51 protein-coding genes and 1 pseudogene (2 of these 52 cut by a window edge) are annotated in these 57017 nt (G+C 65.6%); 19 read left to right on the top strand and 33 right to left on the bottom strand.

Annotated features, from left to right (window positions below; genetic code table 11):
• Positions 1–162, bottom strand: partial view of a GmrSD restriction endonuclease domain-containing protein gene (locus tag ACRB8A_RS04690; RefSeq protein ID WP_285241393.1) — the beginning only. The gene continues 945 nt to the left of window position 1, outside the view; only the first 162 of its 1107 coding nucleotides appear in the window; the start codon lies at positions 160–162; its stop codon lies off the left edge, out of view.
• A 191-nt stretch (positions 163–353) separates the two neighbouring features.
• Between ACRB8A_RS04690 and ACRB8A_RS04685 the strand changes: the two genes are divergently transcribed.
• Positions 354–746, top strand: a complete 393-nt coding sequence (locus ACRB8A_RS04685; RefSeq protein ID WP_050683883.1) for a VOC family protein — start codon at positions 354–356, stop codon at positions 744–746.
• Here the strand turns inward: ACRB8A_RS04685 and ACRB8A_RS04680 are convergent.
• From ACRB8A_RS04680 to ACRB8A_RS04665, 4 genes are read right to left on the bottom strand one after another with little or no spacing between them, the layout of a single operon-like run.
• Positions 743–1771 carry a LacI family DNA-binding transcriptional regulator gene (locus tag ACRB8A_RS04680; protein ID WP_432245693.1) on the bottom strand — a complete coding sequence of 343 codons (1029 nt, stop codon included), beginning with the start codon at positions 1769–1771 and terminating at the stop codon, positions 743–745. The genes ACRB8A_RS04685 and ACRB8A_RS04680 overlap by 4 nt on opposite strands.
• Before the next feature lie 31 nt (positions 1772–1802).
• The gene (locus ACRB8A_RS04675) at positions 1803–2534 is read right to left on the bottom strand and encodes a cupin domain-containing protein (RefSeq protein ID WP_285241463.1); all 732 of its coding nucleotides are present in this window, start codon (positions 2532–2534) and stop codon (positions 1803–1805) included.
• Between the two features lie 2 nt (positions 2535–2536).
• On the bottom strand, positions 2537–3541 hold the full coding sequence (locus ACRB8A_RS04670) for a PmoA family protein (protein ID WP_432245692.1): 1005 nt from the start codon (positions 3539–3541) through the stop codon (positions 2537–2539).
• A 26-nt stretch (positions 3542–3567) separates the two neighbouring features.
• On the bottom strand, positions 3568–4686 hold the full coding sequence (locus tag ACRB8A_RS04665) for a Gfo/Idh/MocA family protein (RefSeq protein WP_432245691.1): 1119 nt from the start codon (positions 4684–4686) through the stop codon (positions 3568–3570).
• A gap of 235 nt (positions 4687–4921) precedes the next feature.
• Here ACRB8A_RS04665 and ACRB8A_RS04660 point away from each other — a divergent pair, with 235 nt between their 5' ends.
• Entirely contained in the window at positions 4922–7285 is a 2364-nt protein-coding gene (locus ACRB8A_RS04660) for a glycoside hydrolase family 3 N-terminal domain-containing protein (protein ID WP_432245690.1), read from the top strand.
• Positions 7286–7320: 35 nt separating this feature from the next.
• On the opposite strand, the gene ACRB8A_RS04655 is transcribed toward ACRB8A_RS04660, so the two are convergent.
• The 5 genes from ACRB8A_RS04655 to ACRB8A_RS04635 all read right to left on the bottom strand — a co-directional run bounded on the left by ACRB8A_RS04655 (position 7321) and on the right by ACRB8A_RS04635 (position 13700).
• Positions 7321–8004: a DUF624 domain-containing protein gene (locus ACRB8A_RS04655; protein WP_432245689.1), complete on the bottom strand. Its 684-nt coding sequence runs from the start codon at positions 8002–8004 to the stop codon at positions 7321–7323.
• Positions 8005–8053: 49 nt separating this feature from the next.
• Entirely contained in the window at positions 8054–9673 is a 1620-nt protein-coding gene (locus tag ACRB8A_RS04650) for an extracellular solute-binding protein (protein WP_432245688.1), read from the bottom strand.
• A 21-nt stretch (positions 9674–9694) separates the two neighbouring features.
• A complete protein-coding gene (locus ACRB8A_RS04645; RefSeq protein ID WP_432246012.1) occupies positions 9695–10564 on the bottom strand; it encodes a carbohydrate ABC transporter permease in 870 nt (289 codons plus the stop codon).
• Between the two features lie 74 nt (positions 10565–10638).
• On the bottom strand, positions 10639–11634 hold the full coding sequence (locus ACRB8A_RS04640; protein ID WP_050683890.1) for an ABC transporter permease: 996 nt from the start codon (positions 11632–11634) through the stop codon (positions 10639–10641).
• Between the two features lie 8 nt (positions 11635–11642).
• Positions 11643–13700, bottom strand: a complete 2058-nt coding sequence (locus ACRB8A_RS04635) for a beta-galactosidase (protein WP_432245687.1) — start codon at positions 13698–13700, stop codon at positions 11643–11645.
• Between the two features lie 372 nt (positions 13701–14072).
• Here ACRB8A_RS04635 and ACRB8A_RS04630 point away from each other — a divergent pair, with 372 nt between their 5' ends.
• Together ACRB8A_RS04630 and ACRB8A_RS04625 are read left to right on the top strand one after the other, a co-directional pair.
• Positions 14073–14546: a MarR family winged helix-turn-helix transcriptional regulator gene (locus ACRB8A_RS04630; RefSeq protein ID WP_432245686.1), complete on the top strand. Its 474-nt coding sequence runs from the start codon at positions 14073–14075 to the stop codon at positions 14544–14546.
• A complete protein-coding gene (locus tag ACRB8A_RS04625; protein ID WP_285241398.1) occupies positions 14543–15796 on the top strand; it encodes an MFS transporter in 1254 nt (417 codons plus the stop codon). The genes ACRB8A_RS04630 and ACRB8A_RS04625 overlap by 4 nt, the downstream gene beginning before the upstream one ends.
• A 112-nt stretch (positions 15797–15908) precedes the next feature.
• Here the strand turns inward: ACRB8A_RS04625 and ACRB8A_RS04620 are convergent, their stop codons facing one another.
• Positions 15909–16289, bottom strand: a complete 381-nt coding sequence (locus ACRB8A_RS04620; RefSeq protein ID WP_050683894.1) for a VOC family protein — start codon at positions 16287–16289, stop codon at positions 15909–15911.
• A gap of 352 nt (positions 16290–16641) precedes the next feature.
• Between ACRB8A_RS04620 and ACRB8A_RS04615 the strand changes: the two genes are divergently transcribed.
• Positions 16642–18507, top strand: a complete 1866-nt coding sequence (locus tag ACRB8A_RS04615; protein WP_432245685.1) for a hypothetical protein — start codon at positions 16642–16644, stop codon at positions 18505–18507.
• On the opposite strand, the gene ACRB8A_RS04610 is transcribed toward ACRB8A_RS04615, so the two are convergent.
• Complete coding sequence (locus ACRB8A_RS04610; RefSeq protein ID WP_432245684.1) at positions 18504–19460, bottom strand: hypothetical protein; 957 nt, start codon at positions 19458–19460, stop codon at positions 18504–18506. The genes ACRB8A_RS04615 and ACRB8A_RS04610 overlap by 4 nt on opposite strands.
• A gap of 333 nt (positions 19461–19793) precedes the next feature.
• On the opposite strand from ACRB8A_RS04610, the gene ACRB8A_RS04605 reads away from it, so the two are divergent.
• Positions 19794–20657, top strand: coding sequence for a sugar phosphate isomerase/epimerase family protein (locus ACRB8A_RS04605; protein WP_056596214.1), 864 nt, complete (start codon positions 19794–19796; stop codon positions 20655–20657).
• Positions 20658–20666: 9 nt separating this feature from the next.
• Here the strand turns inward: ACRB8A_RS04605 and ACRB8A_RS04600 are convergent, their stop codons facing one another.
• The 3 genes from ACRB8A_RS04600 to ACRB8A_RS04590 all read right to left on the bottom strand — a co-directional run bounded on the left by ACRB8A_RS04600 (position 20667) and on the right by ACRB8A_RS04590 (position 22461).
• On the bottom strand, positions 20667–21011 hold the full coding sequence (locus tag ACRB8A_RS04600; RefSeq protein WP_050683898.1) for an iron chaperone: 345 nt from the start codon (positions 21009–21011) through the stop codon (positions 20667–20669).
• A 3-nt stretch (positions 21012–21014) separates the two neighbouring features.
• Entirely contained in the window at positions 21015–21485 is a 471-nt protein-coding gene (locus tag ACRB8A_RS04595; RefSeq protein ID WP_432245683.1) for an SRPBCC family protein, read from the bottom strand.
• A 61-nt stretch (positions 21486–21546) separates the two neighbouring features.
• Positions 21547–22461 carry a 2-hydroxyacid dehydrogenase gene (locus ACRB8A_RS04590; RefSeq protein ID WP_432245682.1) on the bottom strand — a complete coding sequence of 305 codons (915 nt, stop codon included), beginning with the start codon at positions 22459–22461 and terminating at the stop codon, positions 21547–21549.
• Positions 22462–22731: 270 nt separating this feature from the next.
• On the opposite strand from ACRB8A_RS04590, the gene ACRB8A_RS04585 reads away from it, so the two are divergent.
• Positions 22732–23988, top strand: a complete 1257-nt coding sequence (locus ACRB8A_RS04585; RefSeq protein ID WP_432245681.1) for an MFS transporter — start codon at positions 22732–22734, stop codon at positions 23986–23988.
• Positions 23989–24018: 30 nt separating this feature from the next.
• On the opposite strand, the gene ACRB8A_RS04580 is transcribed toward ACRB8A_RS04585, so the two are convergent.
• On the bottom strand, positions 24019–24552 hold the full coding sequence (locus ACRB8A_RS04580) for a hypothetical protein (RefSeq protein WP_432245680.1): 534 nt from the start codon (positions 24550–24552) through the stop codon (positions 24019–24021).
• 247 nt (positions 24553–24799) lie between these two features.
• Between ACRB8A_RS04580 and ACRB8A_RS04575 the strand changes: the two genes are divergently transcribed.
• Positions 24800–25546: an ArsR/SmtB family transcription factor gene (locus tag ACRB8A_RS04575; protein WP_050683903.1), complete on the top strand. Its 747-nt coding sequence runs from the start codon at positions 24800–24802 to the stop codon at positions 25544–25546.
• 13 nt (positions 25547–25559) lie between these two features.
• Here ACRB8A_RS04575 and ACRB8A_RS04570 read toward each other — a convergent pair whose 3' ends face one another.
• The 4 genes from ACRB8A_RS04570 to ACRB8A_RS04555 all read right to left on the bottom strand — a co-directional run bounded on the left by ACRB8A_RS04570 (position 25560) and on the right by ACRB8A_RS04555 (position 29000).
• Positions 25560–25766, bottom strand: a complete 207-nt coding sequence (locus ACRB8A_RS04570) for a hypothetical protein (protein WP_285241415.1) — start codon at positions 25764–25766, stop codon at positions 25560–25562.
• 47 nt (positions 25767–25813) lie between these two features.
• Positions 25814–27175 (bottom strand): MFS transporter, encoded by a 1362-nt coding sequence (locus tag ACRB8A_RS04565; RefSeq protein WP_432245679.1) that lies wholly within the window; start codon positions 27173–27175, stop codon positions 25814–25816.
• 86 nt (positions 27176–27261) lie between these two features.
• The gene (locus tag ACRB8A_RS04560) at positions 27262–28518 is read right to left on the bottom strand and encodes a S1C family serine protease (RefSeq protein WP_432245678.1); all 1257 of its coding nucleotides are present in this window, start codon (positions 28516–28518) and stop codon (positions 27262–27264) included.
• Between the two features lie 128 nt (positions 28519–28646).
• Positions 28647–29000, bottom strand: coding sequence for a GNAT family N-acetyltransferase (locus tag ACRB8A_RS04555; RefSeq protein ID WP_050683907.1), 354 nt, complete (start codon positions 28998–29000; stop codon positions 28647–28649).
• Between the two features lie 266 nt (positions 29001–29266).
• Here ACRB8A_RS04555 and ACRB8A_RS04550 point away from each other — a divergent pair, with 266 nt between their 5' ends.
• On the top strand, positions 29267–29596 hold the full coding sequence (locus tag ACRB8A_RS04550) for a DUF6457 domain-containing protein (RefSeq protein WP_050683908.1): 330 nt from the start codon (positions 29267–29269) through the stop codon (positions 29594–29596).
• A 272-nt stretch (positions 29597–29868) separates the two neighbouring features.
• Here the strand turns inward: ACRB8A_RS04550 and ACRB8A_RS04545 are convergent, their stop codons facing one another.
• Positions 29869–32196 carry an FdhF/YdeP family oxidoreductase gene (locus tag ACRB8A_RS04545; RefSeq protein WP_056596192.1) on the bottom strand — a complete coding sequence of 776 codons (2328 nt, stop codon included), beginning with the start codon at positions 32194–32196 and terminating at the stop codon, positions 29869–29871.
• 71 nt (positions 32197–32267) lie between these two features.
• Between ACRB8A_RS04545 and ACRB8A_RS04540 the strand changes: the two are divergent.
• A pseudogene (locus ACRB8A_RS04540) lies at positions 32268–32570 on the top strand (DEAD/DEAH box helicase); the annotation flags it as partial.
• Positions 32571–32601: 31 nt separating this feature from the next.
• On the opposite strand, the gene ACRB8A_RS04535 reads toward ACRB8A_RS04540, so the two are convergent.
• Positions 32602–33225, bottom strand: coding sequence for a DUF1349 domain-containing protein (locus ACRB8A_RS04535; RefSeq protein WP_432245677.1), 624 nt, complete (start codon positions 33223–33225; stop codon positions 32602–32604).
• Positions 33226–33416: 191 nt separating this feature from the next.
• Between ACRB8A_RS04535 and ACRB8A_RS04530 the strand changes: the two genes are divergently transcribed.
• The gene (locus ACRB8A_RS04530; RefSeq protein WP_056596183.1) at positions 33417–34613 is read left to right on the top strand and encodes a TerC family protein; all 1197 of its coding nucleotides are present in this window, start codon (positions 33417–33419) and stop codon (positions 34611–34613) included.
• 105 nt (positions 34614–34718) lie between these two features.
• Here ACRB8A_RS04530 and ACRB8A_RS04525 read toward each other — a convergent pair whose 3' ends face one another.
• Positions 34719–35165 (bottom strand): MepB family protein, encoded by a 447-nt coding sequence (locus ACRB8A_RS04525; protein ID WP_082483959.1) that lies wholly within the window; start codon positions 35163–35165, stop codon positions 34719–34721.
• Positions 35166–35207: 42 nt separating this feature from the next.
• Positions 35208–35897 carry a DsbA family protein gene (locus ACRB8A_RS04520; RefSeq protein ID WP_056596180.1) on the bottom strand — a complete coding sequence of 230 codons (690 nt, stop codon included), beginning with the start codon at positions 35895–35897 and terminating at the stop codon, positions 35208–35210.
• Positions 35898–36161: 264 nt separating this feature from the next.
• On the opposite strand from ACRB8A_RS04520, the gene ACRB8A_RS04515 reads away from it, so the two are divergent.
• A complete protein-coding gene (locus tag ACRB8A_RS04515) occupies positions 36162–39788 on the top strand; it encodes a TM0106 family RecB-like putative nuclease (protein WP_056596177.1) in 3627 nt (1208 codons plus the stop codon).
• Between the two features lie 14 nt (positions 39789–39802).
• Here ACRB8A_RS04515 and ACRB8A_RS04510 read toward each other — a convergent pair whose 3' ends face one another.
• The 3 genes from ACRB8A_RS04510 to ACRB8A_RS04500 all read right to left on the bottom strand — a co-directional run bounded on the left by ACRB8A_RS04510 (position 39803) and on the right by ACRB8A_RS04500 (position 42475).
• A complete protein-coding gene (locus ACRB8A_RS04510) occupies positions 39803–40102 on the bottom strand; it encodes an acylphosphatase (RefSeq protein WP_056596174.1) in 300 nt (99 codons plus the stop codon).
• Positions 40103–40196: 94 nt separating this feature from the next.
• Complete coding sequence (locus tag ACRB8A_RS04505) at positions 40197–41108, bottom strand: hypothetical protein (RefSeq protein WP_056596172.1); 912 nt, start codon at positions 41106–41108, stop codon at positions 40197–40199.
• A gap of 329 nt (positions 41109–41437) precedes the next feature.
• Complete coding sequence (locus ACRB8A_RS04500; RefSeq protein WP_050683979.1) at positions 41438–42475, bottom strand: adenosine deaminase; 1038 nt, start codon at positions 42473–42475, stop codon at positions 41438–41440.
• A 304-nt stretch (positions 42476–42779) separates the two neighbouring features.
• On the opposite strand from ACRB8A_RS04500, the gene ACRB8A_RS04495 reads away from it, so the two are divergent.
• Entirely contained in the window at positions 42780–43499 is a 720-nt protein-coding gene (locus ACRB8A_RS04495; RefSeq protein WP_056596170.1) for a transglycosylase family protein, read from the top strand.
• A gap of 311 nt (positions 43500–43810) precedes the next feature.
• On the opposite strand, the gene ACRB8A_RS04490 is transcribed toward ACRB8A_RS04495, so the two are convergent.
• On the bottom strand, positions 43811–44398 hold the full coding sequence (locus ACRB8A_RS04490) for a hypothetical protein (RefSeq protein ID WP_050683918.1): 588 nt from the start codon (positions 44396–44398) through the stop codon (positions 43811–43813).
• Positions 44399–44552: 154 nt separating this feature from the next.
• On the opposite strand from ACRB8A_RS04490, the gene ACRB8A_RS04485 reads away from it, so the two are divergent.
• The 5 genes from ACRB8A_RS04485 (at position 44553) to ACRB8A_RS04465 (ending at position 50560) form a co-directional block, all read left to right on the top strand.
• Complete coding sequence (locus ACRB8A_RS04485) at positions 44553–45470, top strand: MSMEG_6728 family protein (RefSeq protein ID WP_056596168.1); 918 nt, start codon at positions 44553–44555, stop codon at positions 45468–45470.
• Positions 45471–45473: 3 nt separating this feature from the next.
• On the top strand, positions 45474–46334 hold the full coding sequence (locus tag ACRB8A_RS04480) for an SDR family oxidoreductase (protein WP_056596164.1): 861 nt from the start codon (positions 45474–45476) through the stop codon (positions 46332–46334).
• A 773-nt stretch (positions 46335–47107) separates the two neighbouring features.
• Complete coding sequence (locus tag ACRB8A_RS04475) at positions 47108–48955, top strand: DUF222 domain-containing protein (protein WP_432245676.1); 1848 nt, start codon at positions 47108–47110, stop codon at positions 48953–48955.
• 9 nt (positions 48956–48964) lie between these two features.
• Complete coding sequence (locus ACRB8A_RS04470; RefSeq protein ID WP_056596158.1) at positions 48965–49744, top strand: isocitrate lyase/PEP mutase family protein; 780 nt, start codon at positions 48965–48967, stop codon at positions 49742–49744.
• Positions 49745–49768: 24 nt separating this feature from the next.
• Positions 49769–50560: a YqjF family protein gene (locus ACRB8A_RS04465; protein ID WP_327019585.1), complete on the top strand. Its 792-nt coding sequence runs from the start codon at positions 49769–49771 to the stop codon at positions 50558–50560.
• Here ACRB8A_RS04465 and ACRB8A_RS04460 read toward each other — a convergent pair.
• The gene (locus ACRB8A_RS04460; protein ID WP_056596155.1) at positions 50557–53043 is read right to left on the bottom strand and encodes a Tex family protein; all 2487 of its coding nucleotides are present in this window, start codon (positions 53041–53043) and stop codon (positions 50557–50559) included. The two genes, ACRB8A_RS04465 and ACRB8A_RS04460, sit on opposite strands and share 4 nt — an antisense overlap.
• Positions 53044–53173: 130 nt before the next feature.
• On the opposite strand from ACRB8A_RS04460, the gene ACRB8A_RS04455 reads away from it, so the two are divergent.
• On the top strand, positions 53174–53491 hold the full coding sequence (locus tag ACRB8A_RS04455) for a hypothetical protein (RefSeq protein WP_432245675.1): 318 nt from the start codon (positions 53174–53176) through the stop codon (positions 53489–53491).
• A 226-nt stretch (positions 53492–53717) separates the two neighbouring features.
• On the opposite strand, the gene ACRB8A_RS04450 is transcribed toward ACRB8A_RS04455, so the two are convergent.
• The 4 genes from ACRB8A_RS04450 to ACRB8A_RS04435 all read right to left on the bottom strand — a co-directional run.
• Positions 53718–54788 (bottom strand): alkene reductase, encoded by a 1071-nt coding sequence (locus ACRB8A_RS04450; RefSeq protein ID WP_432245674.1) that lies wholly within the window; start codon positions 54786–54788, stop codon positions 53718–53720.
• Positions 54789–54892: 104 nt separating this feature from the next.
• Entirely contained in the window at positions 54893–55504 is a 612-nt protein-coding gene (locus ACRB8A_RS04445) for a hypothetical protein (RefSeq protein ID WP_432245673.1), read from the bottom strand.
• Positions 55505–55839: 335 nt separating this feature from the next.
• Positions 55840–56532, bottom strand: a complete 693-nt coding sequence (locus tag ACRB8A_RS04440; RefSeq protein ID WP_432245672.1) for a DUF6318 family protein — start codon at positions 56530–56532, stop codon at positions 55840–55842.
• 234 nt (positions 56533–56766) lie between these two features.
• Positions 56767–57017, bottom strand: the 3' portion of a protein-coding gene (locus tag ACRB8A_RS04435; RefSeq protein ID WP_432245671.1) for a purine-cytosine permease family protein. The gene runs 1477 nt beyond the window's last position; only the last 251 of its 1728 coding nucleotides appear in the window; its start codon lies beyond the right edge, outside the window; its stop codon occupies positions 56767–56769.

Below are 57017 nucleotides of genomic sequence, written 5' to 3'. Positions count from 1 at the left end.
GCCGTCGGAACGGGGTGTGGCCGTTAAGCCCCCGACGATCATCAGTGCCAGGAAAACGGCGGTTGCGCCACCGACGATGAAGGTGGACCTGCGCGGCTTCTTCGGCGGCGCCGGCGTCAGGACGGACGGAGCAGGACCCGCGAGGGCCTGGTGGTTCGACATGCTTTCCCCATTTAATGAAGGCCCGCTGCGCGCGCAGCCCGTTGTGTACCGGCAGATGTGCCGTCAGGCAGCTTAGGCGCCAGCCACGGAAAAGAGCGTTCCGCTGCCCTCGCGCGTCCGCCGGAAGTCAGAGTTTTTTGGGGTCCAGCCTGCTATTCCGCGCCGATGCGCCGGACTGTAGAGTGGCGCCCATGCAGATGCGACTCGAAGTTGTCCAGGTGCCCGTCTCGGACGTCGACAGGGCCAAAGCCTTTTACACGGAAAAGCTGGGGTTCGCGCTGGACCACGACGTTGAGCACATTCCCGGCATGCGGGTGGTCCAGCTGACACCCCCGGGTTCCGCCACGTCCATCGTGATCGGAACGGGCATGACGTCGATGGCACCCGGGAGCCTGGAAGGCCTGCAACTGGTGTCCCCGGATTTGCCGGCGCTGCGCACGGACCTGCTGGGCCGGGGTGCCGAAATCAGCGACGTGCAGGACATGGGCGGTGTCCTGTTTGCCTACTTCAGCGATCCGGACGGCAACCGCTGGGTCCTCCAGGGCCAGACTCCCCCTTCGGTCCGGGACGCGCACCAGATCTAGGCGGCCGTGGCACCCGGCGGCGCCGTTGAGCCGCGCACCACCAGCTCGGTGCCCAGCTCGATCCGCTGCGGCAGTTCCTCGTCCCCGTCCAGGTGTCGGAGCAATGCCCGCATGGCGGTTTCGGCCATCTGCACCACAGGCTGGCGGACGGTGGTCAGGCCTGGCTCGATCCACTCCGCCGCAGGGATATCGTCAAATCCGATGATGGACAGGTCGTCCGGGATGCGCAGGCCCGCAGCACGGGCTGCCCGGTAGGCTCCCAGGGCCTGGTCATCGTTTCCGGTGAAGATCGCCGTGGGCCGGTCCGGCAGCTCCAGAAGCTTCCGGGTGGCGGACTCGCCGGCACCGATGGAGAAGTCCCCCGGCAGCATCAGCGCGGGGTCCGCTGCAATGCCTGCCCGGCGGAGTGCGGAGACGTACCCGTCCTCACGGGCGCTGCTGCACTGCAGGTCCTCGCGGCCGCCGATCATTGCGATTCGTCGGTGTCCCAGCTGCAGCAGGTGCTCCGTGGCGGAAAACGCACCGTCCCAGTTGGCTGCTCCTACGGTCATAAGGTCCGGACCCGGCTGGCCCACAGGGTCGATCAGTACCACGGGGATCCCGAGTGATTTGATCCGCTGGATCTGCTTGGCATCAAGCTGGTAAACGGCCATCAGCAGCCCGTCCGATTTGCGTTCCGCCAGGTTGGCCAGCCACGGACGGATCCGGGAACCGTCCATGCTCAGGCTGCTCACCACAGTGCCGTAGCCGGCGTCCTGCGCCACCCGCTCCACGCCCTCAATGATCTCCAGCGCCCACTCGGAGCCCAGCCCGGGGAACACCAGGTCCACCAGGCCGGCCTTTTGCCGGCGCTTGGCGGGGCGGCGGGCGTAGTCGCGCCGGGCGATGATTTCCTCCACCCGGGCCCGGGTTTCTGCCGCCACATGGGCGTGCCCGTTCAGCACTTTCGACACCGTGGGGACGGACACCCCCGCTTCCCGGGCAATCTCGCTGATGGTTGCGCGCCCGGTTTCCTGCTTGCTCACGCCGCCGCCTGTTCCCCGGGCCGGCCCGGTACTAGTTATCGGAAAGTTCCCATGTTTGGATTCGCCCGCACATGCCGTAGATCCTATGGTTTTCCCGTTTTCCCATGGTAGTTCGGGCGGCTCCCAAATAGAAACTTTCGGCCGCGTCCAGAGACGCCAGCTGTCCGCGGGTGGTTTCCGCCTGGCGCGCCGCCCCCTGCTCCAGCAACCGGGCCCAGGCGGAGGTTTTGCCGGCCACCAAAGCAGCCGCCGCGGCGTGGAAGTCCGCCAGGGCTTCAGGTCCGGACGCCAGCACGGCGTCCTTCAGCTCCAAATAACCCGCCAACGCCAGGTCACGACGCCGGCGGGCGGCCTCCTCGCCCGCCCCCAGTCCCGCGTCGGCATCCTTAATCTCCAGCGCCGCCGCTCGTCGGTACGCCTCAGGATCAGCCAGATGGGCGCCCGGGAAGGTCATCACGGCGTCCCCGTGTTCCGGCAGCCCGGCGTTTTGCATCACCACCAGGACGGTGAGATCGCCGGAGTCATTGATGGCCCGGTGGACCGTTCCCGGGGTGAACCACAGCACCACTCCTGGCCGCAGGGGCGTGGAGGTGAATCCGCGTGAATCCAGGGTTTCCAACCGGCCGGCCCCGCTCAGTACCACGTATGCCTCGGTGGAAGCCGTGTGCATGTGCGGGGACCCGCCTGCTGCACCGTCGGCGCCGGGCCAGTCATAAATGCTGACTTCGGAAACCCCCGTGGCGCCGGGGAAACTGGAGGCGATGCTCACGCCCACCCCGCCAGGGCTGCCTGCGCGGCTCCCGCCAAAGCTTCGGCGCGGTCCGCGTCCACGCCGCCGTCGGCAATCACCACGGCGTACCTGTACGTGAGTGACCCGCCATCCGCCAGGGGCACTTCCACGCTGAAGAACGGGGCTGAGCCCAGGCAGGCGAACATCGAGGAACGCGCAAACCATTGGTTGGGCGCGCCCGGATTTGCCGGATCTTCCACAAACGCGATGGTGGACTGCCGGCAACTGTCATCATGCTTGCCGGTGAAGGCTATCCAGGGGGTCCGGGTGCCCATAAACTCATCCGCGCCGGTTCCGTCCGCGTTCCGGAATTCGCCGCCGGTGAAGGACCGCGGGCCCCGCCAGAACAAGCCGCCGTAGCCGGCGTTGTTCCGGCCTTCGGTGGTGGGGCTGCCGAAGGTGATGGTGGCACCGGAGGTGTTGCGCATGGTGGTCTCGAAGAGGATGGCGTACGCGCCGGTTCCCGGGGCCTTATCTTCAGCCGCTGTGTCCCCATCGTGGGCGCCGGCGGAGCTGGCGGCGCCGGAGTCAGCGAGGACTTCGATACGGAACCGCCGGTCCTCGGCAATAACCGGGGCTCCGTCCTGGGCGGACCAGGCCAGTGATTCGGTTGCCGTGATGCCGCCCGCGGATTCCTCGATCGCCCCGAAGTCCTGGTGGGTCATGGCGCCGTTGTTGTCCAGGTTGGCGTACTCCGTGGCGCGGGTGTAGGTGGCGCCGCCCCAGAAGTTGTCCTTGCCCACGTTGGGCAGTGCCCAGGACAGGCCCTTGTGCCAGACGTGGTCCCACGGCCGCGAGATGGTCACCTCGTCCCCGCCCAGGGTGGTGAGCGGGTGGAAAAACGGCCGGGGGCTTTCGTACTGGTCATCGGTGGGCCGGTAGGTATAGGTGGCGATGGGGCGGCCATCGACGGTAAACGCGAGCGCGGCGCCGTCATCGGTGTGGCTCACCTGGCCGGTGGTGGTTGCAAGGGTGCTCATGGTTTTCTCCTGAAAAAGTGGTTGGGTCAGATGCTGGCAGCGCGAAGGGCGGTCCCGTCCAGCACGCGGCTGCCCAGTCCCTCCCCGTCCATGCCGGTATAGAACGGGTGGCCCGGCACAATCTGACCGCGGCTCACCGCGGCGCCGGTGAACGCCGAAGCGTAGATCGCGGCAGCAAGCTCAAGGGTTTGCCGTGCTGAGGCGGCGCCCGCCGGAAGCGGCCGGCCGGCGTCGAGCGCGTCATACATGGCCAGGAACTGCGCCACATGGCCGCTGCCCCGCTCCAAAGGCTGCGCACTCCATGCCCCGGCCACTGCATCCTCGTGGCCGGGCGCGGCAGTCACGGTCCAGTTGTCCGTGCTGTAGCCGTATAGGTGGCTGAGCTCCACTGTGGCGAACTCGCAGTCGATCCTGATGTCCGAGGTTTCCCGGGGCGAGAGCAGCGAATTGATGATGGTGGCCACGGCGCCGTTTTCGAAGCGGACGATTGCTGCGGACAGGTCTTCCGTAGAGGTGGCCCGGTCCTGCCGGGACGCAATGGCAGTGACCTCGGCCCACGGGCCCATCAGATGCAGGAGCAGATCGAACTGGTGGATCCCGTGGCCCATGGTGGGGCCGCCGCCTTCAGCATTCCAGGTTCCGCGCCACGGAAGGTCCCAGTAGCTGTCCGGGCGGTACCAGAGGGTATCGCAGCGGGCCACCAGCGGACGGCCGAAATCGCTGCCGCCGATCAGCTGCTGCGCCGCGGCTGACGCATCGCCGAACCGGTGCTGGAACACGCAGGAGAACTGCGCTCCACCGCGGGCCTGTGCCTTATCGAGCCGGTCAAAATCTGCAAGGCTCAGGGCAGGCGGCTTCTCCGACAGGACGTGCACGCCCGCTTCAAGGCATTCGATGGCCTGGTCAATGTGCAGCATCGGCGGGGTACACAGGTGCACCACATCCGGTTTTGCCTCCTGCAGCAGTTCAGTCAGCGTTAGGTAGCGGCCGGGAATTCCGTGCTGCCCGGCAAACGCGTCCAGCCGTTCCCGGTCCACGTCGCAGGCGGCTACCAGCTCCGCCCGCCCTCCGGTCCGGGAGAGGTTGTCGGCGTGCACCGCCGCGATGCCGCCGGTTCCGACGATGGCCACTCTGTACGTCCGCATGTTTTCTCCGTCATTGCAGTGGATGTTCGTTGCGCAGGTGGACTGTCACGGACTCTCGGGATGAAAGTTTCCATCTCTGCGCATAAGTTTCTGCCGAGCCGTCAAGGCACGTTTTCGGCCTCTCCTCAACCGTAGGGACGCGCTCACAGCCACGTCAAGGACTTTGCCCCTAGAAACTTACTGGAATTTTCTGATACTTTCTTAGAAATTGATAGCCAACACTGAGGAGAAGCCCGTGACCAGCGGTGCCGCCGAAAAACAAGCCTTCCCCTTGGCGCAGGATCCTGCGGACCCAGGCGCCACCGTCGAACGCCTGATGCTCCAGATGACGCTCCCGGAAAAGCTGGCCCAACTGGCAGGCGTCTGGGTGAACGCCTCCACCGACGGCGATTCCGTGGCACCGCTGCAGAACGAAATGGCAGGCGACGAACGGACCTGGGAGGAAATGATCTCCCAAGGCCTGGGCCAGATCACCCGCATGTACGGGACAGTCCCGGTGGAGCCACTCGAAGGCGCCCGGCGGCTGGCAGCAGCCCAGGAACAGATCATGGCCGCCTCCCGCTTCGGTATTCCGGCCCAGGTCCATGAGGAATGCCTGGCCGGGCTGGCGGCGTGGAAAGCCACGGCGTTCCCGGTCCCGCTGGCATGGGGCGCCACCTTCAACCCCGGCCTGGTCCGGCGCATGGCCGGGCTGATCGGCGGGCAGATGCGCGCCCTCGGCGTCCACCAGGGACTGGCCCCCGTACTGGACGTGGTCCGCGACCTGCGGTGGGGTCGCGTGGAGGAAACCATCGGCGAGGACCCCTACCTGGTGGGCACGGTGGCGTCCGCCTACGTCGGCGGACTTGAGGAGACCGGCATCGTAGCCACGCTCAAGCACTTTGTGGGCTACTCCGCCTCGCGCGCCGGGCGCAACCACGCCCCTGTTTCCATGGGCCCGCGTGAACTGGCAGATGTGATGCTGCCGCCCTTTGAAATGGCGATCCGGCATGGCGGGGCGCGCTCGGTGATGCACGCCTACACGGACACAGACGGCGTTCCGGCCGCCGCGAACCGGGCGTTGCTCACCGCGCTGCTGCGGGACGAATGGGGATTCAGCGGCACCGTGGTGGCAGACTACTTCGGCATCGCCTTCCTGAACGCCACCCACGGCGTGGCCGCCGATTCGGGCGAGGCCGCTGCCTTGGCGCTTGCCGCAGGCGTGGATGTGGAACTGCCCACCATGAACTGTTACGGCGCACCCCTGCTCGAGGCTGTCCGATCCGGTGCAGTGCCCGAGGCCCTGGTGGACACCGCACTGCGCCGGGTGCTGACCCAGAAACAGGAAGCCGGGCTCCTCTCCGCCGCTTTTGACCCTGCCCCGCCTGCCCTGGCTGCCGGGACCATCGACCTTGACCCCGCGGAACACCGGGCGCTGGCGAGGGAGATCGCAGCCCAGTCCTTGGTGCTGCTGACCAACAGGACGCACGACGGCGGCCCCACCCTTCCGCTGCCGGCTGCGGCTTTGGCGTCGGTGGGCGTGGTGGGCCCGCTGTCCCAGGACCCGTTCGCCATGTTGGGCTGCTATTCCTTTGATGCGCATGTGGGCGCTTCGCACCCTGACATCCCTATGGGAATTACTGTTCCTACCGTCGCCGAGGCAGCCGCCGGCCGGTGCGGGGCGGTACAGAGCGCGGCGTCCGGGACCTGCGAGGTGATCCCGGAGGACCGGATCGAGGAGGCCTGCCGCCTGGCCGCTGCCGTGGACACCTGCGTCATTGTGGTGGGAGATAACGCGGGCCTCTTTGGCCGCGGCACTTCCGGCGAAGGCAACGACGTGGGCGACCTGCAACTGCCCGGGGACCAACGGCTGCTGCTGGACCGGGTGCTGACCGCTGCTGAGGCTGCCGGGACCCGGACGGTGGTGGTGGTCCTCAGCGGCCGGCCTTACGCGCTGGGGGAGTTTGCCGACCGGGCGGGCGCCCTGGTGCAGGGCTTCTTCCCGGGTGAGGAGGGGGCGGAAGCCTTGTGGGATGTGCTGACGGGCGCACGGACCCCCACCGGCAAACTCCCCGTTTCGGTCCCCCGGACGGCCGGCGGCCAACCCGGCACCTACCTGCACAGCAGCCTCGCCGGCGCGTCCGGCGTCAGCGCCCTGGACCCCTCGCCGCTGTTCGGCTTTGGCCACGGCCTTTCCTACACCACGTTCGGCTTTTCCGGCCACACGGCGAGCGCACCCACCATGTCCACCACGGGGACCGTCACCGTGGGCTGCACCGTCACCAACACCGGGTCCCTGGCCGGCGCCGAGGTGGTCCAGCTGTACCTGGCGGACCCGGTGGGCGAGGTGGTCCGGCCGGTCCGGGAGCTGATCGGGTACGCGCGGGTGGAGCTCGCCGCAGGTGCGTCAGCGGAACTGGAGTTCACCGTCCACGCCGACCGGACCTCTTTCACGGGCCTGGACCTGCAGCGGGTGGTCACGCCGGGACTAGTGAAGCTGCATGTGGCTACGTCGAGCACCGCTGATGTTGCCACGCATGAGGTCATTTTGCACGGCCCCCGCACGGTGGTGGGCTTCGGCCGGGAAATGCTGACACCGGTGACGGTCACGCCGCTGTAGGCAGGCAGCCGGGCCTCTCCTGGTCCGGGTGGGCCTCACTGGTGCGCGGTGAACTTCCCCTCAATGAAGGCCAGGAGCGGCCGGGAGTTGAGGCAGACCAGGAACACCACGGCCCCGGCGATGACCGGCAGCAGGTACGCCGTGGAAATGAGCAGCAGGAATCCGGCCACAAACAGGATGCCCGCGTTGCCCAGTGACACCCGTTTCCGGGCCCCGATGCTGTACAAGGACAGCCGGTAAAGATCCCGCACCCGGAATGTGAACCGGGACAGCAGCAACAGGGCAGTGGCCGCCGCCGTCAGGACCAGCAGCCCAAGCCCCACCAGGCCGATCCGGGCACCGCCGGCCACCGGGGCCGCGGCGTCCCCGGCCGGCAGCACCAGGAGGTTGAACCCGACGACGGCGAGCACCGCCAGGTACGGCAGCCAGACCAGGAGCGCCTGGCCGGCGTTCCGGCGGTAGCCGCGGACGAAGTCCCGGAACACGCCGGTGTCCTGCCCGGCCAGCAGGCGGTTAAACGCGTACATGGCCGCCACCACTGCGGGCCCCACGGGGATGCAGGCCAGGATCAGCAGCAGGGGCTGGAATCCCAGCAGAGGCACCAGCAGGAGCGGAGCGTTGGCTGCCACTAGGAGGATGGAGCCCATCATCACACCGGCAACGGTTCCGGCCACCCTGAACAGGGGGCCGGAACCGTACTCCGTCTTCTTCGCAACCACGCGCTGCCTTTCGGTTACCGCCGGAAGCCGCGCGCCGCCGTCGTCCGTCCTACTTCTTGTCCGCGTACGCCTTGTACGCCTTGTTGGCCAACTCTACGTATTTGGACATGCCCTTGGCGTCCAGCTCCTTGAGGTAGGCATCGAACTCGCCCAGGCTGCGCTGGCCCGTGATGAACTTCAGCGTGTTTTGCTTGACGTGGTCCTTGAGCGGTGTGAGCACCAGGGTGGCTTGTTCACGGTCCACGTCGCTGAACGGGACCGGCGGCGCCACGGCCTTGGGCTTTTTGGCCTGCATCGCCTTTTGGAAGGCCAGCTCCTCCTCGTTAAAGGTGGACTGCAGCAGGTCGGTGGTGCCGCCGTAGGCAAAGTTGCCGCCGGAGAAACCATAGTCAACGCGGAGGTCCTTGGTGCCGGCCGGGTTCAGGCCCTGGAAGTTGATGTCTGCCGCGGGCTTGCGCTTGCCGCCCTCCTTGGTGAATGTGGTTCCTTCCACGCCCCACTTGGCGAACTCCTGGCCGGCGTCGCTGTAGAAAAGCCAGTCCAGGTACTGCATCAGGGCCACAAAGCTGTCTTTGTCCTTGACGGACGAGTTCAGCATGATGCCGTTTTCCAGCCGGGAGCCGCCGATGATGTCGCCCGCCGGCCCGCCGGGTACGGTGATCTTGCGGACGGAGAAGTTGCCCTTGCCCAGGGACTGCTCCATGGACGTGCGGTAGGTGATGATGTTTTGGGAGTTGGCGCTGATAACAAACGACTTGCCCGAGGTGAACTTCTGGATGGCGGAATCGTCGGTCTGGGTGAAGCTTTCCGGGTCCATCAGGCCCTCGGACACCAGGGAGTTGAAGTACGTCACCAGCTCCTTGAACTGGGAGTTGCCGGCGCCGAAGCTGAACTCCTTGGCGGACTCGTCGAAGCTCAGCCCGTCCACCAGGCCCCAGCCGGCCACGGTGCCGAACGCGCTGCCGGCGATGTTCAGGACGCTGTTGCCGTTGAACCGGTCCGAGAACGGCACCACGTCCGGGTACGCCTTTTTCAGCTTCCGCAGCACCTCACGGAACTCGTCCCAGGTTTTGGGTTCGGCAATGCTTTCCTTTTCCAGGATGTCCGTGCGGAATGCCAGCGTGTAGTCCGGCCACAGTTCCTCATGCAGGCCGGGCAAGACGTAGTATTTCCCGTCCTCCTGTGTCAGGCCGGCGATCTCCGCCTCCAGCTTCCACTTCTTCACCTTGTCCTGGAAGTGCGGCATCAGGTCGACGTAGTCGCTCACCGGCAGGACGGCGCCGGACGAGACGTAGGCGCTCTCCTGGCCGGGGTAGGTTTTGGCGATGATTTCCGGGGCGCTGCCGGAGCTGATCAGGAGGCTACGCTTTTGCTCGTAGTCGCTGCTGGGGACGATGGTGGTCTCCAGGGTGACGTTGTTGTCCGACGCCATTTTGGTGAACAGCAGCCAGTTCTTCTTATACGGGTAGGTGGGCTGGTCGCTGAAAAGGAAGGTGAAGCTCAGCGGCACCGTCGCCTTGAACGTATCCCCCACCCCAAAGCTGTCCATCGCGCCGTTGCGGGCCTTGGTGGTGTCAACCTTGCTGCCGGAATCGGAGTCACAGCCGGCGGCCACCAGGCCAAAAGCTGCCAGTGCGGACAGGCCGAGGAAATCTCGTCTGCGGATCATGGGCTTTCCTTTCGTAAGGGGTTATTCCTTGACGGAACCGAGCATGACGCCCGAGAAGAAGTACTTCTGCACAAACGGGTAGACGCAAAGGATGGGGATGACGGTCAGGACGATGGTGACGGATTGGATGTTGGCCGCAATCTGGCCCACGTTTTCCGCCGTCCCGCCCGCGGATCCTGCGGTGGTGACCCCGGCGATCATGTTGCGCAGGTAGATGGTCACCGGGAACAGGTCCGGGTTGTCCAGGTAGAGGAAGGCCTGGAACCAGGAGTTCCAGTTGGCCACTGCGTAAAACAGGACCATGGTGGCCACAATCGCCTTGCTCAGTGGCAGTACCACCCTTAACAGCACGCCGTACTGGGTGAGGCCGTCAATCGCGGCGGCTTCCTCTAGTTCACGCGGCATGTTCTCGAAAAACGACTTCATGATCAGGAGGTTGAAGACGCTGATGGCGTTGGGCAGCACCACGGCCCACAGGGTGTCCCGCATGCCCAGCGAGCTGATCAGCACGTAGTTGGGGATCAGCCCGCCGTTGAAGAACATGGTGAACACTGCGATGCCGATAAAAACGCTGCGGCCTTTGAGGTCCTTCTTGGCGATGGCGTACGCGAAGCTGGTGGTGAGCACCATGGAGATGGTGGTGGCCACGACCGTGTACAGCACCGTGTTGCCGTAGTTGTTCCAGAACGTGGAGTCGGCCAGGATCAGCCGGTACGTCTCCACGTTGAAGCCCATGGGGAACAGGTTGACCTGCCCGGCGTTGATAAAGCCTTCGCTGGAAAAGCTCTGGGCCACGATGTTCAGGAACGGGTACACGGTCAGGAACAGCACGGCCAGCAGGAAGACCAGATTCACGCCCCGGAAGACCCACATGCTGCGGGAAACCTTCATGTCCTTGACCAGGACTCCCGTGTCCCTACCGGCCCGGTTCCGCTTCAGGAGGGTGTCCTTCATGGTTGTCCCTTTCACCACAGGCTCGTTCCTGCGAGCCGCTTGGAGATCGCGTTCGCGGAGAGGATCAGCGTCAGGCCGATGACGGATTCAAACATTCCGATCGCTGCGGCGTAGCTGAAGTTGCTCGATTCCAGGCCCACCCGGTACAGGTAGGTGGAGATGACATCGGAGGTTTCGTAGTTGAGCGGGTTGTAGATCAACAGGATCTTCTCGAAGCCCACAGCCATGAACGTGCCGATGTTCAGGATCAGCAGGGTGATGATGGTGGGGCGGATGGCCGGGAGCGTGACGTGCCAGGTTTGCTGCCACCGGTTGGCGCCGTCGATCCGGGCCGCCTCGTATAGGGATTCGTCCACCCGGGTCAGCGCCGCAAGGTAGAGGATGGCGCCCCAGCCCATGGTTTGCCACACCTCGGAGCTGATGTACATGGGCCGGAACCAGCCCGCGTCCTGGGTGAAGTTCACGGTGGTGCCAAAGAGGGAATTGGCCACCTGGTTCACCGTGCCGGTCATGGAGAAGTTCTGCAGGATCATGCCCGCGATGATCACCACGGACATAAAGTGCGGCAGGTACGCCACGGTCTGGACCAGCTTCTTGAACTTCTGCGAGCGCAGTTCATTGAGCATCAGCGCGAAGATGATGGGCATGGGGAAGCAAAAGAGCAGGGTCAGGACGCCGAGGATGATGGTGTTCTGGAAGGCCTGCCAGAAGCTGGGATCGTTGATGAACAAGGTGACGTACTTCAGGCCCACCCATTTTTCGCCGAAGATGCTGCCGCCGGGCTGGAACTGGCGGAATGCGATCACGTTCCCGGCCATGGGGAGGTAGCGGAACACCGCAAAGTAGATCAGCGGCAGCAGAACCAGGGTGTAGAGCCGCCAGTCACGGGTGATGGCGACTTTCCAGCTGCCGGGTTTGTTGCGGCGGCCGCCGTTCCTGTTTTTGCCGCCTTTGCCGGGCGGGTCTGCGGTGACCGCTTCGGGGGGAATTTCCAATCGCATGGCCATGGTGCCTCCTAGCGGGCCGTCTGTGGGGTGGGTTCGTCGATGACCAGGACGCCGTTCGCGGCCAGTTCCACCCTGCCGCTGACAGGGTTCCCGGTAATGAGGTCGGTGCCGCCGGCCTGCAGGTCAACCAGAGCCGGGGCATCGTTGTGGTTGAGGACCAGGAGGTAGCTGCGTGCAGTACCAGTACGACGCCGGACCTGGACTCCCGGAGGTGCCTGAAGTTCCGGGCGGATTCCGGCAGCCTGGCGTTCGGTTGCGAGCAGGTCCGCCAGGTAGGAGTCGTCTACCCTGGCTGACAGATACAGGGCAGTTCCTTTGCCGAACGAGTTGCGGGTGACCGCGGGAAAACCTTCCAGCCGGCCGGAGCCGTAACTGGCCAGGACGTCAGCGGACTCGGCGTGCAGGTGCTCGGTCCAGTAACCGGCGGAGGCTGTGCCGCCGTCGGCCGTGCGCAGTTTTACTTCCTCCCCCTCGCCAGCCAGCGGATGCAGTTCCTCGCTCCAGGCGCCCAGGACCGTGCGGAGGGCTCCCGGGTAGCCGCCCAAGCGGATGGTGTTGTCCTGGTCCACCATGCCGGACAGGTAGCTGGCCACCAGGCGTCCGCCGCCGGCCACGTAGTCCTCGATCCGCTGCGCGGCACCATCCGTCAGTAAATACGTGGCGGGCAGGACCACCAGGCTGTACGGGGTGAGGTCACTTTTGGTGTCCACAAAGTCCACGGTGATGTTGGCGTCGAAGAACGGCCGGTACAGGCGGAGTACTTCCTGCGCATAGTTAAGGTCGGAACGCGGCGAATTCCCCAGCTCCAGGGCCCACCAACAGTCCCAGTCGAAGACCACTGCCACCTTCGCAGCGGACCGCGTTCCGGCGATGCCGCCAAGGCTCTTCAACTCCTGGCCCAGTCCGCAGACTTCGCGGAACACCCGGGTGTTGGGACCGGCGTGGTTGACCATGCCGGAGTGGTACCGCTCGGTGCCGCCCTTGGCCTGCCGCCACTGGAAAAACAGGATGGAGTCGGCGCCCTGGGCGATGGCCTGGTAGGAGCCGAGCCGCATTTTGCCCGGCAGCTTGGACACGTTCACGGACCACTGGCTGACAGCGGCGGTGGCCTGTTCCATGACCAGCCACGGCTGGCCTTTGCGCAGCGAGCGCATCAGGTCGAAGTTCAGGGCCGCCGCCACGTGGGCGTCTTCCTCCCGCGGGTCCGGGTAGATATCCAGGGCCACGGAGTCCTCCTCGGCTGCCCAGGCCCAGTAGTCGTTGTTTTTGTAGAAGCGCATGAAGTTGGTGACGATGGGCAGGTCCGGGGTGTGCGTGCGCAGGATGTCCCGCTCCGCCTTGTAGTGGGCCAGCATGCTGTCCGACGTGAACCGGTGGTAGTCCAGCCTGCGTGACGGGTTGGACCAGGTGCGGGGCTGGGCCGGCGCGTTGACCTGGGCCCAGTCCGAGTAGACCTGGCCCCACACATCCGTGCTCCAGGCCTGGTTGAGCCGGTCCACGCTGCCGTACTTCTCCTGCAGCCAGATCCGGAATGCCCGGTCCGCGTGCGGGCCGTAGGACACGGGACCGTATTCGTTGTTGACGTGCCACATGCACAGCGCGGGGTGCGTGGCGTACCGCTCCCCCATGGTTTGCGCCATGGCCAGTGATTTGGCCCGGTACACAGGATGCGAAACGTCGAAGTGCTGCCGGGAGCCGAACCCGAAGGTGGACCCGTCCGCCAGGACCGGGAGGATGTCAGGGTGCTGGGTAATCAGCCAGGCGGGCGGCACGGCGTCCGGGGTGGCCAGGTCCACGCCGATGCCGTTGGCGTGCAGGAGGTCCATCACCTCATCCAGCCAGCCGAAGTCGTAGATACCGTCCGCCGTTTCAAGCCTGCTCCACGAGAACACTGCGAGGGTGACCAGGTTGACGCCGGCTTCCTTCATCAGGCGGACGTCCTCATCCCAGAGCTCGCGGGGCCACTGCTCGGGGTTGTAGTCCCCGCCGTAGGCGATGCCGCCGAGCCGCTGATGCAGGGCCTTGAGTCTTTGTTCCGGGGTGCTGCTGCGTGGCTCGCTGGTCATCATTGTCCTTTGGTTGGCATGTGGCCGCCGGCATCCCGGCCATGCGACCTGCATCACAAGAAAGAAACTATCGTAAAGTTTACGCAATAACAACAGTCTGCGGAGAAAGCAACCGCTTTCGAGATGACCCCAGGTTGCCGCGGCGCCACCGGTCGGGACCCTTCGGCGTTGCATCAGGACCTGCGCAGACCATCCCGCCATCAACCGCCCGGCACTTCCGGTTTCACGGAATGGGTGGAAACTATCGGAACCGTTCGCTTGAGACGAGGAACACCCGCGCGCACCTTGCCGTGCAGACCCTGCGGGAGGATACTTGTTAGCGAAGCTAATTAGCATTGCTAACGATTATCGCCAGGAGGCGCACCCGCGGATATGGCCGGCACTGACACCACGATTTCCCCGACTCAAGACACCCCTCCTGCGGACAGCCCGCAGGACAGCCTGGCCATCGAGCTCCGGACCGCCGTGATGCGGACATCCCGCCGGCTCCGCATCGAGGCCACCGGCGATGCCATCACCCCCGGCCAGTACACCGTGCTGGCCCACCTGAACGGCAACGGCCCCTTCACCCTGCGCGGCCTGGCGGACCTCGAACATGTCCAGGCGCCGTCCATGACCCGGATCGTCAATGCCCTCGCCGACCAGGAGTTTGTCTCCCGGCAGGTCCACCCGGACGACGGCCGGCAGGTGAACATCACCATCACCGGCGCCGGCCGGGCCGTCCTCGCCGAGGCGAGGGAGCAGCGGACTGCGTGGCTGGCACAGCGGGTCGCAGGCCTGAGTGACGAGGACCGGGGCGTCCTTAGCCGGGCCGCCCAGCTGATGCAGGAAATGAGCGGCAAATGAGCGCCATGTTCCGGGCCCTGGAAAACCCCAACTACCGGATCTGGGCGGGCGGGGCGCTGGTGTCAAACATCGGCACCTGGATGCAGCGCGTGGCCCAGGACTGGCTGGTCCTGACAGTCCTGACCAACCATTCCGGCGCCGCAGTGGGCATCACCACCGGCCTGCAGTTCCTGCCCATGCTGCTCCTGGGACCTTACGGCGGGGTGCTGGCCGACAGGTACCGCAAACGCGTCATCCTGCTCTGGACCCAGCTGGCCATGGGCCTGACCGGCCTGGCCATCGGCCTGTTGGTGGTCACCGGCACCGCCCAGCTCTGGCACGCGTATGTAGCCGCCCTGTGCCTGGGCATCGCCAGCGCCATCGATGCACCCGCACGCCAGGCTTTTGTCTCGGAGCTGGTGGGCCAGGACAACATCGCCAACGCCGTGGCCCTGAACTCCGCTTCCTTCAACACCGCAAGGCTCACCGGCCCCGCCATCGCCGGTGTGCTGATCGCCTGGGTGGGCACCGGCCCGGTGTTCCTGATCAACGCCGCAAGCTTCGCCGCGGTCATCTTCTCGCTGTTCCGGATCCGCACCTCGGAACTGGCGCAGCCTGCGACCGTCAGCCGCAGCAAACACCAAGTGGCCGAGGGCATCGCCTACGTCCGGCGCCGCCCGGACCTGGTGCTGATCATGGTGCTGGTGGGGATCCTGGGCGCCTTCGGCATGAACTTTCCCATCACCAACGCGCTGATGGCCACCACGGAATTCCGGATGGGACCCGGCGAGTTCGGCCTGCTGGGCTCCATCATGGCCGTGGGTACGCTGGCCGGTGCGCTGCTGGCGGCACGCCGGTCCGGGCCCCGGCTCCGCCTGCTCCTGGGCGGCGCCCTGGGCCTGGGCTTCTTCACCATCCTGGGCAGCGTATCGCCGACATTCTGGCTGTACGCCGTCATCCTGATCCCGGTGGGCCTGGCGTCCATCACGTTCCTGAACAGCTGCAACACCAGCATCCAGCTTTCCGTGGAACCGCAGTTCCGCGGCCGGGTCCTGGCGCTCTACCTGGCCATCCTGCAGGGCGGCACCGCCCTGGGCGCCCCGCTGATGGGTTGGATCGGATCCGAGTTCGGCGCCCGCTGGTCGGTGGCCGCCGGCGGCATCATCGTGCTGCTGACCGCGCTCGTTGCAGTAATTGTGGTCAGCCGGCGCAACCACCTCACGCTGCGCACCACGCTCCGCTCCGCCATCAAGCGGGCACCCGCGGTTTAGTTAGCGCACGACGGCGGCACCCGGCCACCGCTTCCCCGCCACCTTCCCAACGTGGCTGGCCCAGCGCGCCGGATCCCGCCGTCGTACTGCTGCTGCTTCCTGTCCCGGCGCTTCAGAGGCGCTGGGAAAGGTTGAGGATGTTCCCTTCGCTGTCCAGGAACCAGGCGGATTTGCCCCATTCATTGGCAACCACGCCGTTCTCCGTCTTCAGCCCGGGGAAGTCGTACTCCTCGAAGGTGACACCACGTCCGCGGAGTTCCTCCATGTCGCGTTCCAGGTTGTCCGTCTCCCACCCCATCTGGGTGTTCTTCGCCGAACCGGCGTTTTCAGTCTGGTAGATCAGGAAGCCGGTGCCACCGCCGGCCGTGTACATCAGGCTGTCCTCCTCCATTGACCCGGACGGCTCCATTCCCAACTTGTCCCGGTAGAAATCCTTGGCCCTGTTGATGTCCTTGGCCGCGAGGACCGCCATGATATTTGAATCCTTCAGCATGATGATTTCCTTTGTGCTTTTTCGCTCCGGCGGTTCTGCGCGCCCCCTGTTGCGGCCCCCTGCCGGGCCGCGTCGCCGCCCGTTCCGCCGACTGCCGGGGCGGCCACTTGGGACCCGGGCGCCCGGTACGGCCGTCATTGGCCGGCATCGTGGCGCGGGAATCCCCGTAGCTTATGAGGCCATTATGGAACTGAACGGGCTGCGGCGATATAGGGAATTTATGCGGCACTTGCCATCTGGCTGCGCCGGGCGCGGCGCCCTGCGGCAACCCGCACCCCGATGTGCGGGGAATCCCCTAAATGCGGCGCTTTTTCCCGGTTCCGCCGGATCATTTTCCGCGCACTATTTACCTATGTGGTCCCTCAATCGCGTGATTCCGGCACTCCGGTCCTGGTGGCGCCTTCCCGGGCAGGCACCTGTTTCCAGCACCGGGGAGCTACCCCCGGACCAGGTGGTGGTGTTTGTCCACGGCATGGGCAAGGCGCTGAAGGGCGGGACGCTGCAGGAATGGGCACAGCCGCTGGCGCAGAGCTTCCGCGACTACGCACTGGACGATGTGGGCTGCCTGACGTGTGCGCCGCTGATCATCACCGACGCCTCCGCCGTGATCGATACTCCCTCCATCCGCGCCCGCGTCCTGCGCCGCCACAACCCAGGCCCCGGGGCGGAGCACCACCCCGAATACGCCACCATCCTGATCACCGAGGCCTCCTGGGGCGCGGACTTCGTTCCCGCCACCGCCACGGACACGTATTCGTGGGCCTGGACCATGATGCCGAAGGTTTACGGCCGGTCCATGGAGCTCCTGTGGTGGAACCTTTATGCGGGGCGTCCGTCCCGCAGCAATCCCTTCTGGTTGCTCAAGCGCATCAAACAGGTCATCCTGTCTGCCAGCACCGCCGTTCTGGGTTTTGTGGTCCTGATTCCGGGTTTGGCCCTGCTGGGAGTGGTGATCTTCCTGGCAAACGTGCCCGGCCTGGGCCGCTTCGTGGGAGCTTTCGTCGGCCTGTTCGCCGAGTTTCTTGGTGATCCCCAGGTGTGGCTCCGCCGGCCGCTGCAAGCTGCGGCAATGCGCCAGCGCATTATCCGGACCCTTTCCCCCTGGAATGCCCTGGGCATCCCGATCACGTTGGTGGCGCACAGCCAGGGTGCAGCAGTGAGTGCCCAGGTCCTCTTCCAGAAAGGGCTGAGTGGCTGCAGCGCCCAAGTGACCAACTTCGTCACCGTAGGCAGTGGAGTGGGGCTACTGGGGTACGCCAAATGGGGCGGCAACGGAACAGATCCCGTTGCGGACTGGATGCACAACACCAGGTTCCGCTGGATCAACATGTGGGGAAAGTTCGATTTTGTCCCCGCAGGTCCCATCAGCACGGATCACAACGGCACGCGGCCGGTGTTCGAGAACCTGTTTGACCGGAACAATCCCAAAAACCCCGCCCCAGGGCCCGGTCCCGAGGAACACGCCATCTACAACCGGGCAGCCCTGATTTACGATCACATCGTCTATTCGCGGAACCGGGTCGAGGTCATCGACCCACTGGCGCGGCTCGTCCTGCCGCCAGTGGCGGGCGGCGGAGCGCCGGCGCCCGCCCCCGTAGGCATCCCGATCGGCGACCCTACGGACCGGAGGCTCCGTCCCCACCGGGTCATGGTCAAAAGCCTGGCGGCTACCCGGGCCTTGGCATCTATTGCCGGGGTGGGGCTTGCCCCGCCCATCATGTCGTGGCTGAGCACGTTGAAGCCGCTGCAGGCGGCACTGCAGTGCAGCCCGGCGGACGGTACGGAGGTGCAGTGGTGGGTAGCCTGGTTCTGCTCCTACGGGGGCTTCAGCTGGCAGGCGCCCGGCACCTGGCCGTCCAACGCTGTGGCAGCAGCGCTCATCGCTGCCTTTTACATCGCGGTACTCAACGGCCCCCTGTGGAACTGGCTGCACGGGCTGGTAGAGCGGCGCAGGAAAAGAACCCTTTCTCAGCTGAGGCCGAACCGGAAACCTGGTGACCTGCCCCGCCGGGGCCCGCTGACCGACGCCGGGAACCCTTGGCCGTGGGTGTGGCTTTATGCGGCTGGTGTGTGGACAGCTACGCTGCTGCCGCTGTATTTCGTGGCGGGCCCCACCATGGCCGCCGTGGGCGTGGGAACAGCCCTGGTACTGGTCTATGAAAGCAACCGGGGCACCGGCGTCGAACCGCTGGCCTCCCGGCCCCCGCGCCAGCCCTAGGGTTTGCAGAAGACCCGCCGTACGGCGCAGAGCGTCAGCTTGAAGGCCTTGGCACCCTGCTTGACCAGCCCGGCGTCGGCCTCCAGGATTTGCGCCTGCCCACGCGCATTCTGGATCGCCGCCAGCGGCGGAAGGTCCGCCGCGGACTGCCGGGCCGCCTGCCAGGAGGTGGCGCACTTGCCGGCACCGAAGGAGAGGCCAAGCCCGGTTTTAAGCGTCTTTCCGGTATCCCAGGTTGCAACATCGGAGGTCCCCGCAGCAGCCGCCTTGTAAACGGCCTCCGTGCAATCCCACACCGCCTTCCGGCCCGGGGAGCCGCGGGCGAACAGGTACTTGGTCCCGGCTTTCGCGGCCTTTGCGGTTCCCTGTTCAAGCCAGGCACCGCCGGTCCAGGCCAGTGACAAAAACGGATCCAGCAACCAGGACAGGCTCTCCGCCGCCCCGATGGGGACCGAAACTGTCTCGCCGGGGACCATAAATGCCGACAGATGCAGCTTCTTTTCGAACGCCACCTGGTGGAACAACACCATCGTGTCCGTTGGCGCCACCGGTGTGACCGTGGTTTTGTCAGGACTGTAGAAGGCCCACACCATTTTGGAGTTGTTGGTGATCCGCAGCGTTGCCCCACCCGCGCAGGCAACGATCTGGTCCAGGTAGGTGCGTTCCGCGTCGGATTCCGGCACGGGAAACTGCCGACGGGGCCACAGCAACTGGCACCCTGGATCGGGGCTGCCCGGTGCCAGCGCCGCCTGGCCGGCGGAGTTCGGAGCAGGTCCCACTGTCTTTGCTTTGGTGGCCGTCGCCTGCGTCTGCGCATCCAGGAAAGCCGCCTCATTGGCGTCGGCCGTCCCTTCCGCCACGGGTTGGCCAACGTTTTCCGGCCCGGCGCCGGCGGGTTCCGCAGCGCTGCAGCCGGCCACGGCAACGACAACAACCAGAACCAGCGAAGGCACAAGGACCAAACGGGGCCGTGGTGGTTTTATCCGCTGGTCCTTGCCCTGTTTTTGATGGGACCGTTCCTGGGAAACGCCGCCGAACCACATCCGGATCGCCTTCTTACGCTGTGCCGCCCGCCATGCCGTGGGCACACAGTACTCCGGAGCCTTGTGGTGCGCAATGACAGGCGCTGAATCGCCGGAAAACCCAGGTTTCAGGAATCCGGCCAGCTTCTTGCCCCTCATGGCGTGCCGCGAATCGCCATTGACAGCAAAACTTTGTCATGACAAAGTTCCACAAGTATTAGAGCGCTCCAATTCTTGCCCCGGCAACCGCAACTGAAGGAACCAATGAAGATTTCGATGAACTCAACTGCCGCGTTCCATGGCACCACTTTGCGGGATATTGCGGTGGCCAAAGCGGCGGGCTATGACGCGGTGGAGTTGCAGACCCCGAAGCTGTTCCGTTTCCTCGATGCCGGCTATACCGCCCAGGACCTGTTACCCGCCCTGGCTGGATTCCCGGTTTCCGGTGTAGGGGCAATCCAGGAGGCGCCGGACCAGGACTTCATCCGGGACGCCACCCGGCTGGCCCAGGTGGCGCAAGTGGTGGGTGCGCCCTTCGTCCAGATGTGCACAGGCCCCGTGGACGTCCGCGTGGTGCACGATTTCAAGGCCGGGATCCTGGCCCCCGGAGATGCCCGCTTCCGCGGCACACTGGGCATGGATGAAAAGGACGCCCTCGCCGATACCGCCCGGCGGGTGGCCCTGGCTGCCGACATTGCGGCCGACCACGGCGTTGGCCTCTACCTTGAGCCGCTGGCCTGGGCTCCTGTCAACCGGCTGGCCCAGGCCCTGCAGATTCTCGAAACCATTGACCGGCCCAACGCAAAGCTGTGCGTGGATTTCTGGCATTTCTGGGTCACCGGCGACACCGTGGAGCAAGTCGCTGCCCTTCCGGCAGAGATCATTGCCGCTGTCCACGTTTGTGATGGCCTGCCGGTTGCAGCCGGCGACGTCCCGGACCAGTCCTCTTCACGCAACGTATGGACCGGAGCCGGGAACATTCCGCTGCAGGAATGGGTGGACGCCACCAAGGCGACCGGCTTCGACGGCTGGTACTGCCCCGAGATCTTCTGCGACAAGGTGGCGGAGCAGGACGACGTCCTGGTCGCATCGTCGCTGCGCAACACCGTGGCCATGCTGCTGGCATAGCGCCGCGGCTCAGCCCCTGATTTCCGCCATCCGGAGCCGGACAATCTCAGCCACCACGCTGTCCGGAACGGGATGTTCGGGTGAGAAACGGATGGTCCCCCTGGACAGCGAAAACCCTTCCAGCGTTCCGGCAACGGCAGCCACTACGGAACCCGAGAACGGGTAAATAGACAGATGCCTGGCTGCTGCCACCACGGCGATGAGGGGCTTACCGTCCAGTTTCAGTGCCGGCATGCCGTAGCTGACCCCTTCGCTTGCCTCCGGGGCCAGGTCATAGGCGATCCGGATTACCCGCTCAAGGCAACCGCGGCCCGGCTCCGGCATTGCTGCCAACGCCTCGGCCACGGTCCCCATAAGTCAGCCCTTTTTCCTGGCCGCCACGGTGCCGGCCAGCGATGCAAGGCCGCGCTCGAAGTCCGAGCCCACCATCTTGTCCATGTTCACGAAGAACGCGAAGATTTTGGCAGCTCCCTTGTTCTCGCCGGTCATCCGCCACTGGACCTCGGTGCCGCCGGGAACGGAGGTGAACGTGAAGGTGGTGGGGTTCAGGGCCTTGAACGGCTTGGTGAACTGCAGCCGGACCTTGACGGTACTGTCCGGCACGGACTCCACGATCTCCATGGTGCCGCTGCCGGCCTTGCGGTTGCCGCTCCACTCATAACCGGCACCCACACCGGTGTCGGGTCCGAAATACCGCCGGTCCATGCCGGGGTCCACGCTCTCCCAGGGCGACCAGGCGGTCCACTCTCGGAAGCTGTTGACCAGCGGAAATATCTCATTGGCGCTGGCAGGAATGACCGCACTGCGGCGGACTTCATAGGTAGACATAAGGCAAGCATAGGAGCCGGTCCCGCTCTTGGGTAGGTGCGTGCAGGACGCTTCCCGACCGTCAGCCGAGGACGATATTCACCGGCTCTTTTCCGTCCTTCAGCAGGTCGATCTGCTGCCGGATCAGCCGGACCATCCGAGGAAACATGGCCGTGCTGGCGCCACCCACGTGTGGTGTGATCAGCACGCCGGGGGTGGTCCACAGCGGGTGGTCCGCAGGCAGCGGTTCGGGATCCGTGACGTCAAGGGCCGCCCGGAGCCTCCCCGAGCGAGTTTCGGCCAGCAGCGCCGCTGTGTCCGCCACCGGTCCGCGGGCCACATTCACCAGCAGGGCACCGTCCGGCATGGCCGCCAGGAATCTTGCATCCACGAGGTGCCGGGTCGTATCGCTGAGCGGAACGCTGACCACCACAATCTCGTGCAGCGGCAGTTGCCGGTACAGGGAGTCGATGCCGTGGATTTTCCCGGCAGTTTCGTCCCGCTCACGGCTGGCCAGGCGGGTAACCTCCGCTTCAAACGGCAGGAGCCGGTCCTCGATGGCCTTGCCCACTCCCCCGTAGCCCACCAGCAGCACGCGGCGGTCCGCGAGGCTGGGCCGCATGGAGCTGTCCCACGTGCCCGACGCCTGGTTCCGGGCGAAATCGGGAATCCCCCGCTGGCTGGCGATCATCATTCCCAAGGCGAGTTCCGCCGTCGACGTCTCGTGGACGCTGGCTGCGTTGGCGAAACGGCAACCGTCGGGCAGGACGGAGGCGACGCCGTCGTACCCGATGGACTGGCTCTGCACCACCCGCACCTCGACGCCGTTGAGTGCGGCGAGCGCGGCAGGCTTGCCCATGTACGGCGGCACCAGAAGGTCCAGGCGTCCCTCAGGCGCAGTCCCCGAGAGGTCCCACTGGATAAATTCGACGCCGTCAACCGGCTCGAGTGCCGCAAGGAGGCGTTCATCGGGCAGGCTCACCCGCAGCGCCGTCACGCAGCCACCGTCCCATGCCCGATTGCTGCCATATCCATTGCGCGCATGGCGCCTCCCTGGTCCTGTTGCCCCGGCCCGGGCGACCGGAGCTTCCTCCCCTCCAACGTACCGGCAGGGCGGCCACATACGCCGCTTGGGTCCGTATGACGGCGCGTAACGCCGCCCGGCGTCATACGCCCATCGGCGCCGGGAATCCTGTAAATTTAAGGGAGGAATTGACCGGCCAGCGAGCCGTCTTCCACCTCTCCCCCTGAATGGATCCCCCCTCCCATGTCGTCCGCGATTTCCGCGCCGGAAAATACCCGTTTCCCGTACGCCCCGTTGCTGGTGCTGGCCACCATCGCCTTCACCGCCATCACCACCGAACTCCTGCCGTCCGGCCTGTTGCCCCAGATCAGTGCGGGCCTGGACGTGTCCGAGCCGGTGGCCGGCTATCTTGCCGCCGCCTACGCCGCGGTGATTGTGGTGACGGTGGTGCCGGCGGCCCGGCTGCTGGCCCGGATTCCCCGGCATACGCTGCTGGTGGCGCTGGTGCTGACGTTCGCGCTGAGCAACGCGATGGTGGCCCTGGCTCCGGACTTCACCGCAGCCATGGTGGCGCGGCTGATCGGCGGACTGGCGCACGGGCTGCTGTGGACCACCATGGCGCCGTTTGTCACCCGCGTAGTGCCGGCGGACAAAGTGGGCAAGGCCCTGGCCATCGTGTTCAGCGGCAACAGCCTGGGCCTGGCCATCGGCGCGCCCGTGGGCACGGCGCTGGGCACGCTGGTGGGCTGGCGGTCGGCGTTCCTGGTTCTGGCCGGATTCGGCCTGCTCCTGACGGTGCTGGCGTTTTTCCTGCTGCCGCGGGTCCAGCGCATCCCGGATGCCGTCCGCCCCTCCCTCCGCAAGGCCATCGCCCAGCCCGGAGTGAAAGCCATTGCCATCGCCTGGCCGCTGCTGGTCCTGGCGCACTTCGCGCTGTTCACCTACATTGCCCCGTTCATCCGCGCGGCCGGTTTCCCCGACTACGCCATCAGCCTGTCCCTGACCGTCCTGGGGCTCGCGGGCCTGCTGGGCATCTGGATCGCTGGCCTCACCGTTGATTCACGGCCGCGCCGTTCGTTGCTGATCACGACGGCGGCCATCGCCGTCTCGATGGCTTTCCTGCCGCTGGCGGTGGGCAACTTTGTGGTGGCCCTGATCCTCATGACCGTCTGGGGTGCCGGTATCGGTGCGATCGGGATCTACAACCAGTCCGCCATCCTGCGCGCCGGCGGCGAATACCAGGAGGCCGCCAACGGGCTCACCGTCCTGACCATCCAGCTGGGCATCACCATCGGTGCCCTGTACGGGTCGGCAGCGCTGGTGGCGGGCGGGCCGCTGCTGGTCCCGGTCGCCGCCGCCCTGCCGGTTGTGGTGGCGCTGGCCATCGCGTTTGGCGGGAAACGGTACGCGTACCCAGCCGGGCCGCGGGAGCGGTTGTGGCTGGATCCGCGGCCGGTCCAGGGCAGCGCCCGCGACCAGACGCAGGCACCTACCCCCTAGCCTCGGGCCCAGCCCGCTATCGTCTGCTACCTATCCCAGTACCGCGCAGACGTCGGTTATCCTCCCCTGGATCTCCAGGGAGGTGAAGGTACTCCTGTTGGCCAGCAAGTCGAAGGCGCTGCGGCCCTTGATGACGTAGCTGATGGGTCCTGCCGGCTTGTCATCAGGGAAAAGGATGATGAGGGCCGAGCCGCGGATGACGGAGCTGAAGGTCCCATCGGTGTTGGGGATGGTCACCTGGCTGGAGCCGCTGGAACGAACAAAATATGTTTTGTTGGTGGCGAGGTTGGTGAAGGTCAGGTCGTAGCCCCGGCCCGTGGTCAGCTCCCGTACTACGTCACCGTTCCGATCGAGCAGCTCCCTGACCCGTCCGGTGGCGCCGGAGGCGTCCACCCGCAGGTCGAAACCGGCGCAGGCGACACCGGCAGGAAAGTCGTAGGAGAAACTTTCTGCCATGGGAGTGCCCGGCTGCGGCGGAACCGCACCGGCCGCCGTCGGGATGGCTGCGAGTGCGGCGGCGAGCAGGGTGGTATGGGCAAAACGGCGTGCTGTGGTGGTTTTCATAACGGGCTCCGATTTTTACCGGCGGCCTTGCTGGCCGCAGTCAGATAACTGGCCGCGCCGCCGGACCGTCCAGCTGCAGAGCTGCGGGCGCTCAACGCCGGGATCCGTGTCCGGTCCTGGACACCCACCGGCAAAACAGTTCAACGTGTACGCGAGTGAGACTACTCAGAAGCTCCGCAGAGTCAACAATCACTTACTACACCCAACCCCTTGATAGGTGACCATATGGTCACCTATCCTGGGGAGTATGGATGATGTGTTCAAGGCACTCGCCGACCCCACCCGCAGGGATCTGCTCGATGCGCTGTTCCGCGAGGACGGGCAACCACTGGGGGCCCTCGAGTCGCACTTCACCATGACCCGTTTCGGGATCGCCAAGCACCTCCGCATCCTTGAGGGTGCGGGCCTGGTGGTGACCCGCCGTCGGGGGCGGGAAAAGCTGCATTTCCTCAACCCCGTTCCCATCCGGCTGGTCCACGACCGCTGGGTCAGCAAATTCGCTGCACCATGGGCCGCTGCCCTCAGCGACCTCAAATCCAGATTGGAAAGTCCCATGGAAAAAATCTTCGAAATCTACATCAAAACCACGCCGGAACGGCTGTGGGAAGCGATCACGGACAGCAATATCCGCAGCCAGTACCAGTTCGGCAACACCCTCGAAGCGGACTGGACGCCCGGCGGAAAATTTGTGATGTCGAACGGCGGCGCACGCCTTGGCGAGGGAGTGAACCTGGAGGTCGACCCGCCCCGCAGGCTGGTCCAGACCATGCAGGCCCTGTGGGGCGAGGACGTCAAGGCCGAGGGCTCCTCCACCATCACGTGGGAAATCGAGCCCGTCGGCGATTCCTGCCGCCTCATCGTCACCCACAGCGACCTCCGCGACGGCGCCAACGACCAGCTTTACGGCGGCTGGCCCATGATCCTCTCCGGCCTGAAAACGTGGCTGGAAACCGGGGAGAAACTCACCACGCCTGGGTCCCTGCTGTATACGTAACGGCCGACGGCGGTCAGCCGCGGCGGGTGCCGTCCCAGCCGCGGCGGCGCATCCTCCTGCCGGCCAGCATGTTCCAGCCTCCCAGCACCACACCAAGGAACACGGCCACCACACCGGCGAAGAACCAACCGTCACGGCCAAAGATCATCAGCGCCACACCGAGCAGGCCCAGCCCCTTGGCGGCAATGTCCAGATACAGCGTTGCCCTCGGGAAGTCCATGCTTCCACGGTAACCCCCCGGTGCCCGCCAAGGGGCTTGACCTTCGGTCAGTCAGTGCGTTGACGCCACAGCAGGGTCACGCCGAACGTGACCGCGCACAACACCAGCATGGCCAGCACCATCCGCGCCCAGCTGGCCTGGTCCACGCCGCCGCCGGCAAACACCCCGATCAGCACCGTGGCGGTAATGGCGCCCACGTACCGGCACGTCTGGAAGATCCCCGCGGCCACGCCCCGTTCCTGCGGCCGGGTGGATACAAACATGCCCTGGTTGGAGGCGATGCTGACGGTCCCGTACGGGATACCCATCAAAGCCGCCAGCACCACCACCACCGGGATGGCCAGGGTGCCGGTCAGCAGCCACATCAGCCCGGCCACCGCGGAGAGGAGGACGACGCCGGCAATCAGCACCCGGCGCACGCCGAATTTCCCGATGGCCTTCACGGCCCAAGGTGTGGCCACCACGGACATGGTCGCCAGGGGCAGCATCAGCAGGCCCACGACGCCGGGCGCGTACCCGCCCGCTTCCTGCAGCAGCTGGGGCAGGCCAAAAAACACAAAGTAGTACACGCTGCTGAACACCGCGAAGCCCAGGTACACAAGCAGCAGGGGCTTGTTCCGGCCCAGCAGCCGGAGGTCCAGGAACGGCGGGCTGAAGCGGAGTTCGCGCCACGCAAAGAGGCCGGCGAGGGCTGTTCCGGCGGCCAGCATCCACCAGCGGTACCCGGGAGCAACGTTCAGGGCGGCCATCATCACCAGGAGCAGCGCACCGATGAAGGCCAGGATCCCGGGAAGGTCGGAGTCCCGCAGCAGCGAGGCCACGCTGCCGCGCTCGCGGACCTCATCCGCCGGCGCTGCCTGCCGCACCATCAGCAGGGCAGCCACAGCCAGCGGCACATTGATGAGGAACAACGCCTCCCAACCCACAAAACCCACCAGCAACCCGCCCACCACGGGCCCCACGGCCGCGGCGGACGTATTGGCCATCTGCAGCCTGCCCAATGGTTTGGCCGATTCGACCCTGGCCTGTTGGGCGATGGCGCCCACCATCACCACGGCGCTGGGATACGCGGTGGCGGTGCCCAGTGCCATCACTGCCCGGGCCACGCACAGCAGCGCGAAGTTCGGGGCCAGCGGCGCCAGCACGCAGGTGACGGCCACCAACGCCATGCCGAGCGTAAACATCCGCCGCGGCCCGAACCGGTCCGCGAGCCTGCCCATCACGGGCTGCCCGGCAGCCGATGCCAGGTAGAACGAGGTGACCACCCAGGTCACCGCGGCCACATCCAAACCGAAGTCGGCGCGCAGCACCACCAGGGCCACAGCGATCATGGACGAGTTCAGCGGGTTCAGCGAGGCGCCCAGGCTGAGGCCGGCGAGGGCCAGGGAGGGCCGCGGTTTGTTGCTCACGGTAACAGTCTGGCAGGCAGGTCAGCAGGCGACGCGCAAAGTACCTTGCCGCTTTGCGCGTCGGGGGCTGACGATGCGCGTCCCGCTCAGACGCACGCCTGCGGATTGCCGTGCGGCAACGCCGTTCCGGCGATAAGCCACGCGGCCCCGTCCCAGACCACGGTGTAGGCGATGCGCCAGTCGGAGCATGTCTGGCCCGCCACCCCGTGCGCTGCGTCCTGCCGGGTCCTCAGGCTGACGTTGGCCACCAGGGAATCGCCGGTTCCGGTCACGTTCACCACCTCCAGCTTGGTCCAATATGAGGAACCGAGCCCTTTGCTCCACTCCGCCTCACCGCCGAAGCTGGCCCCCAGTTCCGGCGTGAACTGCTTGAAGGCAGCAGAATATGCGCCACGGTTGATTCCCTGGCCGTGCAGCAGCAGGGCCTGGCCGATGTTGGTCGCCTGATCGTGGTTGGAACTGATGGTCATGGGAAAAAAGCCGGAGTTCGGCGCCGGCGCGTTCCCGCACGTGACCGGCGCCCGCACCACCCCGCGAAGCTGCCATTCCGCGACTGCTTCCGCCGCCCTGGGGGCAGCGACCGCGTACGACATGCCCTCGGCGCCAACGGTCCCCGCGCTGATGATGCCCGTAACGAAGCCCTGCTCATCCAACAGGGGTCCGCCACTGTTTCCCGGGTTGATGGCTGCATCCGTCTGGATCATGTTTCCAATCCGTCCGCTGCCAAAGTTCACCTCACGGTCCAGGCCGCTCACAATCCCCCGGGTCAGGGTGAGTGGCTCCCCCAACGGGAAACCCAGGGCGGCGACATCGGTCCCGATGGGCGGCTGGGCCTCCTGGAACTGAAGTTGATGGCCCGCGACGGGCCTGTTGATCCTGACCAATGCCAGGTCCGCCAGTTCGTTGAACCCCAGGACAACTCCTTCGACGGAAGGCTCACCACCGAAGGCAATGCTGATGGCGGACGCATCATCCACCACGTGGGCAGCGGTGACCACCAGGTCCGGCGCAATCAGGAATCCTGTGCCCGTTGCACTGAATTCGCAGCCCGTCACACTGAACTGCCCGACACCGGACCGCACTTCCGCCACGACAGCCGGCCAGCCCTTCGGCGTAATGGCGGTGGGGGTGGGCGTAGGAGTTGGCGTGACCGACAGCGTTGGGGTGGGGCTGACGGACGGCGTGGGGGTTGGTGTCAGTGTTGGCCCCTGCTGCCCGCCGGCTTCAGGAACCTGCGTGGGAGCCTGCGGGGACGGGCTGCTGCATCCAGCCAACAGCAGGCCGGCCACAGCCACACCGGCGGCCGACTGCCACAGTCTGGTTGGGGAGTTCTCATTCGCCATTGAAGTTGTCCTGACGTTCAGCCGGCGGCCGCAGGAAGCGGTTGCCTTCAAATTAGCCGGGACAGTTCTGGAACCCCAAGCATTTGGGGTACCCGATTGTTTACGGAGTGACTACTTGTCCGCCCGGGTCATCCGGGCGTGGGGGCTGCGAGCGCCGCGTCCAGGAACGCCAGATGCGCCGGCCTGACCGGAACGGCGCTCCCGGCAAACTCCGGATGTTTCACCAGGAACTTCTTGATGAACGGGCATACCGGCACGATGCCCAGGCCGGCCTCCACCGTGGCGGTGAGCGCTACGGTGGCGAGCTGGCCGGCGAGGCCCTGTCCGCCGTATTCCTCGTTGATTACCGTATGGTAGAAAATCCGCTGACCCTGCCCGTCGCCGTCGTAATCCCTGTAGACGGCCTTTCCGATCACATTTCCGGCATCCAGGATTTCGAAGCGGTCGCGATCAGGGCGGTGACGGACGGAGATGGCACTCACGGGGGCTCCTTCAGGGACAGGGTACGGGCGTGCTTTGAAAAGCGTAACCCGCCCCGGCCGGGAGTTATTTCCGTGACCCGGCGCTCCGCGGCGGCACGTGATGACGTCCGCCGCAATGAAAGGATAATGAGGTCGTAGTGGCCGCCTTCCGCCAGGGAGGTGAGTATCTTGACCGTGTGCACCTGGCCCCCGCCAACCGGTGACTTCCGTCCCGAATCCTTGTAGTGTCGGCAAACGGAGAACATCCTGCGACAGGGAGCGGAGAAATGGCAGTCAGCGACGACGAAGCCCAGGTTTTGGACCAGTGGAGCCACCGGTTGGCGCAGGCCCTGCAAATCCTTGACCTGAAGGTGGACCAGGCACTCCTGCTGGATCTGGCCCGCGAATCGGCCGGCTCGGTGATCCATGCGGCCGCCCCCGTCACCACGTTCCTGGTGGGCTATGCAGCCGGGCTGGACGCCGGTTCCGGCAGTGCCGGATCCCGCGAGGCCTCCGCTGCCGCAGTGGAAAAGGCCGCCCGCACTGCGTTCCAGCTCTGCAGCCAAGGGCACGACGGCGGCCCGGCCGCGGGCGGTTGGGCCGATACCGCGCAGTAGAGCGCTGCGCCCCTTGTAGGCCTGCGCGCATCTTCCGGGCTTCCGCATGCGCCGGACCTCCCGGCCGGTCCGGCGCGCCGCGAAGGCGCCCCCGACTTCCGTGCTGCCCCCGGAGCCGGCCTGGGTGGATCAACCCCCGTCTGGGTGAATCCTGCCGCGGTAATTGTCATCTGGGCCGTGACGTTGTGGGACCAGTTCAACGCCATCCGGAACTACCGCACGAATGGCTCCCTGGACAGCGTGTAGCGGCAGGATCCGATGCCTGGAACCCGCTAGCCGCCCGCCGTCGGCTCCTCTTCCAGCGCCGGTACCGGCTGCAGGCGCACCACGACGGCCTTGGACGCCGGCGTCTGGCTCCCCTCCGCCACAAAATCCAGCGGCACCAGGACGTTGGCTTCCGGGTAGTAGGCGGCGGCGCAGCCCTTTGCCGACGGGTATGACACCAGCCGGTAGTTGCGCAGCACACGTTCCACGTTGTCGGCATACACACCGTGGACGTCCACGTGCTGGCCGTCCGCGAGGCCCAGCTCGGCGAGGTCGTCGGGATTTACGAACACCACTTCGCGGCCTTTCCGGATCCCGCGGTACCGGTCGTTATGGCCGTAGATGGTGGTGTTGAACTGGTCGTGGGAACGCATGCTCTGCAGGATCAAGGTGCCCGCAGGACGCTCCACGTGTTCGAGTTCATTGACCGTGAGGATCGCCTTGCCGGTGGGCGTACTGAAGGTCCGGGAATCGCGGGGGCCGTTGGGCAAAACGAACCCGCCCTTCTGCCGGATCTTAGTGTTGTAGTCACTGCACCCTGCCACCACGTGGGAAATGTGGTCCCGGATCAGGTCGTAGTCCGCTTCAAATCCTGCCCAGTCCGCCGAGGTCCTGTCCCCCACCACCGCGGCGGCAAGCCGGCAGACAATGGCCACCTCGGACAGCAGCCCCGGCGCCACCGGTTCCACCACGCCGTGGGAGGCATGGACGGCGCACACGGTGTCCTCCACGGAGACGAACTGCGGCCCGGATTTTTGCAGGTCGATTTCCGTCCTGCCCAGCGTGGGAAGGATCAGCGCTTCGGCTCCGGTGACCGTGTGCGACCGGTTGAGCTTGGTGGAGATCTGCACCGAGAGGGCAGTCTTTTCCATGGCGGCCTCAGCCGCGGCCGTGTCTGAAATGGCGCCCACGAAGTTGCCGCCCATGCCCACAAAAACGTCCACGCCGCCGTCGCGCATTTGTCGGACGGTTTCCACGGCGTCAAAGCCGTGCTTGCGGGGCGGGTCGAAGCTGAACTCCTCGCCCAGGGCATCCAGGAAGGCCGGCGGCATCTGTTCCCAGATGCCCATGGTCCTGTCCCCCTGGACGTTGCTGTGCCCGCGGATGGGTGAGGCCCCCGCGCCGGGCTTGCCCATGTTGCCGCGGAGCAGCAGCAGGTTGATGATTTCCTTAATGGTTGCCACGCCTTTTTTCTGCTGCGTGATGCCCATGGCCCAGGTGATGATCACTTTATCCGCGGCAAGGTACCGTGCGGCCAGTTCGTCGATGTCCGCAGCCTGCAGCCCGGTGGCGGCCAGGACGGCTGCTTCGTCCAGCCCGGCAAGGTGGGCCCGGAGTTCGGCCAGGCCCTCGCAGTGCTCCGCCAGGAATTTATGGTCCAGGACGGTTCCGGGATGGGCGTCTTCCGCATCGAGCACCCGTTTGGACACCGCCTGCAGCAGGGCCATGTCCCCGCCGATCCGGATCTGCAGGAACTGGTCCGCCAGCTCCGTGCCGCGGCCAATGATGCCCTTGACCTTCTGCGGGTTTTTGTACCGCATCAGTCCGGCCTCCGGCAGCGGGTTAACTGCCACGATCCGGCAACCTGCCTCCTTGGCTTCCTCCAGTGCGGTGAGCATCCGCGGATGGTTGGTGCCCGGGTTCTGGCCCATCACGATGATCAGGTCCGCTTTTTCGAAGTCGCCATAGGAGACGGTGGCCTTGCCGATCCCAATGGTCTGGCCCATGGCCCAGCCCGAGGATTCGTGGCACATGTTGGAGCAGTCGGGCAGGTTGTTGGTGCCGTATGCGCGGATGAACAGCTGGTAAAGGAACGCGGCCTCGTTTGAGGTGCGGCCGCTGGTGTAGAAGGCTGCCCGGTCCGGGCTGGGCAGGCTTGCCAACCTGTCCGCCACGATGGTGAAGGCCTGCTCCCAGCTGACGGGTGTGTAATGGTCCGCCCCGGCCTTCTTGTACACGGGTTCGGTAAGCCGGCCCTGCATGCCCAGCCAGTATTCGGAGCGTTGCCGCAGTTCACTGACGGGGTTCTCCGCCCAGAAGCCGCTGTGGACCAGGACGGGTGTGGCTTCCCACGTCACGGCCTTGGCGCCGTTTTCGCAGAACTCGAACGTTTTGCGGTGGCCCGGGTCCGGCCAGGCGCAGCTCATGCAGTCGAACCCGTCTTTCTGGTTCAACGCCAGCAGGGTTTTCCGTGCCCGGTCCACGCCCATGTGTGTCAGGGCGGGCTGCATCGAGTGGTAGACTCCCGGCACGCCCGCTGCCCAGGCCTTGGGGTGGCCGGTGACCTCGATGCCGGACTCGTCGGCTTCATTGACCTTCGGGTTTTCGCGCTTCACGCTGCATGCTCCTTGGCTTGGTCCGGCCGCCGCCCTTCCGGACACCGCGGTTCCCTCCACAGTTGTTCAGGGTGTCCGGGAAGTCAAGGAAGCATGGGCCTGCGGGCCTGGGGCCGGGTAAGCTGGCCGCCGCCGATTTTTCCCTGCCCCGACTGCACGCCGGGCAGCTGGCCGGCATGGCCGCACAGACCGACGGCAGGGATGTCCTCGCCGTGATGCCCACCGGCTACGGAAAGTCGGCCATCTACCAGGTGGCGGCCCGGTACCTGCACAACACCACGGGACGTCCCGCCGTCGTCATTTCCCCGCTCATCGCCCTGCAGGAGGATCAGCTTGACGGGCTGTCGGCGGACCTTGGTGCGGACTGCGCCGTAGGGCGGGCCGGCTCCTGTGTCGTCCCTGGCGTTAGGAGCCGTCCCGGACGGCCCCGAGGGTGGAACGGCTGAAGCGGATGTCCCGGAACGTGGCCCAGGTTCCCTGCCCCGCCGGTGACTGCGCCACGAAGCCCACCCGGACTGGTTCTGACGCGGGCCGGCCCAGCCGGAAGTAGCGCACCATGTTCCAGTTCTGGGCGTCGGTGGATGCGTGCAGGGCGAAGGCCGCCCCGAACCGGCTGATCCGCAGGTACGTCCCAGTGGAGTCGATGGGCCAGCTGTCGCAGTCATCCGATGCGCCGTCACGGGTTACCACTGACACCACACGGGTCATGCCGGAAGGGTCACGCTCGGCGCAGGCCTTGAACCAGGTGTCGTCGTCGAACCAGCCCAGCAGGACCCCGGAATCGAAATCGGTGGCGAAGCCTGCAGCCACGTGGGCCTGCAGTTGGAAGTCGCCCTCGACGGGAGCCGTCCAGCGCTCGGCGTCCGGCCGCGGGTCCGACGCCCCTTTCGGATCAAGGAAAAGATCAGCGCCGGGGGCTGCGGTCAGCCGGACTTCACCGCCGACGACGACGGGCGCCACGGGTGCAGCGGCGCCGGCAGTTTCGAGGGGGAAGGGCAGTCCGGGCACTGCAAGGGATCGGATGGGCAACGGGGCGACCTTCTTTCGTGGACGTGCCGGGAACCCGGGCGGTCCGGCTTGTGGCGTTGCTCGGGATAATACCGTCCAGACCCGCTTCGGCCGTCAGGCCGGATGCTGAACGGTACCCTTGGACCAGCAAAGACGGCCCGCTGGATCCCCCCGGCCGGGCCGAGCGTGTACGGCGACGAAAGGCCCACAGCATGGAAGTAGCCCCATTTGTCTGGATTTTAACCATTGTGGGAATCGTCGGTTTGCTGGCCTTCGATTTCTTCTTCCACGTGCGCAAGGCCCACACCCCCACGCTCAAGGAATCGGCCCTGTGGTCCGGCATCTACGTGGGCATCGCGGTGCTGTTCGGCCTCGGCGTCCTCTGGTTCGGCGGGCCCACCATGGGCACGGAATATTTCGCCGGCTACGTCACGGAGAAGGCCCTGTCCGTGGACAACCTCTTTGTGTTCCTCATCATCATGGCCAGCTTCAAGGTGCCCCGCGCGGACCAGCAGAAGGTACTGCTGTTCGGCATCGTCTTCTCCCTGATCGCGCGGACCGGGTTCATTTTCCTGGGCGCCGCCCTCATCAACAGCTTCGCCTGGGTGTTTTACCTCTTCGGCCTGATCCTGCTGATCACTGCCGGCAACCTGCTCAAACCCAGCAACCACGACGACGATTCCGACTCCTTTATTGTGCGGATGGCCAAGAAGTTCCTGCCGGCGTCGGAACACTACGACGGCGACAAGCTGTTCACCATGGAGAACGGTAAAAAAGTCCTCACGCCCATGCTGCTGGTGATGATCGCGATCGGTGCCACGGACATCCTGTTTGCCCTCGACTCCATCCCCGCAATCTTCGGCCTCACCCAGAATGTGTTCATTGTCTTTACGGCCACCGCGTTCTCCCTGATGGGCCTCCGGCAGCTGTTTTTCCTCATCGATGGCTTGCTGGACCGCCTCATTTTCCTCTCCTACGGCCTGGCCACCATCCTCGGATTCATCGGCGTCAAGCTCATCCTGCACGCCCTCCACGAGAACAACGTGCCGTTCATCAACGACGGCGAGCCGGTGAACGTGGTGGAGATCAGCACCGGCCTGTCCCTGTCCGTGATCCTGGGCGTCCTGGTCATCACCATCCTGGCGTCCATCTTCAGCCCCAAGGGCAAGGCCAAAAACGCTGTTTCCGGTGCCAAGCGCCACGCCACCGAATACCTGGACCTCAACTACGAGACCAACATGGGCGAGCGCGACAAGATCTTCGCCAAGATGTGCCGCGAGGAACAGCAGATCCGCAGCCTTCCGGAGAAGTACAAGCGCCTCATCCGGAACGAGACCGAGTTCATTGCCCTGATCAAGAAGGCCCACGCCGAGCATGACGAAGCCCAGGTGCGGGCCGGTATCAAGTAATTCCCCCACGTGTACGACGCCGGCCGGTTCCCTTTCGCGGGGACCGGCCGGTTTTGTTGGGCCTGCTGGAGTTGCTGGTGCTGCCGCTTGTTGGGGCTGCTGGGGTCAGTCCAGTTCGAAGAAGGCCGGGGCCTGGGACCGCTGGGTCCGGGCGGCCTGCGGGTTGAGGTCTGTGCTCCACGCCGGGTAGACGCGGAAGCCGCGTTTGCCCGGGTGCCCTGCGGATGAGGTGATGCCGAGACGCTCCAGCTGGTCAGCGGTGAAACGGAACCCGCCTCGCCGCCCGCCGTCGTCGACAAGCACCAACAGCCCGTCCTGCGCGTCCGCCGGGAACGGTGCTGTGCTGCCGTCCGCTGCCCTGCGCCAGAAGGCCAGGAAGGCACCCGGTTTCCGTGGTGTGATGCGCGCGGTCCGGACCCGCCATCGCTGGTCCCCCAGCTGGGCCACCGCTCCCTCGTAATCCTCGTTGGTAGCGTCGCCACCAACGGACCAGGGGATACCGGCGGGCGCCAGGACATCCCGGGCATACCGTTCGAAGGCAGGTTCCGTCACCGGACCGAGCCTACCCGCGCCATCGCCGGCCGGGCTGCCTGCTCAACGGACGGCGTCGTCCAGCAGTTGCCGGAACTGCGCCTCGGTATCCAGCCGGAGCTTCTTGCCGTCGAGGAAAAACGTGGGCGTTCCGGTGACGCCCAGCGCTTTGCCGTCGGCAATGTCCTGTTCCACCCGCTGCCGCGTTGCGTCGGAGGCAACCGCGGCGTCATAGACGGCGAGGTCCATGCCCAGCTCCTGCGCGTACGTCCGGAACTGCTGAGCCTTTGACTCGCTGCTTTCACCCCATTGGGGCTGCGTCTCGAACAGCCGGTCCGCCATCTCCTGGTACTTGCCCTGCTGGGCGGCGGCCTCCACCGCGAGGGCCGAGGTGACCGAGTTCCGGTGCCCGGCCAGCGGGTAGTAGCGGTGGACGAAAGTGATCCGGTCCCCGTATTCAGCCTTCAGGCTCTCGATCAGGGGAATGGCGCCCCGGCACGCTTCGCATTCGAAGTCCAGGAACTCCACCAGCTGCGCCTTCTCCTCCATGGGAGCGGTGAGCCGGTGGCTGTCAGCGCGCACCACCTGCGCGGCAGCAGCCGGCTGGACGTCGCGGGCCTGGCTTTGGCCGGCCATAACGAAATACCACGTCACGCCGGCAACCACCACGGCCGCCAGCACCACCCAGATCGCGGCCCGGACCCGTCGGGCCAGGCCGGAGGCGTTGGTGTGGTCAGCGCTGGTTTCCGTCATGGGACCACCCTTCCAGAGCCGACCCGGTTCCAGCGATTCGGGGAGTGTCACCCTATCCCCCGCCGTGCCCAACTGACTCGCAGTTGTTGTCGTTTTGGGGGCTCAAAACGACAACAACTGCGAGTCAGTTGGGTGGGGGCACCTGGCCGAGCGCCGCAACGTGGCCCGGCTGGCTTAACCCGCCGTTTTGTCGGCCCCCGTTGCTAGGTTTATTGCAGGGCCGGAGGAACAGTCCCCCGGCCCTGCAACTCCTGGGGAGGCCCCATGTTTCTGCTTGAGCCTGATAACGCCGGATCGGCGCCGGACCTGGTGTATTCCGCCACGGACCTGGTGGCTGCCAGCGAATGTGAGTACCGCACGCTGCGCGTTCTCGACGAGAAACTGGGCCGCGCCGAAAAAGCTGTGTTCCCCGCCGACGAGATGCAGGCCAGGGCAGGCGCGCTGGGCGACCGCCACGAGCAGACAGTGTTGGATAGCCTGACCGCAAGGTACGGGACCTGGGACCCCAACCGTGCAACCGGCGTCTACTCCCTGGAGCGGGGCCCGAACCTTCGCGGCGAACTCCAGGCCCGGCATGCCGAGACCGAACTTGCCCTCAGGTCCGGGGCGGACGTGGTGTTCCAGGCAACCTTTTTCGACGGCGAGTTCCTGGGCTACGCGGATTTCCTGGTCAACGAGGCCGCAGGAACGGGAAAAACCGGACGGTACGAAGTCTGGGACACCAAGCTGGCCCGGCATGCCAAGGTGGGGGCCCTCCTGCAGCTGGCTGCCTACGGGGACCAGCTGCTGGGCATGGGACTTGACCCTTCCCCCGTTGTCACCCTGGTGCTGGGCACCCGGGTGGGTTCGGACTGGCTTCGCAGCAGCCACTCGCTGCCGGACCTCCTGCCCGTTTTCCGTGAACGACGGCGGCGCTTCCGCGAACTGACTGCCCGGCACCGGTCTGGTGCCGACCCCGTCCGCTGGCGGCAGCCCGGCGTCGTCCATTGCGGGCGGTGCGACTACTGCGCGGAGCAGGTCCAGGCGCACCGGGACCTGCTGATGGTGGCGGGCATGAGCGTGGTCAGGCGCAGGAAGCTGAATGCGGAAGGCATCGCCACCGTCGACCAGCTCGCTGCGATGCCCGTGGCCGCTGCATCCGGTTCCGTGGCACGGCTGCGTGCACAGGCCAGGATGCAGCTGGGACTGGACGCCCCGGCGGGTTCCAGGACGTACACCAAGGACGGCGACGCGCACACGGTGTCCTATTCCGTGCTGCCGGAGCACACCATCGGGACCCTTCCACCTCCCAGCCCCGGGGACATTTTCTTCGACTTCGAGGGCGACCCCCTCTGGCAGGACCCCGCCACCGGCGCCTGGGGCATCGAGTATCTCTTTGGCGTGATCGAAGCTCCCCCTGCAGGCGCTGATCCGGTGTTCCGCCCGTTCTGGGCGCACTCGCGGTCCGGGGAACGGAAGGCCTTCCTTGAGTTCCTGGCATACGTGGAAGAGCGCCGGTCCCGCTACCCGGACATGCACGTCTACCACTACGCGGCGTACGAAAAAACTGCACTCCGGCACTTGTCCCTGGCCCACCAGGCCGGCGAAGACACCGTGGACGGCTGGCTTCGCGATGGGCTCCTGGTGGATCTCTACGCAACCGTCCGGCATTCGCTGCGGATTTCCGAGCCGTCCTACTCCATCAAAAAGCTCGAGCCGCTGTACATGGGCGACAATCTCCGCTCCGGGGACGTGAAGGACGCCGGCGCATCGGTGGTGGCCTACGCCGCCTACTGCGCCGAACGGGATGCCGGCCACCCGGACGAAGCCGCCACGGTGTTGGCGTCCATCTCGGACTACAACCAGTACGACTGCCTCTCCACCCTTCGGCTGCGCGACTGGCTCCTGGCTGTGGGGGCGACTGCCGACGGCGGCACGCTTTCCGGGGCAGCCACCGGGCACGCTGCGGCCTCGCGCGCGGTATCCGAACGGCCGGCAGCCACGGATGGGCCGGAAGAGAGCGCGGAGGAAGCCAGGCTGCGCGCCTACCTCGCGGACCTGCCGGACAACCGGCCGTGGACGGACGACGAACGGGCCATCGCCATGGTGGCCGCCGCCACCGGCTACCACCGGCGGGAACGCAAGCAGTTCTGGTGGCAGCACTTCGACCGGGTGGAAGCACCGGTGGATGCGTGGTCCGACCAACGGAACGTGTTTGTAGTGGCCTCTGCCGAAATATTGTCGGGCTGGGCGCTGGCCAAACCCCGGGAACGGATGCGCACCCGGGTCCTGAAGCTGCGGGGCACCATGACCGAAGGTTCGGATTTCCGGGCAGGCTCGGCCTGGTGCCGGCTGTACAACGATCCTGCCCCGGACGGCATGGCCGCACCCGACTCGGCCCCGCTGGCCAAGGCCTTCACCTTCGGGACCAGGATCCTCGAACTGGAACCGGCGCCGGACAATCCGGCCCACACGGTGATCACCATCGCCGAGCGCGAAACGGCCAAGGTGCCTGCCTATCCGCACTTTCCGGTGGCACTCACCGAGGACCAGCCCTTGGCCACCGTCAGCATCGAGGCCGCCATCGCCACCATCGCCCGGAGCGTGGGGGCAGCGGTACCGGCGATCCCCGCCCAACCTGGGCTGGACATCCTGCGCAAGCTGCCGCCACGGTTCGTCAGCCTCCCGGGGCCAGTGGAGGTCCGCAACGGCCCCGACGGTGCCGCCGACTACGCCACAGCCATGGTGGAGTCGCTGCTGGATCTGGACCGCTCCTACCTCGCCGTCCAGGGCCCGCCGGGTACCGGCAAAACCTTCGTGGGGGCTCATGTCATCGGCCGACTGGTGGCGGCCGGCTGGAAGATCGGCGTTGTGGGACAATCCCACAACGTGGTGGAAAACCTGCTGTGCCGGGCCATCGACACCGGCGGCGTGGACGCTGCCGTGGTGGCCAAGAAGCTCGCAGCCCCGCACCCTGTCCCCTGGACCCTGACGGGCGACGGCGACGTCTCCCAACTTCTTGCCGCTCCCGGCGGCTGCCTGGTGGGCGGCACCGCGTGGACCATGACCGGCAAGGAAGTGCCGGCGGGTTCCCTGGACCTGCTGGTTATCGACGAAGCCGGGCAGTTCTCACTTGCCAACACATTGGCCGTGTCCATTGCAGCCACCCGGCTGCTCCTCCTGGGTGACCCGCAGCAGTTGCCGCAGGTGACCCAAGGAGCCCACCCCGAGCCGGTGGACGAGTCAGCCCTGGGCTGGCTCGCCGCCGGGCATGCAACGCTGCCGGCCAACCTGGGCTACTTCCTTGCCGACAGCTGGCGGATGCACCCGGAGCTGTGCCGGGCAGTCTCACGCCTGAGCTATGACGGGAAACTGCACTCGGCCCCTGCTGCACTGGGCCGGGACCTTGCGGGGCTGCCGCCGGGAGTGGAAACAGTTTTTGTGGACCACAGCGGCAACACCACCAGTTCGACGGAGGAAGCAGCCGAAATTGTCCGCCAGGCGCATCGGCACCTCGGGCTCAAGTGGACCCCTGCCGCGGACGCCGGCCCCAGGCCGCTGGTGCAGGAGGACCTGCTGGTGGTGGCTGCCTACAACGCCCAGGTCCATCTGGTCCGGAAGCATCTTGAGGATGCAGGGCTGCCGGCTGTCCGGGTGGGTACCGTGGACAAGTTCCAGGGCCAGGAGGCGCCTGTGGTGCTGGTGAGCATGGCGTGTTCGGCCGTGGCGGAGGCGCCGCGCGGTGCCGAGTTCCTGCTGAACCGGAACCGCATCAATGTGGCAGTCTCGCGCGGCCAGTGGCGGGCAGTTGTGGTCCGGTCACCGGAACTCACCAGCTACATGCCGCACCGGCCGGCTGCCCTGGAGGAGCTGGGCGCGTTCATCGGCCTCAGCCCGCGGGAGGGCGCCTAGCTGTACCGGCCCGCTCAGTAAGCCCGGAACCGGCTGAATGTTCCCGAAGCCGCCGTGATGGCATCGTCCACCCGCTCCACCTTCCCGGGGGCGCGACCGGATGTGAGCCAGGCCAAAAGCTTCCGCACCTGGGCCTCCGGCCCTTCGGCCACCACGGCAACGGAACCGTCGTCGAGATTCCGCGCTTCGCCGGTGAGCCCCAACTCCTCGGCCTGGCCCATGGTCCGGTAGCGGAAGCCCACACCCTGGACCACGCCAAACACCCGGGCGTCCAGCCGGATGTTCCCCGGGCCGGGGCCTGCGTTGCCGGCCATGGCGGTCCTTCTTTCAGGTCGCTGCCCGCGCCTCAGCCAGGCAGCGCTGGTGCCGCGTTGCGGCGGAACCGCTGCTGCCTGGGCGGCGAAAGGGTCAGTTGATGGTGATGTCGCGGGTGCTGTGGTTGTACCGGAAGCTGACAGTTCCGCCGTTGTGGTGCAGCTCGTGGTTGGGGCCATCGAAAGCACCATACGCGCCGTAGTTCTCTTCCCAGGACCGGTTCAGGGCGATCTTGAAGGTGTAGAACCCGGCCGGCAGTTCGACACTCTTTTTCCAGAGCTGGTCCAGGAAGTCGAATTCCATCTGCGCTTCGTCATACTGCGGGGCCCAGTTTTCGGGGGCGCCCAGGATGGTGTTGAAGTCGCCGGCAACGGCCACGGCTTCAGGCTGGGGGTGGGTTTCGACGTCCGGGCCTTCAAAGGGCTCGACGGCGGCAGGCGCCACCGCTTCGGCCTTCGCCTTGGCAGGTGACTTGCGCGTGCGGACAGCCTTGACCACGGGCTCGACAGCGTCCTCGATGACCTTTGCAGCCTTCTCAACGACCTCAGCCGCTTTTTTGGCCGGGGTGCGCTTGGTGGGTTTTTTAGCGGGCTCGGCAACTGCTTCTACTGCGGTGGTCCGGCGGACGAATCCTGCCGGCGCGGCGGGAACCGGCGTTCCGGCCGGAACGGGAGCGCCGGCGTCGAGCGCCGAGGCGAAAGTCAGGGCGTCCGGGTACGCAACGGTGGCGCGCATGCCGTCATCGGTGATGGTCCAGCCGGAGCGGCCCTTGACCAGCCAGCCGGCCTTGACCAGCTTGGCCGTGGCAGACGTGAGCGTCTTGTGCCCGCGGGGAATGCCGCCGCTGAGAAGCTCACCTTCGTGATCGTTGAACGGTACGCGTGCCGTCGCTTCAGCGAGGACCTGGCCCGCGTTCAGCACATCACCGGACCACACACCTTCGGTGAGGACGTCCAACACGGTCTTGAGTCGAAGGAAGGTGTTTTCTGCAGTGGACGTGGCCATGGTTCCCCTTGTATAAAAGCGATCGGTCTCTGGCATTTTGCCAACAGCCCGTTACATCTCGCGACTTAAATTGGTTAATTCTGCGTGTCGTGACCGACTGTTAAGCCCAAATAGCGTCAAGTGAGGCGGAGGTCTCGGTATGGGGCCGGCTGCAGGACCCCGGAGTGCCGGAACGGATGCCGCCCCGCAGTCCCAGGACACACCTGTGGCACCAAGTTTAGCGGGATGCAGGCACGCTCAAGGCCAGCCCCGAAGCGCCGTGTCCCACCTGTCACACGGCGCTACTTCCATCCCATTCGGCGGCTGCGGTGACGCCGGAAAACCCTGGACTACGGGTGCGGGACTTCTCCCCCATTGAGCTCTTCCAGAAGTTCCGCTTTCCGCTCCTCAGAAGCGAACGAGGAATGGATGGAGTTCGCTGCCAGCCGGGCCTTGTCGAATTCGGATAGTGCGAAGACGGCTTCAAGCTGGGCAAAGTTGTCGTCCACGTAGCCACCGAAGTACGCGGGATCGTCCGAGTTCACCGAGACGTTCAGGCCTGCGGCCAGCATGGCCGGCAACGGATGGTCAGCCAGCGTATCCACGGCGCGGAGCCGGACGTTGGACAGCGGGCACACCGTCAACGGGATGCGGCCATCCACCAGGCGCTCCACCAGGTCCGGATCATCCATGCAGCGGATGCCATGGTCAATGCGCTCCACTCCCAGCACGTCCAGCGCCTCGATGATATACGACGCCGGGCCCTCCTCGCCTGCGTGGGCCGTCAGCCGAAGGCCCGCTTCGCGCGCCTTCGCGTAGAGCCGCTCGAACTTGGCTGGCGGGTTTCCCACTTCGGCGGAGTCCAGGCCGATGGCGGCAATCGGCGCACCCATCGCCAGCAGGTTGTCCAGGACCTCCAGGGCGGATTCCTCGGACAGGTCACGCAGGAAGGCGGCAATCAGCAGGGTGGAGACACCGAAGTCCTGCTCCGAGGTGGCGAGGACAGACGCGACACCGTTGACACAGGTTTCGAGCGCGACGCCGCGCGAGAGGTGCGCCTGCGGATCCATCATGATCTCGGCATGCCGCACACCGGCGGCCGCAGCACGCTCCAGGTAAGCGCGGGTCATGTCCGCAAAGTCCTGTTCGGTCCGCAGCACGGCCATGTTCGCGTAGTACAGGTCAAGGAAGGACTGCAGGTCCGTGAATTCGTAGCGTTCGCGGAGCTCGTCCAGGCCCGAATAGGGCAACTCGAGGCCATTGCGTTCAGCCAGGGCAAAGATCAGTTCAGGTTGGAGGGTGCCCTCAATGTGCAGGTGCAGTTCCGCGACGGGGAGGAGGCGGGCCGGGACCAGGACGTCGGATTCGGTTTCTTCGGTTCCGGGCATGGCGGTACCAGCCGCAAAGTTTTCCATCCGGTCAGGATATTGCACCCGCGCCGTTCGCGCCCGTCCGGGAGGAGGACCACCAGCAAACACTCAGGATCGGTCTCGATTTGATAACGCCCAGGTGATGTCTTAGCGTGAAATGCATGCCCGCACGGCGGGCGAATGAGTGCCCGGTGCTGCCTACACCAGAACTGCCCAGCGGCAGCAACCGATAATTGACCTCTATTCGTCAAGAGGCGGGCAGTGGCGCGACAACCTCCGGGGACGGAGCCAGCGCTGGTGGGCCTTCAGGAGCATTACCACCATGAACAACACAGCATTCCGTACTGCCGCGCGCCGTGGACTCACTGTCGCCGCCATCTCCGCAGCGGGCCTGGCCCTTTCCACCACAGCCGCAAACGCCAGCGAACCTGCCTCCACGTGGGACTCCCTGGCGCAGTGTGAGAGCGGCGGCAACTGGGCCACCAATACCGGCAATGGCTACACCGGCGGGCTGCAGTTCAGCGCCGGCACCTGGGCCGCGTACGGCGGCACGGGCAGTGCTGCCGACGCCAGCCGCGAGCAGCAAATTGCCGTCGCCGAGAAGGTCCAGGCTGCACAGGGTTGGGGCGCATGGCCGTCCTGCTCATCCCAACTAGGCCTGAGCGGCGGAGCGCCGGCCGCACCGGTACAGGCAGCCCCTGCACAGGCCGCTGCCGTTCAGGCTGCCCCTGTACAGGCAGCTCCCGTTCAGGCGGCTCCGGCACAGGCAGCACCTGTTCAGGCTGCCCCCGTTCAGCCGCAGAGCATCCCGGCCCAGGCGGCTCCCGCACAGGCTCCTGTTGCCGAGGCGCCGGCGCGCCACGCCACGCCGGTTGCCTTGAGCGGCGAGACCTACACCCTTGAAGCCGGCGACACCCTGAGCATCGTGGCCGGCAAGCTCGGCATCGAAGGGGGCTGGCAGCACCTCGCAGACGCCAACCTCGACACGGTGTCCGACCCGAACCTGGTGTTCGCAGGCCAGGTCCTGCAACTCCCTGCCTGACAGCAACGCCTCTGGTGAAGCCCGTTCAGACCCCGGTGGCGCAGCCAGTCCTCTCTGAGGTGCCGACCTCTTTGAAGCTGCTGACTTGGCGGCCCTGACGTGGCGCCCCGGCCCTGGCACAACATCCAGCCTGTAAAGGCTCCCCAAACAGGTCGGCGATAGACAAATTCCGTTGACCGCAAACGACGCCGGCACAACCCCGCAAGGGGCGTGCCGGCGTCGTTCTTTAATGCTGTCTACCCATACTCACGGCGTCCTACCCGGGTGGACGTCCCGGGCCGACGCGGGGGATGCCAGTTGCGGCAGCGGGCTCAGGCGGCAGGCAACTCCCTGACAATGCGCACTTTCCAGGCAGCGTCGTCGCTCGTGTCCAGCAGTGCCACGGTGCCGTGCGCCAGGTTCAGCGCCACCCGCTTGGCGGCCAGCAGCTCCAGGTAGAGGTGCTCATTCATCCTGCTGGGCGTGTCGATCATGTACTTCACAGCGTCGCGGACCTTGCGGTAGTTGGCGCTGCGTTCCCGGTGCAGGTGCATGGCCAGCGCCGCCTCCTGCTCCAGCCGCGGCTCATGCTTGTTGATGAGGCTGACCGCTGCGTGGACTGCGACCACCAGGGTGAGGGACACGCCGTAGATCCACCAGCCGCTGGACAGCAGGAACAGGGGCAGGTTGGCGATGGCCACCACGGCGATGATGACGCGCAGCGCGGCGATCCGGCGCACCGTCCGTGCAACGGCCGCCATGCCCGCCAGGAACCCATTCTGCTCCGTACGGGCGGCCGAAGGATCGATGATGAACTCGTCCAGGACCAGGATGCCATTGGCCTCCGGGGGAAGCATCTGCCCGTAGCGCGGCAGCATTTGGGCGGTGCTTGGGGCAGGAGTTACAGGTGTTATTGTCATGATTAGCTTCCAGGACGCCGGGGTGTTGCGGGTATCTTAGTGTGCGGCGGCACCTCCGGTATGCATGGGTCCACATTGTGAACACCTTGTCTGTGGAGGTGTGGTCTTCGGCACTGCAATTGGCACATCCGGCCGCTGCCGTCAGACTGAATGGATGCAAACCTTCCTTCCGTACCCCGATTTCCGGCAAAGCGCCGCAGCACTGGACACCGCCCGGCTGGGCAAGCAGCGTGTCGAGGCGCTTCAGACGCTCCGCGCCCTGGTCATTCCCGGATACGGCTGGCAGACCCATCCGGCCGTCCGGATGTGGATGGGCCACGTTCCGGCCCTGACACTTTACGGCCTGGCCATGGTGGATGAGTGGGCCAAACGTGGCCACCCTGACAACACCCGGGCAAACATCACAGAGTTCGCACCCCAGGCCGCACACCCTGATTATGTGGAGAAGATCGCCATGCCCTGGTGGCTGGGCGACGCCGATTTCCACCTGAGCCACCGCTCCAAGCTGGCGCGCAAGGAACCCAAGTTTTACTCCTCCGTTTTCACGGATGCGGTCCCGGACATGGATTACATCTGGCCGCTGCCCAAGCACGAATTCCTGCCGCAGGAACCGGAGGGCGATATTCTTTGGATCCTTCGGGACCCGCACGAGAACATCGATCCGCAGACGCTCGACACCGTCGCTCTTCCGCTGCCCCGGGCTGCTGCTGCGGCAGCCGCCGCAGCAGCAGGTGGGGACGACTACTCCCCCGTCTATGTGGAGGACGGCTCGCGCCGCCCGTCACGCCAGCCGCGGAAGGCACCACCAAAGCAGAAGGTGAAGAAGCCCACCCGCAAGCGGGCTGAGCAGGAAGCTGCGTTCAACACATTCCCCGGCAGGACTCCGGTGGCCGTCCCGTTCGAGGACGGCGCCAAGTTTGCTGTGGGTGAAGTAGTGGGCCGCCCCATCACTCTGGCGGATGGCAGGTTTGGCCGGAACTTCACCGTCAACGAAATCATCGACCGGTCAGCCTTCGCCAACCCGGCGCTCCTGCAGGACCCGCGCGTCCTGTTCCCGGTGGAGGCTCCGTAACCGGTGACCATCCTTTTGGCCGGGTGCGGCGATCTCGGAACCGAGGCGGGCCTGCGGTTCGCCGCGCTCGGCCACCGCGTGGTGGGCTGGCGCCGGACACCCGGCAAACTTCCAGCCGCCATCGAAGGTGTTGCGGCTGACCTATCGGCTCCGGGCCTGCCCTCAGTGCCGACGGATACCACCGTCGTCGTAATTGCCGTCGCTGCCGACTCGCCAACAGAGGACGCATACCGCGCCGCCTATCTGGGCGGTGTGGCGAACGTGCTTGACGCGCTGGAGCGCGACGGCGTCCGGCCGGCCCGGGTGCTTTTTGTATCCTCCACTGCCGTCTACGGTGACGCGGGTGGTGGTTGGGTGGACGAATCCACGCCAACGGCGCCCGGTGGGTTCTCCGGCCGGATCCTCGTCGAAGCCGAGGAACTGCTCAGGACGCGGCTAGCGGGGACGGGCACGGCTCCTGTATCACTGCGGCTGGGCGGTATTTACGGCCCGGGTCGAACGCGGTTGATCGACCAGGTCCGAAGCGGCGCGGCAGTGATTCCCCAAGAGGTCCGCTATACCAACCGGATCCACCGTGACGATGCGGCGGCTGCAGTGGTCCATTTGGCCACCATGGCCGCTGAGCCTGGTCCTGTTTACGTGGGCGTGGATGACGACCCTGCAGAGTTGGGGAGTGTCCTCAGCTTCCTGGCAACTCACATCGGCCTGCCCGAGCCTGCAGTGGGCGACGCGGGGCCGGCCCGCGGCGGAAACAAGCGCTGCAGCAACCATCTGCTGCGGGGCAGCGGCATGGAGTTTGCGTTCCCCTCGTTCCGCGAAGGCTACCGCGAGGTCCTTACGGGGAGCGGCGTCCGGCACCCGTAGCCGAGCTGCCTGGTTGTTTTGGTTTCTTCGCCTATTTCGAGGTCAAAGTTATCCACATACGAAAACTTTGGGGAGAAACTTTAACCCGCGCTTGGGAAAATTGATGTATGGAAGCCCAAGGAGAATGGCCAGGCGAGATTGGCGGCACCGCCCAGCTGTTCCCGCTTGCTCCCCGGGCTGAAGACTTCCGTCACGGCCCGCACAACGCCGGCACTCCCCTCGCAAGTCCCGTCACGCCCCGCCCGTTCCCGGCCAGGTCCCTGGAGCCTGCGCGGGGCGGCTTTCCCCCGCTCTCCTACTCAGAGATGACGCCTCCTGGCCGGGCTTTCGGGTCAGGGGCTACGGCTGGGTCTGGGCCTGCACCCTGGCCCGGGACTGAAGCTGAGACTGCGCCGGCTGCCTGGTCCGAGGTTCGTCCCTCGCCCCCGCCCGCGGCCCCGGCTAAGGAAGAGGCTTGGCCTGCACCCTCGGCACGCGAACGTATGGCTGGATCGTGGTCTGGTCCCCCGCCCGCGGCCCCGGCTGAGGAAGAGGCCTGGGCTGCGCCGGCGCCCACGGCACGGGCACGTGCGGCTGGATCGTGGTCTGGTCCCCCGCCCGTGGCCCCGGCTGAGGAAGAGGCCTGGGCTGCGCCGGCGCCCACGGCACGGGCACGTGCGGCTCAACTCTGGCGTGATCCCGCGTCCGGGTCTGTGCCTAACAGTGAGGCTGAGCGCTGGGCTCGACAAAGTGACGCTACTGGTTTTGCCAACGAATTGGCGCGGCTTGGCCAAGTGCTCGCCGCAGCAGCGGGCGCGGCTCCCGAAGCACTCGCTACTGTGGGCTTTGCAACTGCAGCCGATGTGGCCGGAAGCATCGAAAGCCTCTCGCGGACCGTTGAGTATCTCCAACTACTCGCCGCCGATGCGGTGGATCGGACACGCACCGCGGCCGTTGCAGCAGCCCGCGACAGCCTTGGCGCCTCAGGCAAAGCAGGGTGGGTGACGGGCTGGGACGCCAAAGGTGTTGAAACGCTCAACGAAACAGACGCGGGCTGGCCGCGGGCGGTTGTACCGTCCCCGAATGACGACGGCACCAGAAACACCGCGGAGTTCCTTCGCGTGCGGCTCCGGATCTCCGTCAGGGAAGCCCGGCGCCGGCTCAACCTCGCGCATCAGATCCTCCCCGCCACAACGCTTACCGGAGAACAGCTTCCGGCACCGCTCGAGCACCTTGCAGCGGCTTTTACCAAGGCAGGTACCGGCTGTCCCGGGAACACGTCAATCCCGGCAGAGACTGTCGACCCCGAGGACCTCAATGTTCCCGCGGACACCGCTGCCTCGGAGTCGGCGGCGCCCAAAATTTCCTCGTATGCCGCCACCATCATCGCCTCCACCTTGGACCGGCTTCAGCACAGCGCCAGTGCTGAAATCCTCGGACAAGTGGAGCAGCATCTCACGGGCATAGCCAGCAAATCAGACCCGGACGTCCTGGTCCGGGTTGCCCAAAAGTGGGCCGAAACCATCGACGCTGACGGCAGTGAGCCCACAGAAGAAGCCCTGCGCCACACCCAGGGCGCATTCATCCGCAAACAACGGAACGGTCTGCACCACCTCGAAATCTTCGCCACCACGGACCAGTTCGAACACTTCCTCACCGTCATGAACGCAGCCACCAACCCGCGAAGCAGCACGCCCGGCACAGACAGCAGCCCGGACAACCCCAGCTCAGACAGAGGTTGCGCCAGCGAAGCCGTGTCTCCCAACAGTGCCAGCGCCAACGTGTGGCGGGAGGCTGAAGCAAATCTTGAGCGGCGCACGCGCCCGCAGCAACAACTGGATGGCCTCGTCTGTGGCCTCAAAGCCGGGCTGACCACCGCGCTCCTGCCTGTAACGGGCGGCAACCGGCCCCAGATAATAGCGACCATCGACCATAAGGATCTCTTTCCGGTACGGTCTGACGGCGACGATTCCAGCCGGCAGTTCAGCGGATCAAACTTCGGAAAAACCTTTGGCGTCCGTCGCACCACCAATAGTCGCACCACCAATAAGGGCGCCACTACGGCAACGGCCACCCCAGACGCGACGGCCAGCAACGCGAATACCCTGCGAAGCCCTTCCGGAGTTGGTTCCACGAACGGGACAGGGGCTGGGGCGTTTGTGTTCACTGGACCGGTCGCTGCTGCCACCTTGCGGAAGATTGCCTGCGATGCGGACATCATCCCCGTAGTTCTCGGCAGCCGAGGCGAGATTCTCGACGTCGGTCGGAAATCACGTCTGTTCACGCAGGCCCAGCGGCTCGCCCTCATCGCCCGCGACCGGGGTTGCGCCTTTCCTGACTGCACCATTCCGGCGCCTTGGTGCGAAGCCCACCACATCACGTACTGGTCCCAAGGCGGAACCACTGCGGCGGACAATGGTGTCCTGCTCTGCTCACATCATCACCACATCATCCACAAGGAGCTGTGGACCATAACCGTCGCTCACGGCATCCCGACCTTTATACCGCCACGCCATATCGACCCAACCCGAAGCCCACGGCACAACCGCTATTTTAAGCCGCCACCCCCGCCTGAATCAGTGCGGTCAGCCGGCCAGCAAGCAGCAGGCGTTGCCCCGCCAGGCAGCAGGCAGATCAACTAGGCTTCAGTCATGACTGCAACTACCGCCGCAAAGGCCTCTGAACTGCTCCGACTCCACCAGTCTGCCGAAATTCTCCAAGTGGTCAACGTCTGGGATGCCATCAGCGCCAAGGTCATTACGGATGTTCCCGGAACGGTGGCCTTGGCTACTGCCAGCCACTCCATCGCCGCATCGCTGGGCTACGAGGATGGCGAAAACATCCCTGTCGACGAAATGATCACGGCGGTTGGCCGCATCGCTGCAGCTACCCACCTGCCGGTTTCTGCAGATCTTGAGTCCGGCTATGGCAACCCGGGTGAAACAGCACGGCGGGCCATCGGTGTGGGCATCGTGGGGGCAAACATCGAGGACCAGATGCGCCCGCTGGCCGACGCCGTGGAACAGATGTCCGCTGTCGTCAAAGTAGGTGCCGCCGAAGGCGTCGACTTTGTGCTTAACGCCCGGACCGATGCCTTTTTGAAGGCTGAAGACCGTGACCCTGCGGATGTCCTGGCTGACGCCATTGAGCGCGGAAAAGCGTATCTTGAAGCCGGCGCCACCAACGTTTTTGTTCCCGGCCTTCTGGATGAGGCAACAGTCAATGCTTTGGTATCCGGCATCGGATGGAACAAGGTCTCGGTCATCAATGTGCCCGGCTCCCTTGCACCCGCAAAGTTGAAGGAACTGGGTATCTCACGGATCTCCTATGGTCCCTGGACCCAGCGGGTGGCCTTGACTGCTCTGGCCGATGCTGCAGCGGAACTCCTGGCCAACGGCCAACTCCCCGCCGGCACCCGGCCGCTGAACTAAGGTGGGCTCCGCCTGGAGCTTCGTATGGCAGAGACGGTGAACACTGCTGACGAGACCGGCTGGCCAAGCCCGCCACCGCTGTCGGGTTTCCCCATCATGGATCAGCGTTGGGAGGACGCGGTCTTCCTGCACTGGCGGATACCGGAATCAGCGGCCGGCCTCCACATGCCAGCCGGGGTGCGGCCGGACACTTTTGACGGCAGCGCCTGGGTGGGCCTTATTGGTTTCCGGATGCGGCAGGCGGGACTGGGCAGCGGTCCCGGGATCCCGTATTTCGGAAGCTTCAACGAAGTCAACGTCCGCCTGTACTCCCGGGGGCCGGACGGGGTCCGGGGCGTAGTTTTCCGCAGCCTCGATGCCGACCGCCTCGCCGTTGTGATCGCGGCCAGAGCCGCAGGAGTCCCATACGTCTGGTCCCGTATCGGTTACCGGGGTGCGGGGACAGATCAGGGCGCCAGGGGATACACGGTCCGCCGGTTCGGCCAAGACGCCGCCCACAGCACCTTCGACGTAAAGCCGCTCCGCAGTGAAGTGGCCGACGATCCGCTGTCCATCCATCTCACGGCTCGGTTCGGCATGCACAGTGCGTTTAGGGGTAAGTCATTTTATGTTCCCAATACGCATAGGCCTTGGCCTTTGTATCGAGCAAAAGCCGGTTTGATCTCAGATTCCCTGGTGTCCGCAGCAGGACTGGGTGTTTCCGGGCCACCCGAATCAGTGCTGTACTCACCCGGCGTCCACACACAGTTCGGGCGGCCACGCTTGCTCAGTGCAGCTGCCGCCGGGCCGGTCCAGAAGACAACAAGCGGCAGCTAATTGCCCAGCCCTGCTTTGCGGAGTGCTTCCGCCATGGCGGTGTCAGCAGCTGCAGCCTGCGAAGGCCTCGCAGGTACCTGCCGGCGGGGAAGCGGCTTAGCGCTTGCTGTACCTTCCGGACCGCTCGTATCCTTGTGCTGCCCACGGCTGCGCTTGTTTGACCCGCTTCGGTCAGGTCGGGCCGATCCGGTCCCCGACGCCTCCGCGCCGTCCTTTGCCCGGCGGCCGGGACCAGCAGGACGGCCGGGCCGCTGACCGCCGGCGGACGGTTCGTCGTCGAGCCTCAATGCCAGGGAGATCCGCTTCCGCTCCGGGTCAGCCTCCAAGACTTTGACGCGGACCACCTGCCCGGATTTGACCACTTCGCGGGGGTCGGACACAAACCTGTTGGCCAGGGCCGAGACATGGACCAGCCCGTCCTGGTGGACACCGACATCCACGAATGCACCGAACGCCGCAACGTTGGTGACGGTTCCCTCCAGCACCATCCCGGGACGAAGGTCGGAGATCTTCTCAATCCCTTCGGAAAACGTGGCTGCCGCGAAGGCGGGCCGCGGGTCCCGGCCGGGCTTGTCCAGCTCAGCGAGGATGTCTTGAACGGTGGGCAGGCCAAACGCGTCGTCCACAAAGTCCCGCGGATCCAGGGCAGAAGCGGGAGCCGACCCGGCAGCCACCAGGATTTTGCGGGCCACCGAATACGCCTCCGGGTGGACACTTGAGGCATCCAGCGGCTCTTTGCCACCCGTGATCCGCAGGAAGCCTGCGCACTGCTCGAACGCTTTGGCACCCAACCGTGGAACCTTTTTCAGATCAGCACGGCGGGCAAAGGGTCCGTTTTCGTTACGGAACGCCACAATGTTTTCGCTCAGCAAAGGCCCCACGCCGGCCACTCTGGCCAAAAGCGCAGGCGAGGCCGTGTTGACGTCCACGCCCACCGCGTTAACGCAGTCCTCCACGACCGCGTCGAGGCTGCGGTCCAGTTTCGAGGCCGTCACGTCGTGCTGGTACTGGCCCACGCCAATGGATTTGGGGTCAATCTTGACCAACTCGGCCAGTGGGTCCTGGAGCCGCCTCGCAATGGACACGGCGCCGCGAAGGGAAACATCCATACCCGGCAACTCGGCAGCGGCCAGCGCGGAGGCCGAGTAGACGGAGGCACCGGCCTCGGAAACCACGAGTTTCTGAGGTGTCCGGTCCACGTCCGGCAGCTGCTTGATCAGCTCGGCCGCCAGCTTGTCTGTTTCGCGGGATGCCGTCCCGTTGCCGATCGCTATCAGCTCGACGGAGTGCTGCCGCGCCAAACGGACCAGGGCGGCAAGGGACTCATCCCACTTCCGGGCGGGGGCATGGGGGTAGATCGTGTCGGTAGCCACCACCTTGCCGGTCCCGTCCACCACCGCGACTTTGACGCCGGTCCGCAGGCCAGGGTCAAGCCCAAGGGTGGCGCGGTTCCCTGCAGGTGCCGCCAACAGGACGTCGCGCAGGTTTGCGGCGAAAACACGGACTGCTTCGTCCTCCGCCGCAGCAAACATCCGGCCGCGCAGGTCCGCAGTGAGCCGGGCCAGCACGCGGGACTTCCAGGCAATCTGGGCAGTTTGCATCAGCCAGGTGTCGGCTGGCCGGCCGCGCTGGGCAACCCCGAGGCACTTGGCCACCGCCGATTCATAGCGAGTGCGGGCGGCGGTGAGGCCGGCGTCGTCCGAGGGATCCGCCTCGGTGAGGTCCAGTTCCAGCACCCCGTCTTTTTCGCCACGCAGCAGCGCGAGCACGCGGTGGGAGGGCATGCCGGCCGGAGCCTGGGTGAAGTCGAAATAGTCAGCGAACTTTTGGCCATCCGATTCCTTGCCCTTCCGGACGCGGGACACCATACGGCCCTGAGTCCACAGCCGCTCGCGCAGGGTGGCTGCGAGATCCGGGTCCTGCGCCACGCGTTCCACCAGGATGGCCCGGGCTCCGGCCAGCGCGGCCGAAGCATCCTCAATGCTGTGTTCGGAGCTCAGGTAGTGTGCCGCTTCGCGCTCCGGATCCAGGTCCGGGCGCTTCAACAACGAGTCAGCCAGCGGCTCGAGCCCTGCCTCCCGCGCAATCTGGGCCTTGGTGCGCCGCTTTGATTTGAACGGAAGGTAGATATCCTCGAGCCGGGATTTGGTGTCCGCGGCAAGGACCGCTGACTTCAATTCAGGGGTCAGCTGACCCTGGGCCTCGATGGCGTCCAGGATTGCCCGACGCCGGTCCGCCAGTTCCCGGAGGTAGCGGAGCCGTTCGTCCAGCTCGCGGAGCTGCGTATCATCAAGCGTCCCGGTGGCTTCCTTGCGGTAGCGGGCAATGAACGGCACGGTTGACCCGCCGTCGAGCAGGTCCACGGCGGCCTTGACCTGCCAGGCTTTGACACCCAGTTCCGTGGCGATCTGGGCGTGGATCGAAGAGTCCGGCCCTGATGCGGCAGACGGTGCGGAGGACGGGGCGTGCGGCAGTTGAGTCACCTGAACATCTTGCCCTACCCGCTCCGCAGGCTCCACCGGAGCCGGGCCGTTGGCGGCATGGTGCAACCGGTAAGGGTATTCCGCTCCCGCCCGCAAAGTGCTGTAGTGGAGGTGCCGTCACAGGCACTTAATGCTCGAGGAAGAGGCCATCATGCGCGAACTGCTTATCGTGTTTCAGGAGGGGTTCGAGGAAGCCAACATCACCGTGACGGTCAACGGCAAAGAGGCGCGCCGCGACCTCGGGGTGTCCACCAACCCCATCCTCGGCATAGCGTCCGAGGTGTCAGTTGAGCTGCCGGCCAAGGGCGCGCAGGTTGGGGTTGAGGTGACTAACCGCGGGCTGAAGGCGATCACAAAAGTGAGCGGCAAGCCCAAAAGCGTCTTCGTCTCAATCGCCGACGGGCGCCTGGTGATGATGGAAGGAACAGGACGCGAGGCTGTGCTGTAACAGGTTCGATCAACACCAAAAATGCTGGAAAAAGGCTGGATTGCGGGGTAAAATTTAATCACCGTCGGCACTCTACGGATACCCGGCGGGCCACCTTGAACACATGCGCCGAAGTCGTCGGATGGCATCGGCATCAGCTGACGGGACAGCACACCGGCCAGCACTAACGACGGCGGCACCCAACTTGGGTGCCGCCGTCGTCATGCCTGTGCTGCTTGTGCCGTGATTACGCCGAGTAGGCCGGGTAATCCGTGTAACCCTCGGCTCCGTCTGCGAAGAACGTGGACGGGTCGGGTTCGTTGAGCGGAAGGCCTTCCTTCCAGCGGCGGGCCAGGTCCGGGTTGGCGATCGCGGGTCGGCCCACCACAACGGCGTCAGCGTGGCCATCCTCCACGAGCGAAACAGCCTCTTCCCGCGACGTGATCACGCCAAAACCGCTGTTGACGAGGAACGTGCCACCGAAGCGGGCACGGAGATCCTGGACCAGCTCACCGGCCGGATCCTGGTGCAGCACGCTGAGGTACGCGAGGTTGAGCGGGGCGATGCTGTCCACCAGCACCTCGTAGGTGGCCCTGATGTCCGCGGCGTCTACCTCGGACGTGCCCTGGACGTTGTGCTCCGGGGAGAGCCGGATGCCGACCCGGTTGGCGCCGAGTGCTGCCACCACTGCGTTGGCCGTCTCGATGACGAAACGCGCCCGGTTTTCCGGCGAGCCACCATAGCTGTCCGTGCGGACGTTGGTGTTAGGTGCAAGGAATTCGTGCAGCAGGTACCCGTTGGCCGAGTGGAGCTCCACGCCGTCGAATCCTGCTTCGACTGCGTTCAGCGACGCGGTGACGAATTCCTGGATGATGAGGGGAAGTTCGTCAGTGGTCAGTGCGTGCGGCACCGGGTAAGGGAGCTTTCCGAGAGGGGTGCGGACGTCACCCTCGATGGCAACAGCGCTGGGAGCCACGATCTCGTGGCCACCTGTGATGGCCTCGTGCGAGACCCGGCCGCCGTGCATGATCTGCGCGAAGATGCGGCCACCTTCGGCATGTACGGCGTCCGTGACCTTCTTCCAGCCGGCAATCTGCTCATCGGTAACGATCCCAGGCTGGCCCGAGTAGGCCCGTCCGGCGGGCGATGGGTAAGTGCCTTCGCTGACGATAAGGCCCAAGGAGGCGCGCTGCCGGTAGTGCTCGACGACGAGGGGGCCCGGGATGCCTGCCTCGCCGGAGCGGACACGGGTCAGGGGTGCCATAACCAAACGGTTCGGAAGCTCAAGTTCGCCGAGGGTGAGAGGTGAAAACAGCATGCGCAGATCCTTTCAAAGGCTAAGTTGTTCTGCTTCTGCCAACGGGCGCGCTTGAGCGGCTATTCCGGATGCGACCGGGATCACAGCCCGCACCGGGCCTTGGGTCAGCGGGTTCCGACGACTCCCGGGCAGCCTTGGCCCTGCGGATTTGTGATGCAGTCATCGGCGTAGTTTCTGGTCAGCGAGCGCCAGACGCTGACGGTCCGCGGTGGCGCGCCGAACAAGCCCTGGCCTGGAATGGGCAACGCCGGGCCGGCATTCACTGAGTACGTCCCGCGGAAGGAAGTGGTGAGGACAACCTGGAAGTCACCGGTGGCCATGAACGCGTGACTGGTCCGGGTTGCCTCGCCCCATCGGTCCTGCGGGAGCGGCCCGCCCATGGATGGCTGAGGGCCGAAAACGGTACCGTCGCCGTAGTTCCACGTGTACTGGACTGGAGTAGCCACCACGTGCACCGGCTGGCCGAACATCGTTACATCGAATGCCTGTTCCGTGGTCTCTGCGTAGAAGTTCGTCTCCGCACCCCTGAGTGTGTGCGGGCTTGGTTGGGCAACAACCGTGCCGGCGTTCACTGGCAGATTCTCGAACTGTTGCTGGATGTCCGCTGCTATTCGCAGCAGCACGTCCTCGGGTTGGGCGTCGTAAAGGCAGGTGGGGCCGGAGTAGTAGGACCAGGACGGATTAGTGATCCCGACTGGTGCTTTCAACCAGGTCACAGGTATGCCGGCTGTTCCATCCGGTCCATTTGTGCAATCAATTTGGCGGGCAAGGCAGGGAGTACCAAAATCACCACCACCGAGATGGCATTGGAGTTCGTATTTGTACTGAAATGGATCCGATGGTCCCGAATTATCGGGACCTCGCACAAACAGGCCAGTCGATGGATCTAAAGACCAGCGTGAGGTAACGGCAACGCCTCCAGGCGCAAAGCCAGCCAAGGTCCCATCATCTGAGCCAGCAAATGCAACGTTGGGGCCGACCACCGTTCCTACCAAAAAGACACAGGACCCGATTATCCCGAATACAAATGCGGAGATTCGACTCATCGACGTCAGCCATTGAGACGCTGGACGTCGTGCAGTGTCCAACCCAATGTCGAGTACATCACCAGGAATATCTGCGCAGCATCTGTGGCTGGAACGACGCTGTCCGAGCTAGTTCCATCCTCCTTATAGGCCCGCAGATCTGACTGCTGTACCTGAACCACGACTTGGTAGGTCCCGTCGGGTGCTTGCATAAAACTTGTTTCAACGGCGGGGGTCGATATTTTTCCGCCTTCAAGCCAACGACCGTCGGAGTACCAGTTTGAGATGACATTTCTCGCTGCTTCGCACGTGGCGCAGCCATTAGCTGTAACCGAAGACAATGGAACCTGATCTCCCGTTTCATACGCGTAGCTAAGGGTTTCGTACCAGTACCTCGTAAACGCCTCTAGACCTTCCTTGGTCCGGGTCTTTGCCACTTCCGGAAGCACGGGAACTGGGACGTTTTGGGCCGGACCGGACGCGTCCGCGGGCTTGTAGACGCCGGACGGGGTGGCCGTGGGGGTAGGGGTGGCACTCAAGGTTGCCGACTCGCTTGGACCCGCCGATGCCGTCACGGACGCACTCGATGTCTGGCCGGGAGATCCGCCGGAGTCGCATCCGGCGATCACCAGCAGAGACCAAACCAGCAGCGAGCACACCAGCACCGCCAGGGCTCCGGGATACGGGCCTCGGGGCCAAACAACGCTTGGTGATCTCATGGGCGCTAATCCCCCGAATCGTAAGAACGGCGTCATCCCCCCGAATAGTGCCTTAAGAGTAACCCACGTCACAGTTATGTGATCAAAGTTATCCACAGCTAAAAAACGCCATCAAACTGCCACGAGGCAGCCATGGAAATCAGGCCCCACAGACCCCATACGCCCCAACTCGCCAGCGAAAGCCGGCACCCAACGGGCACCGGCTTTCGTCGTCTGAGGGGAAGGCCTAAGCCACTACGTCTGCGGCGGCAGCACCAGCTCCCCTGTCTTGTCGGTGGACAAGGCGAGCGAGGATACGTACTGGGGGCCGCCGTCGGGCGCATCTTTGGCAGAACGCACCATGTCGGGCCGTTCGAATTCGATGCCCGTTACGTGGCAGAGGAGCTTGGCGTCGCTGGGATTCCCGTCGGCGTCGAACATGGGCAGATCGATGCCGTCATCCGTGCGGCGTAGGTAGTAGCGGCCTTTCGTGGCCAGTGCCAGCA

The sequence above is a fragment of the Arthrobacter sp. G.S.26 genome (assembly GCF_050847375.1).
Taxonomy (GTDB): Bacteria; Actinomycetota; Actinomycetes; order Actinomycetales; family Micrococcaceae; genus Arthrobacter.
Note: the sequence above shows the minus strand (reverse complement) of the source record. Positions and strands in the feature narration are given on the sequence as shown.

Coding starts and splice junctions, on each gene's coding strand:
- ACRB8A_RS04615 (WP_432245685.1), top strand. CDS start 16,642: ATGTGGTCCCTCAATCGCGTGATTCCGGCACTCCGGTCCTGGTGGCGC.
- ACRB8A_RS04595 (WP_432245683.1), bottom strand. CDS start 21,485: ATGTCTACCTATGAAGTCCGCCGCAGTGCGGTCATTCCTGCCAGCGCC.
- ACRB8A_RS04500 (WP_050683979.1), bottom strand. CDS start 42,475: ATGCCCGGAACCGAAGAAACCGAATCCGACGTCCTGGTCCCGGCCCGC.
- ACRB8A_RS04650 (WP_432245688.1), bottom strand. CDS start 9,673: ATGATCCGCAGACGAGATTTCCTCGGCCTGTCCGCACTGGCAGCTTTT.
- ACRB8A_RS04550 (WP_050683908.1), top strand. CDS start 29,267: ATGGCAGTCAGCGACGACGAAGCCCAGGTTTTGGACCAGTGGAGCCAC.
- ACRB8A_RS04575 (WP_050683903.1), top strand. CDS start 24,800: ATGGATGATGTGTTCAAGGCACTCGCCGACCCCACCCGCAGGGATCTG.
- ACRB8A_RS04495 (WP_056596170.1), top strand. CDS start 42,780: ATGAACAACACAGCATTCCGTACTGCCGCGCGCCGTGGACTCACTGTC.
- ACRB8A_RS04485 (WP_056596168.1), top strand. CDS start 44,553: ATGCAAACCTTCCTTCCGTACCCCGATTTCCGGCAAAGCGCCGCAGCA.
- ACRB8A_RS04605 (WP_056596214.1), top strand. CDS start 19,794: ATGAAGATTTCGATGAACTCAACTGCCGCGTTCCATGGCACCACTTTG.
- ACRB8A_RS04635 (WP_432245687.1), bottom strand. CDS start 13,700: ATGACCAGCGAGCCACGCAGCAGCACCCCGGAACAAAGACTCAAGGCC.
- ACRB8A_RS04560 (WP_432245678.1), bottom strand. CDS start 28,518: ATGGCGAATGAGAACTCCCCAACCAGACTGTGGCAGTCGGCCGCCGGT.
- ACRB8A_RS04450 (WP_432245674.1), bottom strand. CDS start 54,788: ATGCTGTTTTCACCTCTCACCCTCGGCGAACTTGAGCTTCCGAACCGT.
- ACRB8A_RS04685 (WP_050683883.1), top strand. CDS start 354: ATGCAGATGCGACTCGAAGTTGTCCAGGTGCCCGTCTCGGACGTCGAC.
- ACRB8A_RS04510 (WP_056596174.1), bottom strand. CDS start 40,102: ATGGCCGGCAACGCAGGCCCCGGCCCGGGGAACATCCGGCTGGACGCC.
- ACRB8A_RS04600 (WP_050683898.1), bottom strand. CDS start 21,011: ATGGGGACCGTGGCCGAGGCGTTGGCAGCAATGCCGGAGCCGGGCCGC.
- ACRB8A_RS04490 (WP_050683918.1), bottom strand. CDS start 44,398: ATGACAATAACACCTGTAACTCCTGCCCCAAGCACCGCCCAAATGCTG.
- ACRB8A_RS04505 (WP_056596172.1), bottom strand. CDS start 41,108: ATGGCCACGTCCACTGCAGAAAACACCTTCCTTCGACTCAAGACCGTG.
- ACRB8A_RS04640 (WP_050683890.1), bottom strand. CDS start 11,634: ATGGCCATGCGATTGGAAATTCCCCCCGAAGCGGTCACCGCAGACCCG.
- ACRB8A_RS04585 (WP_432245681.1), top strand. CDS start 22,732: ATGTCGTCCGCGATTTCCGCGCCGGAAAATACCCGTTTCCCGTACGCC.
- ACRB8A_RS04455 (WP_432245675.1), top strand. CDS start 53,174: ATGCTCGAGGAAGAGGCCATCATGCGCGAACTGCTTATCGTGTTTCAG.
- ACRB8A_RS04520 (WP_056596180.1), bottom strand. CDS start 35,897: ATGACGGAAACCAGCGCTGACCACACCAACGCCTCCGGCCTGGCCCGA.
- ACRB8A_RS04465 (WP_327019585.1), top strand. CDS start 49,769: ATGGCAGAGACGGTGAACACTGCTGACGAGACCGGCTGGCCAAGCCCG.
- ACRB8A_RS04530 (WP_056596183.1), top strand. CDS start 33,417: ATGGAAGTAGCCCCATTTGTCTGGATTTTAACCATTGTGGGAATCGTC.
- ACRB8A_RS04440 (WP_432245672.1), bottom strand. CDS start 56,532: ATGAGATCACCAAGCGTTGTTTGGCCCCGAGGCCCGTATCCCGGAGCC.
- ACRB8A_RS04580 (WP_432245680.1), bottom strand. CDS start 24,552: ATGAAAACCACCACAGCACGCCGTTTTGCCCATACCACCCTGCTCGCC.
- ACRB8A_RS04630 (WP_432245686.1), top strand. CDS start 14,073: ATGGCCGGCACTGACACCACGATTTCCCCGACTCAAGACACCCCTCCT.
- ACRB8A_RS04670 (WP_432245692.1), bottom strand. CDS start 3,541: ATGAGCACCCTTGCAACCACCACCGGCCAGGTGAGCCACACCGATGAC.
- ACRB8A_RS04620 (WP_050683894.1), bottom strand. CDS start 16,289: ATGCTGAAGGATTCAAATATCATGGCGGTCCTCGCGGCCAAGGACATC.
- ACRB8A_RS04470 (WP_056596158.1), top strand. CDS start 48,965: ATGACTGCAACTACCGCCGCAAAGGCCTCTGAACTGCTCCGACTCCAC.
- ACRB8A_RS04625 (WP_285241398.1), top strand. CDS start 14,543: ATGAGCGCCATGTTCCGGGCCCTGGAAAACCCCAACTACCGGATCTGG.
- ACRB8A_RS04665 (WP_432245691.1), bottom strand. CDS start 4,686: ATGCGGACGTACAGAGTGGCCATCGTCGGAACCGGCGGCATCGCGGCG.
- ACRB8A_RS04515 (WP_056596177.1), top strand. CDS start 36,162: ATGTTTCTGCTTGAGCCTGATAACGCCGGATCGGCGCCGGACCTGGTG.
- ACRB8A_RS04570 (WP_285241415.1), bottom strand. CDS start 25,766: ATGGACTTCCCGAGGGCAACGCTGTATCTGGACATTGCCGCCAAGGGG.
- ACRB8A_RS04645 (WP_432246012.1), bottom strand. CDS start 10,564: ATGAAGGTTTCCCGCAGCATGTGGGTCTTCCGGGGCGTGAATCTGGTC.